We start from the raw sequence: 54,754 nt of genomic DNA on the forward strand, positions 1-54,754 counted from the left end.
GCGGCAGGTCTGACACGGTCGAGGGGGGGGGGGGGGCCCCGCCCCCCCACCGCCGCCGTGGCGGCACCGGTCGCCCACAGCCGACCCGCCGCCACGTTCGACGGCGGTCGCTGTGAGCGGCCGTCCTGGTAGTCGACGAGACCCGGGCCTTGGGGCGGAGGGTCGAGGTACGGGGTGGGACCGGACACGAGATCACCTCACTCACGAGACCTCTCAGTGCGTCCTGTCGGGTGCCCCGCCCCGGCTCCGCGGTTGCAGCACGGCGTCGGTGGTCCTGGCCTCCGTGGCCACGCCCGGTCGCGTTCTCAGGGACCGGACCAGCCCGCTTCCCACTCCTCACGGCGCCGCTGCTGCTCGTCCTCGTCCGGCGCCTGCCCGGCGTCCCCCGGTGAGGGAGGGGCCGTCCGTGACAGCTCGTCACCTCCGGACGGCTCCCTCTCGTCGTCCGGCGTGTTCTCCTCGTGCCGCTCGTCCTGCGCTTCGGACGCAGACTGCTCGGTCATGACCGGCCTTTCTGTCGGGTGATGGTGCCGGCGTGATCTCCTGTGGTGTCGACGCCCTTCGGGGAACGCCCGGTCGTGCCCCGCCGCTCGAACAGTGCGAGCAGGAGCAGGGACAGACCTGCCGACCCCACCAGCACGATGCCCACCGCCAGTTCGTTGCGCTGCGCCTCCTCGGCGCTGTCGGGGTAGCCCGCGATCCAGGGAGCCACCAGCAGCACCACCGCGGCCACGAGTACCAACGGGCCCAGTACCTGCCGCCGTTGTGCCCTGCGCAGGAACTGATCGGAAGCGGCCGCCCCGGAGCGGGCCGTGTCCTGCCTGTGTGTGGCCGTCATGTGGGAGACCTCCATCCGGCTCGGAAGCTGCGAGCCGTGTACCCCCTTCCTCGCGTGAACCCACCCGAACGTTGAAGGAGGCCGGGGTTCCCGACGCTGGAGTCGGGTTGCACGCGGAGCAGCGCCAGATGATGGGCAAAGGATTGCCGGCCGCGGAGAAGACCGGATCACCGGCCCTGCAGTGGACCGTCGGTCCCCTCGCCTTATCGCTGGACCGGGCTCGCGACGCCCTCGGCACGAGCGGCCGGCAAGCGTCCTGGGAGCGAGCCGCCGGGCCGCCGGGCCGCGGCGATGCGGCGGCCGGAGCCGACACCCAGACGTGATGTGAAATCGGCGGTTCATTTCATCGCCCGGGGTACTCGGCGGCGCAGTAAGAACCCATCCGTCCCCTATCGGAGGTGCGGAGATGACCACCTCTCCTCATTCGTCGATGGAAACCCATCCGGACATGCTCGACATGCGTCGGCGCCACGAGATGGCGGAGCACGCCACGACCACCCCAATGGCGCAGGCCGTCGAGACGCTGGCCTTTCTCACGGGGGTGTATCTGGCGGCCTCGCCATGGATCGCCGGCTTCAACGGCCTGTCGACGCTCGCCGTCAACAACCTGATCGTCGGCATCGCATACGCGCTGCTGCTGAGCGGTGGCTTCGGCCGCGCTTACGAGCGCACGCACAGCATGGCGTGGGCCGCCTGCGCGCTGGGCCTGTGGACCATCGTCGCCCCGTGGGTCGTGGCCGGTGACGTCAGCACTACCAGGTCGGAGGTCAACAACATCATCGTGGGCGCCATCGGACTGCTGCTGGGTCTGGCGGCCAGCGCGCTCGCCGGCCGCGGCATGCGGCGCGGCGACGAGCGCGGCGCTTCGATGTCGTACGGCGCCGGCCGGAGCTGACGTCCGCGGCGCCCATCGAACGGAGGGAACGACCTGACAGACCCGGTACCCGGGCGTATCGCGCCCGGGCACCGGGCCGCCTGCGTACCGGCCCCGGCACGGAATCCCCGTAGTTGTGCGGAGTGCCGTCGTAGGAGGACTGTGGGGGTGTACGGCTCATTTTCCCAAGCCTCCCTCAGGGGGGCTGGGTGTCGACCGTACGCCGGGATGTGGCCCTGCGAGGTAGGAACCCGTGGACCTCGGTGACCGCCTTCCACTGTCCCGGCCAGCGGGCCGACCGGTCCGCGGAACGGATCGTCATGGCCTTCCCCGACGGCGGCTGGGCCGACGCCCCCACTGCAGCCCATCTCCAGCAGGCCCTGCGCCGACACCGTGTGATCAACCAGGCGGTCGGCATCGTCATGGCCCAGCGGCACCGGACCAGCGCTCAGGCACGGGAGACGCTGCGAACCGCCGCCCGCGACCGCGGACTCACGCTCTTCGAGGTGTGCACCGATCTGATCGCGGGCCTCGGCAGGCCACCGCGGGACCCACCCGACCCCTCGCCCCCCGGTTCCCGCCCGTCGCCGTGACCACGTTCCGTTGCGTACGGTTCAGCCGTGATCGTCGGGCTGGGGGATTCCGGCGAGCGGTGCGGCGCGGGACAGGTGGGTGTCGGGACCGAGCCATTCGCACACCAGGAGGCTGGCGTCGTCATGGAGCCGGTCGTTGTGGTGCTTGAGGAGGGCGCGGATGAGGCGGCGTAGGGTTTCGGGGACGGAGAGCTGGTCGGCGTGGTGGCGGACGAGGAAGTCGATGAACCGGTGCACGCCGAACTCCCGTCCTTCGGCGGTACGGGCTTCGGTGATGCCGTCGGTGTACAGGACGAGCCGGTCGCCGGGCTGGAGCTGCTCGTGGCAGACGGTGGTGGGCAGGTGCAGGTCGGTGCCCATGGGATGGGCGGGTGGGCATCGCAGGAGGGACGTCCATCGGCCGCCGCGGATCACGATGGGCGGATGGTGGCCACGGTTGACCCAGGTCAGCATGCCGGTGGAGGTGTCGAGGTCGGCGAGGATGCCGGTGACGTAGCGGCTGGTCCCGAACTGTTCCAGCAGGACCTTTTCGACGGCGTCCCCGAGGGCGGACAGCGGGGTGTTCTGCCTGCGGTGATTGCGGCAGGCGCCCAGGGCGAGGTTGGCGGTGATGCCGGCCGCGGTGTCGTGGCCCATCGCGTCGAACATCGACAGGTGCACGACGTCGTCGGCGATGGCGTAGTCGTAGGCGTCGCCGCTGACCTCGTACGCGGGTTCCATCGCCGCGCCGATGACGACCCGGCCGTCGGCGTAGGTACGCGGCGGCATCAGGGTCCACTGCATCTCGGCGGCGACGTTCATCGGCTTCACTCGGCTGAAGCGGGCGTAGGAATCGCTGACCTCTCGTGTGCTGATGACCAGCAGGGCCACCAGGGAGGCCAGCGCGTACACGTCCCGCCGCGTCTGCGCGTCGTCCCTCCGGGAGGTCACATGCAGCACGCCGAGCCGCTCCGCACCGTCCAGCAGCGGCACCCACCAGCCGTGGGCGTCGGCATGAACGTCACCGGTGGCCATCACGCGGCCGTACTGGTAGGCGCGGCCGGCGACCGTGCCCTCCACGGTCAGTTCCGCGATCCCCTCGGGCGCGTCCTGGGCGGCGTCGAGGCCCTTGCCGGTGAGCAGGCGAAGGACGTTGCGTTGGAGATCACCGAGATAGATCCGCACGTCACTGAATCCGGCGCGCGCGGCGTGCTCGGCGACCAGCGAGGGCATGCGCTCGAACGCCATCAGGTGGCTGCCGATCAGCAGACCGGCCAGCATGCCCTGCACCGCTTCCTCATGATCCGCCACCACTGCCCTCATCTCCGCACGGCAATCGCGCAGCGAACACTCACCGATACCCCGATATGCGCCTCTTTCCAGTACCCACCGTGCCCGGCACCAACAGTCTCAATGTGCAACGTCCGAGTGAGAAAGCTCAGCTGAACCTGCCGGCCGGGCTATTCCGCGCGCTTCTCGGCGCCCGTGTCCAGATAGCCCGGGTCGTCGCCGGCGACCCGGCCGACGAATGTCTCGTCGGTCGTCGTCCCCGTGGTGCTGTGCTGGTCGGCCGCGTCGGCCCGCGGTTCACCGCCGGTGTCCTCCGGCCTGCCCGAACCGACCTCTGCGGCGGCCGCGGGGGAGGGTCGCTCAGTCCCCCTGCCCCTCAGGTGTTCACGGATCCACGACCGGACAGTCATGGCGCCTCCCATGAGGAAGTGAGTACCGATGCCGACGGCGTACCCGTCGACGCCCTCGGCATGCACCCTGCGCTGCCTCTCACGGGGCCGGGGGTTCATCGCGACGCCCTGAGGACCACCGCCCCGTCCTCATCCACCGGGACACCGGCCAGGCCAGTGCGAGGGGCGATCCGCTTTCTCGAACACAAGAGAGGCACAGGGCTGGGGAAGGCCGACCGTGCGCTGACCCAGATGACCCAGCTGACCCGCCTGGGCGTACCTGCCCTCGGCGGACTCCCCGCCGGACTCCCCGCCGGACACGGTCCACACCCGCCCGCCGACCATTCCGCTCGGCACTCGGGCCACCATCAACACAGCCGAAGGAACCCTGACGGTCCGGCCGGCGTCACCTGACCGTCGAGCACCGCGAGCGGAGCCGGACGCAGCCACGGCACGCTGGGTTGGATCGTCTCGGTCGCGGCCGACCAATGTCGAGAACGTGCCACCGGTTCCGTCCCAGGGACATCAGCGGCCACCACCGGCCGCACGACGTAGAAGGAGGAACCGGCATGGCTATTCAGCGGATGGACAACGTCGGCATCGTCGTCGACGACCTGGACGCGGCCGTCGCGTTCTTCGTGGAACTCGGTATGGAGCTGGAGGGCAGGGCGCAGATCGAGGGCCTCTTCGCCGACCAGTGCACCGGACTCGACGACGTCCGCTGTGACATCGCGATGCTCCGGACCCCGGACGGTCACAGCCGCCTCGAGCTGGCGAAGTACCGCAACCCCGCGGTGATCAGCGCCGGGCCGCGCGACCGGCCGCACAACATTCTGGGCACGCACCGCGTCATGTTCGCCGTCGACGACATCGAGGACACCGTTGCCCGGCTGCGCCCTCACGGAGCCGAACTCCTCGGCGAGATCGCCCGGTTCGAGGACATCTATCTGCTCTGCTACCTCCGCGGCCCGGAGGGCATCATCGTGGGACTGGCCGAGCAACTGCGCTGAGAACGGGGGACGTTGTCTTCACCACGGCCGCCCGCCTCCCGCACGCGAACGAGGTCGTGATCGACTGCCTCGCCGCCAGTGGCACACGGCGATCAGGGGAGGCCGAAAACCGGCGCCGTGTGTACGGAATTGCCTGACCTGACTGATCAATTCAAGCCGTTGAGTTGAGGCTTGCATGACAAAAACACGTTCGCGATGGCAGTCTGCTTCGGGAATTCACAGCCCCCTCACAGGTTCATCACGCGGGTCAGCCGCGTTTCCCCTGTCCCCACCCCCCACCTCCTTCCACCCGCATGCCGTGCAGCGCCCCGGACCGGCGTACCCCGCCGATCCGTCTCGTCCACGGCCCCCACCACGGGTCGGCCGTCGTACCGAAGGAGAACCCTTGCCCCTGCGACAGAACGCGCTCGTGCGCCCCAGACGCCTCACCGCCCTCGCACTGGCGGCCGTGGGATCCCTGCTCGCCCTGACCGCCCCGGACTCCGCCAGCGCGGCGCCGGCGCACCCGGCACGCGCGAAGATCACCGCCACACCGCGGGCCGGCGCCGCCCAGGCCCCGCTGTCCCCCGCCCGCCGCACCGCCCTGATCAGGAGCGCCCAGTCCCAGGCGGCCGGTACCGCGCAGCGCATCGGCCTCGGCGCCAAGGAGAGGCTCGTCGTCAAGGACGTCACCAGGGACGCCGACGGCACCACGCACACCCGCTACGAGCGCACCTACGCCGGGTTGCCCGTGCTGGGCGGCGACCTGGTCGTCCATGACCACGGCGGCCGTACGACCGTCACCAAAGCCGGCGCGGCGCAGCTGTCGGTGCCCTCGCTCAGCCCGAAGGTCACGGCCGCGGGCGCCGCCGCCAAGGCCCTCGCCGCCTCGAAGCACGATCAGGTCAGGGGCGCCAAGGTGGCCGACGCCTCCCGTGCGGTCGTCTGGGCCGGAACGGGCAAGCCCGTGCTGGCCTGGGAGACCGTCGTCGAAGGCGTCCAGAAGGACGGCACGCCCAGTGAGCTCCAGGTCGTCACCGACGCCGCCACCGGCAAGGAACTCCTGGCTGCCGAGAAGGTGCACACCGGCGAGGGCACCGGCCAGTACGTGGGCACGGTCCCGCTCGGCACCACCCTGTCCGGGGCGACGTACCAGCTCGCAGACCCCGACCGCGCCGGGCACAAGACGTACGACCTGGGCCAGGGCACCTCGGGCACCGGCGCCCTGTTCACCGACGACAACGATGTCTGGGGCAACGGTCTGCCGTCCGACCGCCAGACCGCGGGCGTCGACGTGGCCTTCGGCGCCGCGGCCACCTGGGACTTCTACAAGGAGGCCTACGGCCGCAACGGCATCCGCAACGACGGGGTCGCCGCCTACAGCCGCGCTCACTACGGCAGCAACTACGTCAACGCCTTCTGGCAGGACTCCTGCTTCTGCATGACGTACGGCGACGGCTCGGGCAACACCCACCCGCTCACCGCGCTCGACGTGGCCGCCCACGAGATGAGCCACGGCGTCACCGCCGCCACCGCGGGCCTGGTCTACTCGGGGGAGTCCGGTGGCCTGAACGAGGCGACCTCCGACATCTTCGCGGCGGCCGTCGAGTTCCACGCGAACCTCGCGGCCGACCCCGGCGACTACCTCGTCGGCGAGAAGATCGACATCAACGGCGACGGCACGCCTCTGCGTTACATGGACAAGCCCTCCAAGGACGGCTCCTCCCGGGACAGTTGGAGCTCCACCCTGGGCGGCGTCGACGTCCACTACTCCTCCGGCCCGGCGAACCACTTCTTCTACCTGCTCTCCGAGGGCAGCGGCGCCAAGACCGTCAACGGCGTCTCGTACGACAGTCCGACCTACGACGGTCAGGCCGTCACCGGTATCGGCATCGAGAACGCGGCCGCGATCTGGTACCGGGCGCTGACGACCTACATGACCTCGACAACGAACTACGCGGGCGCCCGCACCGCCACCCTGGCGGCCGCCGCCGACCTGTTCGGCGCCTACAGCCCGACCTACCTCGCCGTCGCCGACGCCTGGGCCGCGATCAACGTCGGCAGCCGTATCGCCCTGGGCGTGAACCTTGCGCCGGTGGGGGACCAGATCAGCGGTGTCAACCAGGTCGTCAGCCTGCAGCTGGACGCCTACACCACCAACACCGGAGCCTCGCTGACCTACGAGGCCACCGGCCTCCCGGACGGTCTGACCATCAGCCCGAGCGGTCTGATCAGCGGCACCCCGACCACACTCGGCACCGGCGACGTCACGATCAAGGTGACCGACAGCACGGGAGCGACCGCCTCGGTCACCTTCAGCTGGCAGATCGCCTACGTCTACGCCAACGCCTCCCGCGTGGACATCCCCGACAACGGGGCCGCCGTGGAGTCCCCTGTGACCATCACGGGCCGCGACGGCAACGCCTCCGCGGCCACCAAGGTCTACGTCAACATCGTCCACACCTACCGCGGTGACCTGACCGTCGACCTCGTCGGCCCCGACGGCACCGTCTACTCCCTGCTCGACCGCAGCGGAGGCTCCGCCGACAACGTCGACCAGACCTTCACGGTCGACGCGTCCACGCAACCGCTCAACGGCACCTGGAAGTTGCGCGTACAGGACCGGGCGTCCATCGACGTCGGATACATCGCCCGCTGGCAGCTCACACCCTGACGCGGCGCCACCGGCACCCCGCCGCCCGGGTCCTTCGGGACCCGGGCGGCGGCGTCGGAACCCCGTCGTTCGTGGGCCTCGCCCCCCGGCCGGCATGGTGGGCCGCAAAACTCGGTTTCCTCCGGACCTCGGCGTCCGAATACTGGCTGTCTTCGAATGCGGCTGGTGGAAGGGCCTGCGAGAGTGACCATGCACGATGACCAAGTGGACGTGACGCCCGAGATCGTTGCGGTCCTGATCCAGGAACAGTTCCCTCGGTGGAGCGGCAAGGCGATCCGACTCGTACCGTCGGCCGGGACGGTCAACGCCATCTTCCGTATCGGGGACGATCTCTCTGCCCGTTTCCCCCTGCGCCTGGCCGACGCTGCCGAGGCGCTGGAGGCTCTGGAAAAGGAAGCCGAGGCGAGCGCGGAGCTGGTGAAGGTGTCTCCGGTCCCCGTCCCGGAACCCGTCGCCCTGGGAGGGCCTGGAGCGGGTTACCCCATGCCGTGGTCGGTCCAGACATGGCTGCCGGGAACCGTCGCCTCTGACGCCGACCCGAGCGGGTCGGACGCCTTTGCCGAAGACCTGGCGGCCTTCATCGCAGCCCTGCGGGACGTCGACACAGGGGGTCGGCTTTTCAGCGGCGACAATCGTGGCGGCGTTCTCGCTCACCACGACGACTGGATGGCGAAGTGCTTCGAGGAGAGTGAGGGGCTGCTCGACCTGCCCCCGCTGCGCCAAGTGTGGAGCCGTTTCCGGGAGTTGCCGCGCACGGGTGCCGACGTGATGAGCCACGGTGACTTGATTCCGGGCAATGTACTGGTCGCGGGCGACCGGCTCAGCGGCGTACTCGACACCGGCGGTTTCGGCCCGGCCGACCCCGCGCTGGATCTGGTCAGCGCTTGGCACCTGTTGCAGCCGGGCCCGCGGGAAGTGCTCCGGCGGACACTCGCCTGTGACGACTTGGAGTGGGAGCGCGGCAAGGCATGGGCGTTCGAACAGGCGCTGGGTGTGGTCTGGTACTACGTCGAAAGCAACCCGACGATGAGCCGAATGGGGCGCCGGACACTCGACCGCATTCTGGAGTCCATGGAGTGATGCCGCCTCGTCTTCAATGATCTGGTTCGGCGTCGACCGCTGACGTGCTGCGACCAGGTGCCGAGGCGGTCGGGCTGCTCTCGCGCGATGAAGCCGTAAGGACGAGCCGGGCGGGTTCGCCGCGGACTGCGCTCACGGGAGCCTGTCCGGCGGAGTCTTCTACGCGAGTGACGGCCACCGATCGGCGGCCCACTCCGGCCATCCCGACCACCCAGGAGGCGGACCTCCGACCTCATGTCCATCGAGTTCCGTGGCGTCGGGCTCCTCGAACAGCGTCCTCCAGCGCAAGAGGTCCGTCTCGCTCATCACGAAGGTCTGATCAGGAGTGGTCGACCGGCGATGGGCGATCCGAGCCCGTTGCGTCTCGTGGTCCACCGGTAGGTACACGAGTTTGCAGGACGCGCCCACGGACATCACCAACCAGCGGATCGCGGCCCTCTCGTCACGAGACCAGCATCCGAAGTCCAGGACCACGTTCGTTCCGAGCTTCAGCGTCTCCAGCCCCAGCCAGAGCAGCCGTCCTTCCAGCACATCGCGCTTCCCGGCCGGCTGCGGATCACCGAACAGCGGGAGCATCCACTCGTCGGCGTCAGCCGCAGCGCGCTGTGGTCCTTGGCGAGTTGTCGAGCTCTCGTGGTCTTTCCGGCCCCGGGCAGGCCGACCGTCAGGAACAACGTCGTCACGCCCAGATCTTGGCACGGAGCCCAACGTTCGCGGTCCCTCAGTCGATACAGAACTCGTTGCCCTCGATGTCCAGCATCGGGATACAGGCATCGTTGCCGTCGTACAGGGTTCGCACGTGTACCGCGCCGAGCGGGACCAGGCGTTCGCATTCGGCCTCGAGGGCGGCGAGGCGCTCTTCCCCCACGAGTCCGGTGCCGACTCGCACATCAAGATGCACCCGGTTCTTGGCGGCCTTCCCTTCGGGGACGGTCCACCATATTGGCCCCCACGCGGGACGGTGCCGGCGTGTCCATGGCTCCACCGTCGCAAGATCGAGAAGGAGTCGACCGGCATCCGGGAGGCCAAGATCACTCATGGTGTCGTGGGGCAGGACAGCCTGGGCGGCGACCGGACCGAGGGCGCGACGGTATCCGTACCGCCTAGGGACGTCACCCCGGCGGGGTCGGCCGACGGGCTCAGCTGCCAGGTGCTCGCGCGGAAGCGGCCCGCCCCTGGCGGCTGTCAGAACCATGCTCCGGGTGCGCTCCGAGATTCTGAAGGCGATCAAGCGACGGTTGGCCGGGCCGGTCACGGCTGAGTGGCTGGGCTCATGAGCAGTGTCAGCACTCGTGTACCGGTCGCTTGCGCATCCTGACGGAGGCCGGGGGTACCGGAGAGCGGGGCCTTTCCGCTCGGTATGGCCGCCAACGGCCCCAGCTGCTCGAGCGGGCCCGCCAACGCACCGCCGACGCGCAGACGGGCCTTGTCCCGTCTCCGGGCGGCGATGCCTGACGGTTCGGCGGGGTGCCGAACGCGGCGGGCCTTAACCCGGCGGTGCCGGTCGCGCCGGAAAGGGGCCATCCGTGGAAGTCGGCGAGATGTCGCCTGGCCGGTGACGAATTCGCGGGCATAGATCACGGCATCGGGATGCTGAAGGGAACGCCAGGGCCACTGTCGCCGAGGCGGTCGACCACATGGTCGCCACCTCTGTCGAGTTGTTGAACAGGCTGTTCGATCGGGAGCGGGTCGGCCCAGCGGGGGCTGGCCGCCCCAGCGGAAAGGAGCCGTCCATGGACGAGCAGGACGAGCACTTCGACGTCGTCGTACTCGGCGCGGGACCCGGCGGGTACGTCGCCGCCATCAGGGCCGCCCAACTGGGCAAGCGCGTCGCGGTGGTCGAGGAGAAGTACTGGGGCGGTGTCTGTCTGAACGTGGGCTGCATCCCCACCAAGGCCCTGCTGCGCAACGCCGAGCTCGCGCACATCTTCACGCGCGAGGCGAAGACCTTCGGCATCAAGGTCGACGGAGAGGTCTCCTTCGACTACGGCGAGGCCTTCCGCCGCAGCCGCAAGGTCGCCGACGGCCGGGTCAAGGGCGTCCACTACCTGATGAAGAAGAACAAGATCACGGAGATCAGCGGGCGCGGCACGTTCCTCGACCCGCACAGCCTCCAGGTGGCCGACTACGACGGCAACACCCGCACCATCGGCTTCGACCACTGCATCATCGCCACCGGCGCCACCCCCAAACTGCTGCCCGGCACCCGCCGTACCTCCCGCGTGGTGACGTTCGAGGAGCAGATCCTGGCCGAGGACCTGCCGCAGTCCATCGTGATCGCGGGCGCCGGCGCGATCGGCATCGAGTTCGCCTACGTGCTGCACAACTACGGCGTCAAGGTCACCATCGTCGAGTTCCTGGACCGCGTCGCCCCACTGGAGGACGCCGAGATCTCCGCCGAACTGGCCAAGCAGTACCGCAGGCTGGGAATCGACGTGCTCACCTCGACCCGGGTCGAGTCGATCGACGAGTCCGGCCCGCAGGTCCGCGTGACCGTCACCGGCAAGGACGGCGCCCAGCGGGTCCTGGAGGCCGACAAGGTCCTGCAGGCGATCGGCTTCGCCCCGAACGTCACCGGCTACGGCCTGGAGAAGACCGGCGTGACCGTCACCGAGCGCGGCGCGATCGATGTCGACGGCCGCTGCCGCACCTCCGTCCCGCACATCTACGCCATCGGCGACGTCACCGCGAAGCTCATGCTCGCGCACGCCGCCGAGTCGATGGGCGTGGTCGCCGCGGAGACACTCGCGGACGCCGAGACCATGGAACTCGACTACGTCATGATCCCGCGCGCCACTTTCTGCCAGCCGCAGATCGCGAGCTTCGGTTACACCGAGGCGCAGGCCCGGGAGAAGGGCTTCGACGTGCAGGTCGCCAAGTTCCCGTTCACCGCGAACGGCAAGGCACAGGGCCTGGGTGACGCGACCGGCTTCGTGAAGCTGATCAGCGACGGGAAGTACGGCGAACTGCTCGGCGGACACCTCATCGGCCCGGACGTCACCGAACTCCTGCCCGAACTGACCCTGGCGCAGCAGTGGGACCTGACCGTCCACGAGGTCGCCCGCAACGTCCACGCCCATCCCACCCTGGGCGAGGCGGTCAAGGAGGCCGTCCACGGCCTCGCCGGCCACATGATCAACATGTAGGGGTGCCGCGCCCTTTGTGGGGGCCTGGGACGAGGGCCGACGCTTCCACCCCGGCCCCGCTCATGCCGTATGCGGTCCGGCCGGCCGACGGCAGTCGGGGTTGCCGTCGGCGGCGGCTGTCTCCCGCAAGAACTGCCGCGCCGGCACTGCGTGGCTGCTCGGGGTAACTGACGCTTGCCCGCACCGCGTTGGGCGTGTCGCCGACCGCGGCGGGCCGGAACCGGTTGGAGGCTGGAAGCATGACCGACCCGACTCAGGACCCCCGCTTCCTCCAGGACCCCTACCCCGCCTATGCGGCCATGCGGTCCAGATGCCCGGTGCAGTCCCTTCCCGCCGGGTCGGGCGGCCGCACCGGCTACCTGGTCACCGGATACGCGGAGGCCAGGGAGGCCCTCGGCGACGCCCGGCTCTCGAAGGACACGGCCGTCTTCTTCGCGGACAAGGCGTCACGGCGTCGTCTGCACCACGCGGTGGCGCATACCATGCTGGCCACTGACCCACCCCGGCACACCCGGCTGCGCAGGCTGGTGACCAAGGCGTTCACCGGGAAAGCCGTCGCCCAGCTACGTCCGTTCATCGCCCGCCTCACCGAACAGCTGCTGGACCAGTGGCCCGTCGGAGAGCGGGTCGACTTCGTGACCGGCCTGGCGGTGCCGCTGCCCGTCATCGTGATCTGTGAGCTGCTCGGAGTCCCCGAGGGAGACCGGCCCGACGTGCGGCGCTGGTCCGGAGAGCTGTTCGCGGCAGGCAGGCCCGACGTCATCGACGCGGCCTCGCATTCCATGGCCGACTACATGACGGGCCTCATCGCCGCCAAGCGCCTGCATCCCGGTGACGCTCTTCTCGACCGGCTCATCGCGGCTCGCGACGGAGCCGAGCAGCTGAGTGAGGAGGAACTCGTCTCGCTGGCGGTGCTGTTGCTCGTGGCCGGGCACGAGACCACGACCAACTTCCTCGGCAACGCCGCACTGGCGTTGCTGCGGCGCCCGGCCGAGTTGCACCGCCTTCAACAGAATCCGGACGACGTGCCGGCCGTCCTGGACGAGCTGCTCCGTTTCGATTCCCCTGTCAGTACGGCCACCTTCCGGTTCACCACGCAGGCCGTCACGCTCGGCGGTACCGACATCCCGGCCGGTGCCCCGGTATGGGTCGCTCTCGGCGCGGCCAACCGCGACCCCGAGTGGTTCCCTTCGCCGGACCTCCTCGACCTGGACCGGGACGCCGCTGCTCATCTCGGCTTCGGTCACGGAATCCACCGCTGTGTCGGCGCCCCCTTGGCCAAGGCCGAGGCGGAGATCGCCCTGCGAGCGGTACTGACCCGGTTCCCCGGCATCCGACTTGCCGTACAGCCTGATCAACTGCAGTGGCGCCGCACTCGCCTCGTTCGAGGTCTCGAATCGCTGCCTGTCCTGGTGTGACGTGTGTGCGGGGTCGGGTTCACCTGCTCCCCGACTTGATCCACGGCCACTTGACAGCGCAGACCACGGCAGGTGTGACGATCACGGCCAACAGCCAGAGGCCCACGGTTGCCGGCGAGTAGACGTAGTAACGCCACCGCTCCGGCAACGGCGAGGGGCGAGGAAAAGCACGATCAGCGCGGCCCACGTGACCGATATCGATGCCGTCAAGCGTAGGTCGATCATCCCCGTCGACCCTCTCCGCAACTGCCCGCGTCTCGGAAGGTGAATGGTAGAACACGGGTTCTACTGAACCGCCGGCAGTGTTGCCGTGCGCCCGTGAAACCGCAAGCCTCGCCCGATAGGATCTCGGCATGGCCCTGACCTTCGACGACGTGGACCGGTTCGAGGCGGCCAGGCCGCGTCTCGAGGCCATCGCCTATCGCATGCTCGGCTCGGCGAGCGAGGCGGAGGACGCCGTGCAGGAGACCTATCTGCGCTGGCAGGCCACCGATGCCGGGCGCATCGAGGTTCCCGAGGCCTGGCTGACCAAGGTGCTCACCAACCTCTGCCTCAACCAGCTCACCTCGGCCCGTGCGCGCCGCGAGACCTACGTCGGCCAGTGGCTCCCCGAACCGTTGCTCGATGGGGACCCGATGCTGGGCCCGGCGGAGACGGCCGAGCAGCGCGAGTCGGTGTCGTACGCCGTGATGGTCCTTCTGGAGCGGCTCTCCCCGAACGAGCGCGCGGTGTATGTGCTGCGCGAGGCATTCGCGTACTCCCACCGGGAGATCGCCGACATTCTGGATCTCAGCGAGGCGGCCAGCCAGCAGATCTTCCATCGCGCGAAGAAGCATGTGGCGCAGGGCAGGGCGCGCGTCGAGATCGACGAGACGGCCGCGCGCCGGATCGTCGAGGAGTTCCTCGCCGCCGCGACCAGTGGGGAGACCCAGCCGCTGATCAAGCTGCTCACCTCGGACGCCATCGCGGTGGGCGACGGCGGCGGGAAGGTGCCGGCCCGGGCCAGTGCCTTCGAGGGCGCACGCACGGTGGCGAAGTTCCTGCGCGGGCTGTTCAAGCCGGCCCAGGCCAAGCGGGACCTGATCGGCGGTTCGCCCGACCTCTACGCCGCCACGGCCAACGGCGGCCCCGCGGTCGTCGTGGTGGTCGATGGGAGGGTCGTCGGCGTGATGTGCCTGGAGCCGACACAGGAGGGGATCGTCGCGGTCCGCAGCCAGGTCAACCCGGACAAGCTGGAGCGCGCCACCGAGCGCTGGACGGCGGGCGATTTCGGTCCTCCGGTCGTGGCCGGAGCCCTCTGACTCGTATGTGACTCAGGTCACTCTCATCTCCTGTCAGGTATCGGCGGGCTGCCCGGTTCAAGGGGCGTGACCGGGCCAGAAGGCACCGGACCCGCGCAGACAGGAGCAGGAAGATGCAGCACCGGATCATCGTTCTCGGCGCCGGCTACTCCGGAGCGATCGCGGCAGGCCGACTCGCCAAGCGGTTGCGCCGTGAGGACGTCGCCATCACCCTCGTCAACGCCGAGCCCGATTTCGTCGAGCGGGTCCGGATGCACCAGCTGGCCGCGGGCCAGGACCTCGAGCCGCGTCCGCTGCGCGAGATGTTCGCGGGCACGGGCGTAGCACTGAAGCTCGCGAAGGTCACGTCGATCGACGTGGACCGCAAGACGGTCGCCGTGCAGAGCACGGAGGGCACGGAAGAACTGGCGTACGACACCCTCGTCTACGCCCTCGGCAGCGGCGGGAACGACCAGGGTGTCCCGGGCGTCGCCGAGCACGCCCACCAGATCGCGAGCCGCCCCGGCGCGCTGCGGCTGCGTGAGCGCCTGGCGGGGCTCGCCGAGGGAGAGACGGTCCTCGTCGTGGGTGGTGGCCTGACCGGCCTGGAGTTCGTGACGGAGCTGGCCGAGACCCGCCCCGACCTCGATGTCACGCTGGCCACGCGCGCCGAACTGGGCGACTGGCTCTCCTCGAAGGGCCGCGCGCACCTGCGCAAGGTCATCGACCGGCTCGGCATCGCGGTGTACGAGAACGCCGCGGTGACCGCCGTCGGGGCGGACCGTGTCACGACCGCGGACGGCCGGACCTTCCTGGCTGCCGTCACCGTCTGGACCACGGGCTTCGCCGTCCACCCGCTGGCCGCCGCCACCAGCCTTGAACTCGCGGACAGCGGCCGCATCGTGGTCGACGCGACCATGCGCTCGGTCTCGCACCCGGACGTGTACGCGATCGGCGACGCCGGCCATGCGCTGGGCGCCGGTGCCAGGCCACTGCGCATGTCCTGCGCCTCGGGCACTCCCATGGCCTGGCGGGCCGCCGACTCCATCGCCGCTCGTCTGACCGACGGAAAGCTGACGGACACCCCCCTGCGCTACTTCAACCAGTGTATTTCGCTGGGTCGAGAGGACGGCCTGATCCAGTTCGTCACCGCCGACGACCGCGCCGTGGACCACGCCCTGACCGGCCGCTTCGCGGCTCGCTACAAGGAGCTGGTCTGCAAGGGCGCGGTCTGGGGTGTCGCCAACCCGACGCTGGGTATTCCGGTGCGACGGCGGCGAGCGGTGGCCGAGCGTGTGGAGCCCAAGGCGACGGCCCGCATCGCGGCCTGACGCACATGGCGGATGCCGGTCATCGTCAGGTGATGAGCAGGTCGGCGACCCGGGCGATCATCTGGCTCTCCCCGCCGTCGCGGGCCGTTGTCGGGTGGTACGCGAGTACGAAGCGGCGCTGCTGATCGCGCGGGGGCGATGTGCGGCGGCCTCCCTCCGGGGCTCGCTGGTCGCCAGGAGGCGGATCCGGCGGGCCTCGGAGGAGGGGGCCTGGATCACGTGGTGCAGGCGGTGCCGTTCAGGCTGAAGGCGGAGGGCTTGGCGAAGGTTCCGCTGGAGGTGCCCTGCAACCCGAAGGTCGCCTGGCCGCCGGCAGCCAGCTCACCGTTGTGGCTCACATTGCTCGCCGTGACAGCTCCCGACGACCCGGAGAGGTTCGCGTTCCAGGCGTTGGTGATCTGCTGCCCGGATGGGAGGGTGAACGCGAGCTTCCAGCCGCTGACCGGTGAGGTACCGGTATTGGTGATGGTGACGTCGGCGGTGAACCCGCCCTGCCAGGCGTTCGCCCCGTACGCCACCTTGCAGGCCGTGGCGCCCCCTGGGGTGCCCGGGTCGCTGGAGGAGCCCTTGTTGACGGTGGAGGAGAACGAGGTCACGGCGAGCCCGGCGCCGTTCTGCCAGGGTTCGAAGCCGGCTTGAACACTGGTCAGGTACCAGCTGTTCTGCGCGAGTCCGCGGGAGACGGCCTGCCGGGCGAAGTCCATGACGTCGAAGTTCCAGCTGCTGATGGCCGACGGCGCGACGAAGGACAGGACGTCGTTCGTGCCGTTGCTGCCGGACCACACCTGCCAGGTGCGCCCGCCCACGGTGGCGTTGCCGACCGGGGAGCCGATGGGCTGGACGGATCCGACCCTGTTGAACCAGATCATGATCTCGGTCCGGTTCACGCCGTCGGTGCGGGGCGTGGGGTCGAGCCAGATGTCGTACGCGGCGTCGTACACCGCGCCGTTGACGTACGTGAAGGAGATGCTCGAGGGCGCGGTCGAGATGGCGCTGAGCTGGGCGGGAAGCTGGGTGCCGGGAGAGCAGTTGGTGTAGTGGCAGCCGTTGAAGATGGACGGGTAGGACTTCGGGGCGCCGTTCGTCGGGACGGATCCGTCGGCCTGGGTGATCCTGAACCCCGAGTCGGTCGCCGTGATGCACTGGGTCGCGCTGGTGCCCCAGCGGTTGTTCTGGACCACGTACCGACCCTGGACGGTCGTCGAACCGAAAGCCTCGCAGACCGTCGTGTCGGCCTGCGCGAGGGGGGCGGTGGTCAGCAGCGCGGCGAGCGAGGCGAGCGAGGTGAGCAGCGCGCCGAGCAGGCCACGCGCACGGCGGGCATGGTGCGGTGAAGGACGCATGCGGATCCTCTTCAGGCGTGGGGGAGGGGGTGACGGGGAGACGTTCCCGTGCCCTAATGAATGGGAGCGCTCCCAATCCCGGTTTCGGCAGGACTGTAGGGAATGGTCCGGGACATGACAAGACTGGGCGCAGGAACACGGTGAACCGATTTGGAAGACGCAGGTCAGCCGCGGGTCAGTCGCAGGTCGGACGCAGGTCGGACAGGAACACGAGACACGGCATACGGCTCCGGGGCTCTCCCCGGTGATCGTGCGGGGCCACGTCAGGTCGACTCGCGGATCACCAACTCCGTACGGAGAATGACGTGGCGCCAGGCCACGGCGCCCTCCTCCATCTCCTCCAGGAGCAGTCGGATCATGGCCTGCCCGACTTCCTCGATCGGCTGACGCACGGTGGTCAGTCGTGGTTCGGTCCGCTGGGCCAGCGGAAAGTCGTCGAAGCCGATGACGGCGACATCCTCGGGCACCCGGCGGCCGGCCGTGCGCAGGGCCTCCAGGGCCCCCGCGGCCGTGGTGTCCGACGCGGCGAGGACGCCGTCGATGTCCGGATGTCGTTCGAGGAGTTCGGCCATGGCACGTCGCCCGCTCTCCGCCGTGAAGTCGCTCTCGGCGACGCGGGTCCGCTCGGCCTTCAGGCCCGCCAGCGCCAGCGCCTCTTCGTAACCGCGCAGCCGGCACTGGGCCGCGTGCAGGTCGAGCGGCCCGGTGATGGTGGCTATGACCCTGCGGCCCCGCCGCACAAGGTGGGAGACGGCGCTGCGCGCCCCGCCGACGTTGTCCATGTCGACGTAACTGACGTACTCGTCGCCGGAGCGGCGCCCCAGCAGCACGGTCGGCAACCGTGCCTCGGCGAGCATGTCCGGCAGCGGATCGCCGGCGTGCACGGACATCAGCAGTACGCCGTCGACCCGACCGCCGCGCGCGTACTCGAGAAAGCGCTGCCGTTCGGCGTCCGAGCGCACCAGGGTCAGCAACAGCTGCATTCCGGTGTCGGTCAGGGCGTCCCCGAGCGAGGTGACGATCTCGGAGAAGAAGGGTTCGGCGAACTGCCGCCAGTCCGGCTCCGTCATCACCAGGGCGACGGCGTCGGCCCGCCGTCCGGCCAGGGAGCGAGCCGCGAGGTTGGGCACGTAACCGAGTTCGTCGATGGCTTGCTGCACGGCGCGACGCGTGGACTCCTTCACGCCCGCCGCGTTGTTGATGACGCGGGAGACCGTGCCTCGTCCCACCCGCGCGTGGGCGGCCACCTCCTCCAGCGTCGGTGCCCCCGGGCGTCGTCTGCCCATGCGACCTCCCCCAAGAGATCACCGATCTTACCGGCGGGAGGGGATCGCGCACACGACTTCACCAGGGGGAGCGGCCAGGGGTGGTCACCATGGCGCCCGTGTTTGGGAGCGCTCCCGAACGGGGTGAGGGCACGCGGATCGTCAACGGAATCGCCTCGGCCAAGTCACCGTCCTGTCCGTGGCGGGCGCCGAGTCCAACGTCGCCATCGGTCTCGCCCGGCTCGGACACCGGGTGCGCTGGGCCGGCCGGGTCGGCGCGGACGAACTCGGCGCCCTGGTGCTGCGCACACTGCGCGCCGAGGGCGTCGACACGCGATACGCCGTCACCGACGACACTGGCCGGCCCTGTGCTTCTGGGTCGGACCGTCCGCCCGGGTCTTGCCGTTGGCCCCACCGAGGGGACCGGCCGCCTGACAGTCGACCTCGATCCAGACGACCGGACTGTGCACCCGCATGTAGACAGGGATCGTCGTCACCGGTGCCGCCCATCCACGCGGCGTAGGTGTCGTCCAGGTGCTTGCGGATCTCCGCCATGCGCACCTTCGCCGCACCGGCCTTGGCGCGGTTGACGAACGCCTCCGCGACTGCCAGCAGTTTCTGGGGTTCGGAGCCAACCTCGATCGTCGCACCTCTCGCTTTTTCGACGCCGAGTGATTTCTCGGCGACTGCGCGGGCGACGATGCCGCAGGAATATGAGAGGCCCTTCAATGGTCGACGCGGCCAGAAGGCGACGCGTGAAAATGAGACACCGGAAACAGGTGCGCCGGGCATCCTCTGAACTTCCTATGCTCTCCGCGACGGCATGGACGATTGACGGATACATCGGCTCTGTCCGACGAAGCGTCAGCATGACGTCCGGACCTGCCACTCCGAGGCGGAGATGGCCTGCGTCAGGCCGGGTGCTCCACTCCTGGACGCCATCCGACCGACAAGCCCCAGTGGATTCCGGCGCCGACCGTAACCGTGACGTGGACGTCTTGACTGGTGCCGTCCAGCACCATTTCGTTATACGTCGTTGTAGAGGTCGTCGCGCACAGGACGGTGTAGGTGACCAGTTTCCCGATGCTTATCTTCGCCTTTCCCGCACCGGCGCATTCGGTGGCCACGGCAATAGTCCCCCTCTTGATGCTGGGGATGACTGTCACCTCCTGCGACCCTGTCCTATTGGCCAGGCGGACGAAGACCTTGGTGGAACCGGAGACGTCCGGTGGAGTTCTCGTCACATTGAGGGCCGAAGAGGGGTGGGCAGGGGAACGGGGCACGGAAGCCTGTGGGACTGGAGTCCTTCCCGGCGGGTCCTGGCCGTCGCGCAGCGTACAGCCCGCGATGAGCGGCAGGCTCCCTGCCAAGACGAGCACTCCTGCCGCCCAGTGAATCCTCGTCAGCTTTGCCATGTGCACCAGTCGGTTGAGTAGGGAGAATTGAGAAGACCCTACTGATCTTGAAGCAATTGATCTAGGGCGTGCATCCAAAAGATGCACAAAGGGGCCTTCGTAGATGTTTTCGTCGGCTGAAACGGCCGAAACGGCTGATCCCGAACAGCCGGTCAGGACCAGGGACCTCGCCATGGTGGGAGACGAAGCGGCCGGTGCCCGCGCCGGGGCCCTCGGTGGCGAGGTGGACGATCGCGTCCGTGCCCTCGGTGACGGTTTTGGGGCCGCTGTGACCGTTGAGGTCGGTTCCGGCCTGTGCGTCGATCGGCCTGCCGCCCGTGCGATCCGCGAGTTTTGATGTGCAGGTCGCTGGCCCCGATTTTGTGAACAGGAGTGTCCATAGCAGTGGCCGTGGCATCGTGGCCGAGTATGCATGGAGATGACGAAGAAGAGGAGTGGCTGGCGACCCAGCGTCCGTCGCGAGTGCGCGAGGTCCAGGCCGGGCGCCTGGCCTGGACCGAGGTCGATCTGATCGACATCGAGGGCGGGTTCGCGCATCCGTTGCGTGACGGGCTGGAAGTCTTCGGTGTCCAGGTGAACTACCTGCGGGTCGGTCAGCCTCGTCACCTCGTCGCCGCGTTGGACGGAAGCAGACCGATCGCGCCTTATGTGATCTTGTCCTGTCACGGCGACGAGGGATGCATCCTGATGGAAGAGGTCGCCGCGGAGCTGGCCAGGTTCCAGCCGTTCAACGGCGCCATCGGCCCGGACCGAGTACGCGAACACTTCCGGCTGCCGGGCAGCGTCACTCTCGTCACCGGGTGCGACACGGGGGATCCTGCGCTGGCCGACGCCTTCCTCGACGCCGGCGCCGGCATCTACATCGCTCCCCGGGGCGCCCCCTTCGGCTATGCGAGTGTGTTCGCCCCGCTGTTCTTCTTCTACGAACTCACCGAACAGCGCACCCCCATGGAAGCCGTCGAGCGCCTGCGCGCACACGACAACGAACTGGCCATGTGGCAGCTGTATCAACGCTGACCGGAAAGCCTGCGGTCCTTCGGTCGGATCGCTTTGCTGCCGGACAGAAGCTGGGGCCTGGTTCCGACGACGCCCGTCGCGAAAGGGCCTTGCAGCGCCACGGGGGAACGGCGCTGCAAGGCCCTACAGCTCCGCTTGCCCACCATCGCCGAGCCCATGCACCCCTGCCAGGACAGATTCTTCGCATGCCTTCCCACTCAGCCAGCTTCATTGACCGTTGATGTGGGATGTCAATCGAGCAAGGCAGCCACGTGAGCAGCACCAGGGCGCGGCGGGTAGCGCGCCCCAGGAGGTGGGCCGCCTCAAGAGCCGACGTGCACCTCGCCTGCCGACGCGGCGACGTGCCGGTCGACGAAGCCGGACCCCGCGCGGGGGCAGGGCATCGGGATAGGGCAGCATCTGCTCAGCGACCGTGGCACTCAGCCACCGTGCCACCGTCTGCCTGTGAGGTACCGTCATGCGTTCTGCCCGCCGTACCGTACCGCCCCTCCTGCTCACCTGCCTGCTGCTGGCGGGCTGTTCATCCGTCTCGCTCGATACGTCGACGCCGTCCGGGACGCAGAGTCCGCCGGGAGCGTCGGCCGGCTCGGGGCGGGGGATCGCGGTGGGGGCCGGACCGCAGAAGCACTACACGGTGCAGAAGCAGCCGGCCGCTCGCTCCTGCCACTACCGGTACCTCAAGGGGGAGCCGCTGGAGGATCCGGCGTGCACGCCGGGCGCGATATCCCCGGCGGTCACCCAGACGAACCTGGCCTCGACGATCTGCCGCAAGGGCGGCTACACCTCCGGGATACGCCCCTCCACGTATGTGACGGGCAAGGAGAAGAAGCTCAACGCCGCCTCCTATGGCTTCACCGGACGCATGGGCGATGCCGAGTACGACCACCTGATCAGCCTGCAGTTGGGCGGGGACCCCAACGACTACCGCAACCTGTGGGTGGAGCCGGCCGACCCCGGCCACAGGAAGGGCTCCGGGGTCAACAACGAGAAGGATCCGGTGGAGACGAAGCTGCACACCGCGGTCTGCAAGGGCACAGTCACCCTCGCCGCAGCACAGCAGGCGATCGCCACCGACTGGACCACGGCCTTGAGCACGCTGCACCTCAGCTGAAAGCGGCGGCGGAGAGGCTCGCCCAGGCACGTGCCCGACCGTTCTCCTACGGAGCCGCGCAGACTGACGGCGCACGAAAGCCCCGGCTGGACGGGGGAGACCAGCCGGGGCCGCGTGTGGTGGCGTGCGGAGGGCGGTCGCCTCTCGGCGAAAGGCTCCATGGGGCTTCAGCCGAACGATCGTCCCCATGGGCTATAGGTGAGGCCCGGGGACACTGTCCCCTCCGCCAGCCACATACAGATGAACGGCCAACCAGCTCCGGTTGTTCCCCGCCCACATCCCGCAACCGCTGTGAGCTGCGGCACGCCCAGCGTGAAGCGCGCCTGCAGGCGCAGGCAGGTCAACTTGTTGCCTGCGGTTCTGCGCGTCCCAGCATGAGCATCGAGGACCGCGGTGGTCGCCGGGCCGGGGATGCTGCTTGAAGGCGACACGGCAGGGCACGCTGACACACCTCGACGAAGACTCCTCGCTCGTCGGCATCTCGGTCCGCACCGAGGTCGCCTCCCGCGGCAAGCGCGTCGCGCTGCTCACGTACGGCGCCCGAACCGTCGTACTGCCCGGCCCGCAGCGGAGGTTCGCCGAGAACAAGTGGCCCTTCGTGGACGACTTCCGGTGGATGCTGCCGGACCTCGCGCCGCTCAAGACGGTCAACGGGACCACCACGTCCGACCTCGGCGGCGCGTCCCTGCTCGACGGCTCGGGGACGTACGCGAAGACACTGCACACCGTGCGCCGTATCTGCACCGGATCTGCTGGGCCGACGGGAGATCACCCTGGCTGGGCAGGACCCGGGCACGAACCAGAGTGATCTGTGACGCCGCTGTGACCGGAGGTGTGGGCTCCGCCACAGCCCACCGGGTGGTCCCCTGATGGGGTGGGCGGATGCCGACCGTCTCCCGCCCCGTCCCCGCCGTCCTCGCCGCCGCCCTGCTGCTTGCCGCCTGCGGTTCCGAGAGAGCCTCGTCGGGCGGGGATGCCGACGGGAGCCCGGTCCGCGCCGGGGCGTTGTGCACGTCGGGGTACCCCCGGTACGGCAGCCCTCCGTCCTTGGAACCGTCCGGACCGTCCGCTCGCCCGCCCTCCGGCACGCCGACCGCGCTGTCCCTGCCCTCCGTCACGGACACGGGTGAGAACGGCGTCAAGATCACCGCGTTGTACGGCTGGGGCCCGCAGAGCGGCTGCGCGGGAGTCGCCTACAGCGCGGACTTCGAACTCACCAACCAGCAGACGGAAGCCGCCACGTACACGCTGACCTTCGGGTTCCTCTCAGCCTCCGGAGGCCCGGCCGAGAACGCGGAACGGACTGTCGAGGCGGTCGGGGCGGGGCGGACCGTCAAAGGCTCTGTCGTCATGGGGGAGCAGATCGGGAACGTCCCCAAGGTGACGGGCGTAGAAGTGATCAAGGTGCGCAGCGTCCCGGTGGCCGAGGCGTCGTCCGCCTCGGGTGCGTGTCCGAAGTCGGGCACGCGCCTCTACGCCGACCAGGGGGACGCGGCCCTGGGGCTGCGCGTCGTCGGCCTGCACCTGGTGAACTGCGGCACCGGGCCCATCCAGCTCAACGGCTACCCGAAGCTCACCATCCAGGACGAGGACCACCACACCGTGGACGGTGTACGGATTCTCCAGGGGACCGATCAGATCAGTACCGGCATCGGCGGGGACGGCAGCCCGCAACCGGTCGCCTTGCGCCCGGGTGAGGCTGCGGTGGCCGGGCTGGCCTGGCGCAACACCACCCAGGCCGGCGAACCGGTGAACGCGCCCTACGTCCGCGTATGGGCCACGCCCGCAGCCGATCCCGTGATGGTGGTGCCGGAACTCGACCTCGGGACGACCGGAAAGCTCGGCGTCGGTCCGTGGCGGAAGGACGAGACCTACCGGGAGCCCGCCTCGGCCCCCGCCGCCCCCATGCGTCCGTCACCGCGCTTCTCGCCGTGATTGTCAGTGCCGGGTGGAAAACTGCCCGGCATGATCGAAGCGAACCCGAAAGCGGACCTTCTGCGGTACCTGCAAGAAGGGCGTGACGCCCTGGTGTGGAAGCTCGACGGCCTCTCGGAGTACGCCGTCCGCCGTCCGCTGACCCCCACGGGCACGAACCTGTTGGGGCTGGTCAAGCATGTCGCCAGCATTGAGCTGGGGTACTTCGGCGACACGTTTGGGCGGCCGTTCTTCGATGCGGACCCTCCATCCTGGTGGTACACCGAGGAGCCAGAGCCCAACTCGGACATGTGGGCCACCGCTGACGAATCACGGGAACACGTCGTCGGGCTGTACCGCCAGGCGTGGGAGCACTCCGACAGCACCATCGCTACGCTGCCGCTTGACGCGATCGGATATGTCCCGTGGTGGCCGGAGGAGCGCCGAGAGGTGACGCTGAACCACATCCTGGTGCGCGTGATCTCCGATACCCAGCGGCACGCGGGCCACGCCGACATCGTGCGAGAGCTCATCGACGGGTCCGTCGGATGTCTGCAAGGCAAGGACGACATGGCACCAGGGGATCAGGCGTGGTGGGAGGACCACCGGAGCCGACTGGAGCGCGTGGCGCGGGAAGTCGACGGCTGATCCCCCCGTTGCCGAGCCCGTTCTTCTCCGGGCGGGTCCCGGGTGCGCTGTTGGACGAAGCCGAAGGTGCCGGAGTCCTGGGAAGGCCGCCGCGGGGCAGCCCGGCCTGCCGTGGACCCCGGCCGTTGCGTTCAGCGGACCCTGATGAAGACCACGTCGTAACTGCTGTTCGTGGCACGGGACTTGACGTAGACGCCGTCGCTGCCGCCGTCGGGGTTGCTCGTGTTGCCCTCGACGGTGGTGAAGGACGACCCTCCGGACACCGTCCGCACGATGCCGATGTGCTCGTTGCCGCCGGTGAAGTCGCTTCCGCCGTCCCAGTCGAAGGCCACGATGTCACCCGGCTGCGGACTGGTCGTCACCGACAGGTGGTAGTTCCCGGCCCGCGCCTGCTTGACCCAGCCCGAGACGTAGGAGTTGCGGTAGGAGCTGGCCCCGGTCTGCTGGGCCACCCAGCTCACGAAGGTCGCGCACCAGGCGTAGTTGCCGGTGGACAGCGAAAGACCGACGGACGAGCCGTAGCTGTTCGCGCGGGCACTGCCCTCGACCGTGCCGACCTCGGCCGCCGCCACGTCGAGGATCTTGGCGTAACCGCCGCCGGGCGGGGGCGACGACGGCGGGGTGACGGCGCCGTACAGCGCGGCCTTGGTGTTCGGTCCCACCTGGCCGTCGACCGAGAGGCCCTTCTCGGACTGGAAGTCCCTGACGGCGCTGCCGGTGAGCGGACCGAAGTCGCCGTCGACGGCGAGATCGGCGCCGTGGTGGTTGAGCAGGCTCTGCAACTCGGTGACGCAGCCGCTGCGCTGGCCCTGAACGATCTCGTTCGGGCAGGAGGCGGAGGTCAGGTTGATCGGCGCGGGTGCGCCGTTGCCGCCGCCACCGCCGATGTTGGAGTACAGGGCGGCCTTGGTGTTCGGACCGACCTGGCCGTCGGCGGTCAGGCCGCTCGCGGACTGGAACGCCTTCACGGCAGCCAGGGTCTGCGGGCCGAAACTGCCGTCGACGCCGAGGCTTTGCCCCTTGCCGTTCAGCAGGGACTGCAGGGTGGCGACGCAGCCGCCGCTCTGCCCCTCCACGATGTTCGCCGGGCAGGACGCCGACCTCAGGTCCAGGCCCGTCGCCGGTGACTCGTCGGTGTCGTACAGCGCGCGTTTGGTGTTCGTGCCGACCTGGCCGTCGGCCGTGAGTCCGTGGGCGGACTGGAAGCTGCGGACGGCACTCGCGGTCCCGGCACCGAAGTCGCCGTCCACGTCGACCCCGTAGCCGTGGTGGACGAGCAGCCGCTGGAGTTCGGTGACGCATCCGCCCTTGGCGCCCTGCACGATGTTCGCGGGGCACGAGGAGGAGTTGAGGTTGACGGGGGCGGGCGCCGAACCTCCGGTCGCGTACAGCTTGCTCTTGGTCGCGGGCCCCACTCGCCCGTCCACAGCGATCGCCGTGGCGGCCTGGTACTCACGGACCGCGTAGAGCGTGGCCGACCCGAACTGCCCGTCCACCGCCAGACCGGCTCCGTGCGCGTTGAGCAGGTTCTGCAACTCCGTGACACAGCCGCTCGTCTGACCCTGCACGATCTCCTGGGGGCAGGACGCTGACGTCAGCTTGATCGGGGCCGGCGCGGCAGACGCGGGGCCGGCGCCGAGCACGAGGCTGGCCGAGACCATCGCCGCGGTGGCGGCGAAGGTCCCGACGCGGACCCGCCACGGCTTCCCGGGGCGGTGCGGGTCCCGGTGCGGCGGATCTCCGTCTTCGGTGCGAACGAGGAAAGCGAGTCTTCCCATGGCGGCGAGGTTCTCCTTCGGTTGTGGGGTCGGCTGTGGGAGGGGGACCGTCGGCCGCTGTTCCCCGGCCTGAGGGAATCGGTGCTGACGGGGAGCGGAAACACACATCCGCGGCCCGTCCTTGCCGGGCAAGGACGGGCCGCGGTCGGTCACTCGACGCTCAGCCCGGAACAAGTCGTACCGGTCAGGAGGGTCGTACCGGTCAGGCGGCGAAGCGCTTGAACGCCGCCCGGGTGCCCGAGCCGGCGATGCCGTCGATGGCGCCCGTGTAGCCGTAGGAGTCCTTCAGCAGACGCTGCAGCGCCTTGATGGTGTTGGGGCCCGGGTCGCCGTCGATGTCGCCCGTGTAGCCCCAGTACGTCGCGAGGCAGCGCTGGAAGGCCTTCCAGCTGTTGGTGCCCAGCTGACCGTCGATCGCGCCCGTGTAGCCCCAGTTGCCCGCGAGGAAGTTCTGGACGTTCTTGGCCTCGGACGTGGTGAGACCGAAGTTCTGCGTGGCGGCCACGGCGGCGGGCCGGGCGACCGCCGCCGTCTGCGCGGTGGTCGCGGTCGCCGCGAAGCTGGTGCCCGCGGTCGCCACACTGCCGGCGGCGAGGCCGACAACGGTGATGAGGCCGGCGATGGTCCTGCCCAGAGCGTTCGGTCGCATGCGTTCCTCTTTCGGTCATGGGGTTTCGGTCGTGGAGTCGGCACTTGTCCCGCCGGGCGGGGCAAGTGGCGAGACCAAAGGTGCAGGGCGCGGGGCAGGGCCGCCACGGCTGCGGCACAGATGGCGGTCTTCCGGGACGACCATCGCCCTGACCTGCGGCTACGGCATCGGGCGGGACGGTGATGTGGGACGCCTGTGACAGATGTGGCGTGCTCATGCAGAATGCGCAGCAGTGGAGGGGACCGATGTTCACGCGCTGACCACGCCGACGACCGCTTTGGGGGACACATGCCGCGCTCCAAGACGCTGCCCGCGGAACTCGACTCCAGCGCCCGGCAGTTGGTGGCACGCTTACGTCGGCTGAAGGATCACAGCGAGTTGACACTGCGGCAGCTCGCGACCAAGACCGGCTACAGCGCCAAGTCGTGGGAGCGGTATCTCGGCGGTACGTCGCTGCCGCCGCGGGAGGCGGTGGAGGCACTGGCCCGGATCACCGGCACCGACCCCGTCCCCCTGCTCGCGCTGCACGAGATCGCCCTCGACGCCCGGGACTGCCGCCGTGCAGAGCCCGCTGCGCAGCAGCAGGAGCAGCAGTGCGAGCGGGAAGTGGAGGAGGCGACCCATCCGGCCGACCCGCACCCCGAGCCGTTGGCCGCACCCGACGCCGGCACGCCACCGCGTACCACCGAACCGGCTTCCGGTCGCTTTCCGCACCTCGCCCTGACAGCAGGTGTCGCCGCCCTCGCCGTAGCCCTGTCGGCGGCGCTGCTGCTGATGCTGCGCCTTGGCGACGATGACACCCCGGCGGCCGTCATCGCACCGTCCCGCATCGCCGCCGCCTCCTCACCGCCCTCCTACACCTGCCGCATCACCCGGATCGACGGTCGCTGGTCGGCCGGCATCAACAAGGGCCGTAACACCGAGATCGTCTACGGCGCCACCGGCGCCGACGTCGCCGAGGCACAGTGCCTGTTGCGCCGGGCAGGCATCACACCAGGCGGGATCGACGGCATGTTCGGGCCGTTGACGCTGCGGGCGGTCAAGACGTTCCAGCAGCGCGCGGGCCTCGCCGTCGACGGGATGCTGGGCCCGCACTCCTGGAAGGCGCTGCGCGAATGACATCCCGCGCACCCACACCACCGGGGGCCCGACTGGCCGCTGTACTCCGGCAGGTGCGGCAGCGCACCGGCCTGAGCCTCGCACAGCTCGCGAACGCGACCACTTACAGCAAGTCGTCCTGGGAGCGCTACCTCAACGGCAAGAGCCTGCCACCGCGCAACGCGGTCAAGGAGTTGTGCCGTCTCGCCGACGAGCCCGCCGACCGTGCGTTGGCGCTTCTCGACATCGCCCGCACGGACCCGACGGAAGAGAGGGCGTCGGCACGGGGGACAGCGGCTCGGCAACGCAGGGCCGACGGGACGGACCCGTCGACCGCGGCCTCCGCCACTGCCCCACCAGACACCGCCGCACCAGACACCGCCGCACCCGACACCGTCCCGTGCGACACGGTCCCGGCTCGCACGCTCCCGGCCGCCACCGGCCCGAGCAACACGGCCCCGAGCGACGCCGATTACCCGCGTTCGAGTCCAACCAGGCGTCGGGACACGAACATTGTCACCGCCCTCGCGTCGATCTGTGCCGTGGTCCTCGGAACACTCGTGTTCATCCACCTTCCCCCGTCGCACCGCAGGGAGGCGTCACCGTCCCCCGTGCCCGTCGCGGCCACCGGGGCGCTGTGCCGGCACACAGCCTGTCAGGACAAGGACCCGATCGCGGCGAGATGCGGTGCCGAACCGCTGACCCTCGCCGAGTACGAGACCGCTACCGGCGCCTGGATCCAGATTCGCTACAGCGAGGAATGCGGCACGAGTTGGGCCCGGATGTGGGGCGCCGTCGTGGGCGACCGCGTCGAGATCAGGACAGGAGGCCGGCACGGCTCCCGCCACGATGCCCGGGTCGCCACCCCGAAGGAGGCGGACACCTACGTCCACACCCTCATGAGCGTGGTCGGCCCCGGAACATCCGTGCAGGCCTGCTTCAGCCCTGCGACCGACGGCGGGAACGAATGCTTCAAGGCCTACTACACGCCGAGTCCTTAGCCGGGAGGGCGATGGGGGGTGCGCATCGACATCGTCGACCGGGCCGCCGGTCCGGCGACTGCCGGTCGGGGCGTCAGACGTCAGATGACGTTGACGGCGTCGAGGAGACGGGCGGCGAGTTCGGTGTCGCCGGAGACGGTCACGTCGTGGTCGCGCCACGACGAGCGCTGGGTTCCCCAGTCGGGGAAGGTGAGTGCCGGTGCGGTGATGTGCGCGGCGACCGGGCCGTCGGACGGGGACAGCACGCCTGCCTCGTCGAGCCACCATGTTCCGCCACCGGGGCCGGTGAGCGTCAGGGCGACGCGGGCCTCGAGCCCGGCGACCGGCACCCGCCGGATCTGGTTGTTCAGTACGGCGAACATCCACGTCAGGACGGCTCGCATCCGGTCGGCGTCGGTGGCCGGGGTGGGCCGCCGGCCGAGCGCGGGGGCCATGTCGTGGCGCAGATGGGTGTGATGGTCGAACACGAGGGCGCCGCCGATCAGCAGGCCCACGGGGTAGCGCCCGAGTTCGACGAGAGGTATGCGCAGCCGACTGGCGGGAGTGCGTCGGACGACGCCGAGGAGCGTGGTGGCCCGGCGGGTGGCGCGGGTGTACTCGGCCATGACCTGCGCCCGGTTCCAGCCGCGGCGCCGCTCCACGGGGCCTTCGTTGAGTTGTTCGAGGCTGGTGGCGCGGAACGAGTCCGGTCCGGGGGGTGTGTAGCAGTTCCGTGCTGTCGCGCCGATGTGGGCGACGACGTCGGCGATGCGCCATCCCGACGCGGCGCTGGGTGCAGCCCATTCCTCGTCGCTGAGGGTGCCGGTGAAGTCGAGCATCTCGGTGCGTTCGGCGCGCAGGGCGGTGGTGAGGTTCCGCAGGTCCGCTGCGGGGAGGCGATCGGTCATGGCGTTCTTCTCTCTCGGAGGAACTCGTCTCGGAGCAGCTTCCTGTCGTCCGGCCACGGTCCCCGCGTCCGTGGCGGTCCGCCGATGCATGGAGCTACGCGTGCATGGCGCGGCGTGCCGTCCAGCCCATCGCGCGGACGACCGTGCGCCTCGGCAGGAACCTGCCGGCGAGGGCGAGGGGGCGGCCGTTGGTGATGACCGAGGGCGGTGCGGAGCGGCGGTCGAGGGTGTCGAGGGCCGTCTTCACGACGTGGTCCGCGGTGACCCGTTTCGATCCGTAGTCCGCCGACTGACTGCCGGCAGCGTCGTAGAACTCGGTCGCCACCGCACCGGGGCACACGGCCAGGACACGCAGGCCGGTGCCGCGGGTCTCCTCCCACAGCGACTCCGTGAAGCTGAGCACGAAGGCCTTGGTGGCGCCGTAGACGCTCAGGTACGGCGTGGGCTGGTAGCCCAGGAGGCTCGCGACGTTGATCAGGAAGCCGTTGCCGGCGGAGGTCAGCGGGTCGATGTAGGCGCGGCTGAGGTCGACGAGGGCGGCGACGTTCAGCGCGATCATGCTTTGCAGGCGCTCGGGATCCTCGTCCCGGAAGGCGTCGTGGGTGCCGAAGCCGGCGTTGTTGACGAGTCCGGTGGCGTGGATGCCACGGGATTCGAGTTCGGCGCGCAGTGTGCGGCCGGCGTCGGGCTGGCCGAGGTCGCGGGCGACGACGGTCACCGTGACGCCGTGGGTGCGGATGAGGTCGTCGGCCAGGCTCCGCAGCCGGTCCGCGCGTCGGGCGACGAGCACCAGATCCGCGCCCCGAGCGGCCAGTTGCTGTGCGAACTCCGCGCCGAGGCCGGAGCTGGCTCCGGTGACGATGACGGTCTGGTGGCGATAGTCGATCCTTGTCATGCCGTACACCCTATGCATTGTCTTGCACTCAGTGCAAATTCCTTTATCGAATGAATGCTTGTACCATCGATGCATGGCCCGGAAACAGACATCCATCCGTGAGCAGACCCGCTCCGTGGTCCGCTCCCTGCTCGCCCGGACCGCCGTCGAGCTGTTCGCCGCGCAGGGGTACGACAACACGACGCTGGAGGAGGTCGCCGCCGCGGCGGGCGTCTCCCGGCGGACCCTGTTCAACTACTTCCCGAGCAAGGAAGACCTCGCGCTCGGCGGCCTGTCCGAACAGGGCGAGCTGATCGCGGAGCGGTTCGCGCAGCGCCCGGCCGACGAGGACTGCTGGGTCTCGCTGCGCGCCGCGTTCCAGGTCGTCGAGGAGATCGAGACCACCGCCGAACACCGGCTCGAGCTGGTCACCCTCCTGTTCGACAACGAGTCGCTGCGCGCCGGCCACGCCGAGAAGCAGGCCCGCTGGCAGGACCTGCTCACCCCGCTGATCGAGCCGCGCCTGCCCGACTCCGATCACCGCACCCTCCGAGCGCGCGCGATCGCGGCAGCGGCGATCACCTGTCTGCAGGCAGCGAACGAGGAGTGGGCGCGCCTCGGCGGCCGGGCCGACCTGTTCGACCTCTACGACACAGCCGTGCAGGCCGTCCGCCGACCGTCCTGAGGCGTTCTGGGCGAGGCGGCCCTCGGACCGCCCCGTCGCTGTTCGGGTGGTTGCCATGCGTCTTACCGGCACAGAAGTGCGCGGATCCGCAGCCGTCAGGATGTGGATGACGGGTCGGAACGGATCACGCTGGTATCAGCTCCATTGCTGATTGGCGCCGCCGCCGGAGGTGTACTGCACGGCCTTCGACCGCGGGGACCGGTTGAATGCGGCCTGGATCCGCTGGATCTGGGGGATGTGATCTGCAGGTCGCCGTGCGTGAACGCAGGAGCCACGGCCGGAACGCCGCTTCGGCGACCCGGCGGTTGCGAGTGACCAGGTCGGCGGGCAGCACGCCGTGCGGCACGAGCCACTCGCGCTCGACGTCGAGTTCCGCCGACTGCGCGACGATGCTCCGGCCTGCCCGGCCGAGCCGGGGCGGCAGCGGCGCGTCGTGTGGCTTCCGGATAGCGGTGCTCGTCGCGGCCCACGCCGCCGGCGCCCCGGTCGACGGCCGCCGAGGCGCCCGAGTGTCGTCCCCGGGAGTGCGGCGATCGCGAGCACGGGCGGCTTGTGCCACAAGACCTCCGCGATCGGGACCGGCGCGAGGGACATCGTCTCGACCTCTACGTCGATGCACGCCCTGGTCGGCGTCCGCCTTCACGAACACGTCGCCGACACGCAGGGTCGCGCGCTCGGAATGGGCGACGACGACTGGACCTCATCCATGGGGGACCAGTATCCCGGGGCTGATCGCCGAGGTCGCCGAGGTCGCCGAGGTCGCCGAGGTCGCCGAGGTCGCCGAGGTCGTCGGGGTCGCCGGGTTTGTCGCGTGCGGTTGTGCGGCTGACCGTGTCCCGAGATCCGACCGAGGTGAAGGTCGGTTCGGTGCCAGCCGGGTACCCGTCCCGCCACGGAGGCGGGCAACGGGGCGCCCGGCTCGGCAGACCTGAGGAGGAGGTAGGTATGGGACTGCGTGATCACGTCGTGGTGGTGACCGGAGCATCCAGCGGCATCGGACGGGCCACGGCCGAGGCCTTCGCCCGCAAGGGCTGTGCCGTGGTGCTGGCCGCGCGCCGCGAGGAGGCACTGGAGGCGGCGGCCAAGGAGTGCGAGAAGCATCGCGGGGCACGGACGCTGGTCGTACCGACGGACACGACGGACGCCGGAGCGGTCGAGAACCTGGCGCGGCGGGCGGTGGCGGAGTTCGGCCGGATCGACGTCTGGGTGAACAACGCGGCCGTCAACGCCTTCGGCCGCTTCGAGGACGTGCCGCTGGAGGACTTCCGCAAGGTCCTGGACGTCAACGTGATGGGTTACGTGCACGGAGCCCGGGCCGCGCTGCCGGTGATGCGGGAGCAGGGGAGGGGCACACTGATCAACATCTCGTCCATCGTGGGTGCCGTGTCCCAGCCCTACAGCCACCCGTACAGCATGTCCAAGCACGCCGTCCGAGCGCTCGGATCGAGCCTGCGGCAGCAGCTGAGGGTCGAGGGCGTGAAGGGCGTACACGTGTGCACGGTGATGCCCGCGACCATCGACACCCCCCACTTCCAGCAGGCGGCGAACTACACCGGCCACCCGGTTGTCGCCATGCCGCCGGTCTACACCCCGGAACGCGTCGCCCGGGCGGTCGTCGATCTCGTCCGCCGCCCTCGCCGCGAGGTCGTGGTGGGTCCGGCGGGCCGCGCCATGGTGCGCCAGTCCCGGATCATGCCCGGGCTCGCGGAGCGGGCCATGGCACGGCAGACGGACAAGGGTCATCTCGATCACGACGTGGCGGCCCCGGCCACCCATGGAGCGCTGCACGTACCGGCTGCCGGGGAGGGCGCGGTCCACGGCGGCTGGCACGGAGGGCGACGCACCGCGATCCGCAGGACCGCCGTCGCCGCCGCACTGGCCGGAGCGGCCGTGACCGCCGGCCGCAGGATGACTCGCGGCGCGGCGGCCGCCTGAGGCACGGCCGTCGGACCGGGTCCGTGACCCGTTCGGCAGGTCTCCGGAGGCATGGCGCCTGCAGAGCAGTAGGCGTACGGCTCGCCCCCGGAGGCCGGGACCGTAGCGGAACATTTCTGAACGCTGTCCCACTCCACCGTGCCGGCCCGCGCTGCCTACGTGCCGCCTCTGGACATACTGCGTACCTGCTGCGCGCTCTCGCGAGCCACCCGCTCGGCCTGGGCGAGGGCGTCGGCAGCGGACCGGCTGTGTTCCTCGGCCTCGTGTTGTTCGTTCTCCGCTCGACGGCCTTCCTCGCGCGCCTGCCGCAGTTGCTCCTCGACGGCGGACATCTGCCGGCGGGCCTGCTCAGTGCGCTCGCGCGCCCGCTGCAGCTCGGCACCGGCGTCCGCCTGCCGTGCGCGTTCTTCGCGCAGGCGCTGCTCGGCTGCCTTGGCGGCCTCCCGCGCCCGGGCCAACTGCTCCTGACGGGCGCGGCGTCGCTCGGCGAGTTCGTCCTTGGTCGCTCCTGTCCGAGGCGGGGGCGCCGACCGGCTTCGGGTGCCCGGTCTCTTGGCCACGGGTGTGCTGCCAGGGGCCACGGGTGTGCTTCCCGGGCGGAACTCCGAGGGCGGGGTGAGGGCGGTGACCAGGCGGCCGCCCGCCCACTGGTCCGCCGCGTCCGGATCGGCGAGTACGGCGCGCAGGGTCGCTTCGAGATCCTGCTGGACCGGCTCCGAGAGCTGTTGCCCGGCGTCCCGCGCGAGTTGGGCGGCCTGCCGGGACAGCGCCGAGACGACACGGCGACGCTGCGCGGAGAGATCCTTGAGGCCGGCGGCGTCCAGGGACTGGTAGGCCTCGCGCAGCGCGCGCCCCAGTTCCAGGAACTGCCGGCTCTCTTCAGGCTGGGAACGCAGCAGGAGGTTCGCCGCCCAGGCCGCGAGGGTGGGGCGGCGGGCGGCGCGGATGCGGCGGGCGTCGTCGACCCGGCCGGCCGTCTTCGCGGCGAGGGCCAGCGTCTCCCGCCGGGTGACGAAGCCGGACGGCGGCGTGGTGTAGAGCTCGTCGAGGACGGCTTCCACGTCGGGCCCTTTGCCGCTCCGGCTGCCTGTGCGCGCGTTCAGCGTCTCCCCACCTCCGGCTCGCCCGCATGCCACTCGATGCGTCCCGATGCGGCGACGTCCAGCTCGTCCCGGCCGGCCAGGCCCGCGATCTGCCGGCACATGGTGAGGCCGAGGTCACGGACGCGGCAGGCCGCGCCGAGCATCCGATCCTCGATGCCCACCCTGCGGCCACCCGTCCCGGAAGGCGGGCAGGCGATCACACGGCGTTCCGACATGGCACCAGCCTCCCGCGCGCCTCACCGCCTCGCATCCCGGCCTGCCCCGGCCGATCTTCTGACGGGCGCGGACCAGGGCCAGTTCCGCGCCGGCGGCCGAGGCCCGGGAGGCACACCAGGCGGCATCACCCACGGGGCGACCCGGCGGCCTCCGCTCACAGTCGGAACAGCGGCCGGCAACGTCCTGAGCCGCACCCCGCCCCGGCGTTCCAGTGCGGTCGGCGATGATCGGGGCACATCGGCGCGATACACCGACATGCCGCTCCGCCCTGTCGCCTGGACGAGCAAGTCCGTTGTCCGGTCTGATACTTGGGCCTCCCGTGCGGTGGTCTGTGATCACGGAAGAGCTGCGACGGAAGGAACCGCGCGTATGTCGTCCGGGTTTGGCTTTCGCCCATGGGCTCTCGGCATCAGATTCGTGTTGGAACTGGTGGCCCTGGTCTGCTTCGGGGTCTGGGCATGGGCCACCCTGCCCGGTCCCCTCCGGTACGTCGGCGTGGTTGCCGTTCCCGTGTTCGTGGCCGTGCTGTGGGGCGCGTTGGCAACTCCGGACGATGCGTCACGGTCGGGGAGGACGGTGATCGCGACACCTGGTCCGCTGCGGTTCCTGCTGGAGCTGGCCGTGTTCTTCGGTGGTGCGGCGGCCTTGTACGCGGCGGGATCCCACGGCCTCGCCGTGGCGCTCGCCGGCGTGCTGATCGCGTACCACCTGCTGTCATGGGACCGGGTCCTGTGGCTGCTCAGGCACTGATGCCGTCCCGACCATCTCCATCGGCGGTGTTCCACGCGCTCTGCCGCTGATCCGCCTCTCCAGCGTCTACGGCGTGCCCGGAGTGGACACCGTCACAGGGGCACGGAGTCCAGCTGCGCCATGAGCTGCGTGCGGCCCGAGCGCTCCAGCCGGGCGGCGAAGTCCACGACGTCCGGGAAGGCGACCTGTACGGGAGCGAGGTCGACGGCGTAGTAGGTCTCGCTCGCCCAGGTCATCACCTTGGCGACCTCCGGCGCGTGTAGTTGGACCGGGTGAGTGCGGCCGCACTGGCCGGGGCGCTGACGGGAGCGGTGAGCGGCGCGCTCGACGCGCTCATGGACGAGGAGGGCGGCGCGGGCGACGGCGTCGCTCCGAGCGCCGTCCACCTGCGGGCACAGGTACGGGAAGCGACGCAGCTGGCGCTCCGATCCTGGCGAGAATCGGGGAGATGAGCGTTCCATTCGTTTGTACGGCGGCGTGTTGTGGCGTGATGCCGCCGTTCACCCGGGACGGTCGCCGGCTACGGATCCTGAGGCGGGTCGCGCAAGATGTCGGCGGTGATGTCGGTCAGTGACCTGCCCGTATGGAAGGCCTCGGCACGCATGCGGGCCAGGGCGTCCTCCGGAGTGAGTCCCTGCCGGGACGCCAAGGCTCCGACAGCGCGGGCGGTGTCGAACCAGTGGGCGCGAACGATCTCCTGCGGTTCCCAGGCGGGCGGGCGCCCTCCGTTCAGCAGCATGTCGCGAGTCGACATGAGAGCGGCCGACACGGCCTCGGCCACGCCCTCCGCCTGCTCCAGCTCGTACGCGCTCAAAGCGTGTGTCCGACGGGCCAACAGGTCGACGGACCCCAGGACGTAGTCGCCGAAGAACACGGGGAGCGCGTACACCGATGCGACCTGCGGCAGTTTCTCGCGTACGGACGCGCCGAACAGGGGCCAGGGTGTCACCTCGTGCCGCAGGTCGTGCACCGCGACGGTCTCACCGCGGTGGGCTGCGGTGAGACAGGGGCCCTCAAGCACCGTGAACTGGATCTCCTCCAGCACCAGCGCGTCGTCGTTCGAGGCGGCGAGCAGTTGCCGCGAGGGGGTGTCGGTGAGGAGGGAGAGGGTCGCGCCGTCCACACCGAGCCCCTCGCATACGACCGCGCACACCTGCCGGGGAATCTCCTCGGTGCGCGCGTCGGTGGCTGCTTCGGCGACCAGCAGCGCCGTCTGCGCGGCTTTCGAGGTCATCCGGCGCTCCGCCCACCCTGTGCGTCCGGCGCGGACGGCCCGCGGGTGGTCTCACTCGAGGTGTGCTGAAGAAAGGTCATGCGAGCGAAGTACCCGGACGGCGCACCTTCATGAAGCCGTGAACAGGATGATTGGGACCTTCTGGCGCGGTGACTCGGCGAAAGGGCAAGGAGCAGCTGAACGGAAGGGACGGATCATGCACGCTTCCGATGCGGCGGACGGCCGTCAGAGCCCGCTGGAAGAGCTCACCGGGGAAAAGGACGCTCATCCCGAGGAGGACGAGAGCCGTCCGGAGACCGGGCCCTCCACGGCGGCCGACGAGACATCCGAGACGCATGAGGACGACGAGAGCTGAAATTGGACGGGAGCGAGCGACGACCGGGCCGCGGACGCGCCGACGTGCTGAGGAAGAGCCGTTCGGGCCCGCTCCCGCCGGGCGTTCCCGTCGGTCGACACAGGCGCGAGGGTGTCGTCCACTCGCCCGGGCCGGAAGAACAGCCCTTGCGGTCGACGTCCCGGCGTGAAGGGCGTGTTGCGGGTCTGTACACCCTCCGCTTCGGTCCCTGGCCCCCGAGCGAAGCCGTGGTCGTCATGGTCCACGGCCTCGGCCTGTCAGGACGCTACTTCACCCCTCTCGCCCGGTCGCTGGCGGCTGCGGGGCGGACCGTGCTGGTGCCCGACCTACCGGGAAACGTACGCTCGCGGCGGGCCGTCCGGCGCTCCCCGGACGTCGAGGAGACGGTGGAAGAGTTGCTGCGCTGGCGGACCGCCGCGGCGATCGGGCCGTGTGTCCTCGTAGCCAACTCGGTCGGCTGCCAGGTGACCGCGGCGCTCGCAGCCGAGCACCCTCGACTGGTGGAGCGGATGGTGCTCATCGGCCCCGCACTCGACGCGACGGCGTTGTCACCGGTGCGGCAACTGCTGCGACTGCTGACCGACGCGCCGAGGGAACCACTGTCCCTCCTCGCTGTGGCCGCCGCGGACTACCTGGTCACCGGACCGGCGCGGTCGCTCGCGGGATTCCGTTGCGCACGCCAGGACGCGTCCGGCCCGTTCGAGGCGCGCCTGCGTCGCATCGAGGCGCCGACCCTTGTGCTGAGGGGATCCGGCGACCCGGTGGCCCCCCAGCTCTGGGCCGAGCGCGTGACCGCCGCCCTGCCGCATGGCCGCCTCGCCGTGGTGCCCGGCGCGGCCCACGCGGTGCACTTCAGCCGGCCCGACATCACCGCCCGACAGATTCTGGAGTTCGGGCCGGTGAACGAGAGCCGATGAATCCGGTTCCTTCGGTGATCCGCCGAAACCCGACGTCACGCATGCTCATGATGGCCGGGCCGCCGCATGCTTCGGAAACTGCGAGACGCATCGACTATTGAACGGTCTCAAGCAGTGTTGCGAGATCTGTCGGGATTTGCCGGCTCTCGTATTGAATGCGGTGATGCTCTGGAGGGCGCGCTTCATGGGCGCCGCCGTCATCAGCTTTCTGTCGAGGGCTGCGGGGTCCGTGACGAACGTGTGGTGCGGCTGCACTGCCCAGTGAGGTTGTGGAGCTGCCGAGAGGAAGTGCAACCCGGCACCGGCGACGAGGCTGGGCGAGGTCGTCCGCACGGGTCCGCCAACCAGGAGGCCTTCGTGTCTCACGCTGACGCTGTTCTGACGCCTCGTGCCCGTCTGTGCCCAGGAGCACGGCAGGCCGCTGATCCTGTGTCCGGACGCGAAAGTCTTTCGTAACCGAGGGATTTTCCCTCCTTGTCTCCGGTGTGAATTCCGTGTCAGTGTCCCGGTTCAGCAGACCGGACGTCTGCGGTGACGACGTCCGAAAGCTTTTCGTACCAGCCCCCATGCCTGGCGCTTGAATTCGGCATGCGGAGAGAAGAGAGGCACATGATGCGCGGAATTCCAGTGCACGGAGAGAGCGGTATGAGCGCTGCCGGAGTGCGACGCGGGGTCGGTGCGGCCATGGTCGTGACGGCGGCCATGGCTCTGGCCGCGTGCGGGACTTCGGGGCCCGCCGGAACGTCCGGGGGTTCGTCGTCCAAGGGGCTGACGATGTGGGCGCTGAACGACCAGACGATCCTCAAGCAGTCCGTCGACGCGTACAACAAGGACCACCCGGACACGAAGATCATCCTGCGGCTGTTCGCGAACGACGACTACAAGCAGAAGCTGCGGGTGGCCTTCGGTGCGAACCAGGCTCCGGACATCTTCTTCAGCTGGGGCGGTGGCGCGCTGGACGACTACGTCAGGGCGGGCAAGGTCGACACCCTCACCGATGCACAGGTCGACCTCCTGCGGTTCACCCCCAGTGTGCTGAAGAGCGCCACCTTCGGTGGAAAGGTCTACGGCGTCCCGGCCAACGGTCTCGCGCCCGTCGTCCTCTACTACAACAAGAAGGTCCTGAAGGACGCGGGCGTGACACCGCCGAAGACGTACGACGATCTGCTCGCCGCCGTGAGGAAGCTGAAGGGCGACGGCGTCACGCCCGTATCGCTCGCCGCGAACTCCAAGTGGCCGACGCTCATGTACATGGAGTACCTGCTCGACCGCGAGGGCGGCTCGCAGGTGTTCGACAAGATCGCCTCGGGTGGCCCCTCGGGCTGGAAGGACCCCGCGGTCACCCGGGCCGACCAGAAGCTCCAGGATCTGGCGAAGGCCGGCGCGTTCGGTTCCAACGCCTCCTCCGTCAGCTACGACCAGGGCGCCTCCACCGCCCTGCTCTACACCGGCAGGGCCGGCATGGAGCTCATGGGCACCTGGGAGTACGCGAACCTGGTCAAGGCCGCCCCCGACTTCGTGCAGAAGGACCTGGGGTACATGCCCTTCCCGGCCCTGTCCGGCGGCAAGGGCGACCCGCAGGCCATCGTCGGCAACCCCTCGAACTTCCTGTCGCTGAACTCGTCGAGCAAGAACAAGTCCGCGGCGCTCACCTACTTCAAGGACTACGTCCTGAACGACTCCCAGGTCGACGCCTACCTGTCGTCCGGCAGCGTGCCCCCGGTCAACAAGCTCGACGCCAAGCTGGCGGCGGTGAAGTCGGCCGACGACAAGAAGTGGCTGACCTTCGTCTACGGCCTGGTGCGGAACTCGCCCAATTTCCAGCTCTCCTGGGACCAGGCGCTGCCCTCCGACCAGGCCGACCCGCTGCTGACCAACGTGGACAAGTCGTTCCTGCGGCAGATTTCGCCCGAGGAGTTCGGTACGAACATGAGCAAGGCGGCGCAGTAATGGCCACGGTCGTCCGCACCCCGCGACCGGTCGCGTCCCAGAGGACGCGTCCGGCCACGGGCCGCTCCGGGCGCCGCCGCTACAGCGGTCTGCTGATGGCGGCGCCCGCTCTGCTTCTGTTCGGTCTGTTCGGCCTGGTCCCGCTGGTCGGCGTAGTGGTGCTGAGCCTCGCGCGCTGGGACGGTCTCGGCTCGGTCGGCTGGTCCGGAATGGCCAACTGGACGGGTGTGCTGACCGACGACGCAACCTGGCAGGCGCTGTGGCTCACCATCAAGGTGATGGTGGTCAGCTGGCTGGTCCAGACGCCCCTGGCGCTTGCGCTCGGTGTCTTCCAGGCGCCCCGGGGCCGACTGCGGGCGTTCTTCGCCCTGGTGTGGTTCCTGCCGCTGCTGCTGTCCGCCGTGGCGGTCGGGCTGACCTGGCAGGCCCTGCTCGACCCGTCCTTCGGCATCGGCGCCGCCCCCGGGCTGCACTGGCTGGCCAAGCCCCTGCTCGGCTCGCCCGACCTGGCCCTCTACACGGTGATCTTCGTGATCGCCTGGCAGTTCGTGCCGTTCCACGCGCTGCTCTACCAGGCCGGCGTGCGGCAGATCCCGGTGTCGCTCTACGAGGCCGCCGCCATCGACGGAGCCGGCCCCGTCACCCGTCTGCTGCGGATCACACTGCCCCAGCTGAAGTACACGCTGGTCACCTCGAGCACGCTCATGCTCGTGGGCTCGCTGACCTACTTCGACCTGATCTACGTCCTGTCCGGCGGCACCGGTGGTCCGGGCACCGCGACCCGGGTGCTGCCGCTGGCCATGTACATCACGGGCTTCCAGGCCCACGACATGGGCCGGGCCAGCGCGATGGCCACGCTTCTGGTGGTCTTCGGCCTCGCGCTGTCGCTGCTGACCACCCGCCTGTCCGGCTTCACCCGGATGGACAGCCAGCAGGAGGGCATGTGAGCACCGTCGTCGCGACCCTGCGCCGTACCGCCACGGGCGGCACCACCCTGCTGTGGACCGCGCTGGTCGTCGTGCCCCTGTACTGGGTGGTGGTGACCAGCCTCCGCGGCCAGGCGGACTTCACCACCGGCAACCCCCTGGCGCTGCCAGGCCGCCCGAGCCTGGACAACTACCGGACCGTCCTCGCCGGTGACTTCACGGGCTACCTGCTCAACAGCGTGATCGTCACCGCTGCCACGGTCGCGATCGTCATGGCCGTAGCCCTGATGGCCGCGTTCTCCATCGTCCGCCACACCAACCGCTGGTCCCGCCTCACCTTCCGCCTCTACCTGCTGGGCCTGGCGATCCCCCTCCAAGCGGTGATCATCCCGGTCTACCTGCTGATCATCCGGATGCGGATGTACGACAGCCTGCTCGCGATCGTGCTGCCCTCGGCGGCGTTCGCCCTGCCGGTCACCGTGATGATCCTGGTCAGCTTCCTCAGGGACGTGCCGCGTTCGCTGTTCGAGGCGATGGTCATGGACGGCGCCGGCGACTGGCGCATGCTGTTCTCGCTGGCCGCGCCGATGGCCCGGCCCGCGCTGGTGACGGTCGCCGTGTACGACGGACTTCAGGTCTGGAACGGCTTCCTGTTCCCGCTCATCCTCACCCAGAGCGGCGACAGGGCCGTACTGCCGCTCGCCCTGACGCTCTATCGCGGCGAGTTCGGCATCAACGTGCCCGCGACCATGGCCGCTGTGGTGCTCTCCACCCTTCCCATGCTGGTGGTGTTCGTCCTCGCCCGGCGGCAGTTGGTCGCCGGACTGACCGCCGGATTCTCCAAGTAACCGACGCCGAGCCCGAACAGGCCGGGGGGTCACGGCCCCGGCCGTCCTCGGCATGCCCGCGCAACGCCCCCACGAGGAGTCGTGCATGACGACCACCACACCGGACCACGCCGGTCTCTTCCCCGCGGACGACGACCGTCCCTGGTCCGACCCCGCCCGTCCGGTCGGCGAACGCGTCGAGGCGCTGCTCGCGCGGCTGACCCTGGAGGAGAAGATCGCCCAGCTCGGCAGTGCGTGGGAGGACGTCGAGCCGGCCGGACCCGAAGTCGCCCCCGGCACCAACCTGTTCGGTCGCGTCGGCGACCTCGACGAGACCGCCCGGCACGGCCTCGGCCAGCTCACCCGCCCCTACGGCACCGTCCCCCGCCCCGCCCTGGAACACGCCCGCCTGCTGGCCGAACGCCAGCGCCAGATCATGGCGCAGAGCCGCTTCGCCATCCCGGCGATGGCCCACGACGAGTGCCTGACCGGCTTCACCGCCTACGGCGCCACCATCTACCCCACCTCCCTCGCCATGGCGGCCACCTTCGACCCCGCCCTGATCCGCCGCGTCGGCGCGGCCATCGGCACCGACATGGCCGCGGCCGGCGTCCACCAGGGCCTCGCCCCGGTCGTCGACGTCATCCGCGACTACCGCTGGGGCCGCTGCGAGGAGACCTACGGTGAAGACCCCTACCTGGTCGGTGAGATGGGCGAGGCGTACGTCCTGGGCCTGCAGGGCGCAGGGGTGTACGCGACGTTGAAGCACTTCGCCGGGTATTCGGCCTCGATGGGTGGCCGCAACCATGCCCCGGTCGGCATCGGCCACCGTGAGCTCACCGACGTCGTCCTGCCGCCCTTCGAGCGGATCGTCGCCGCCGGAGTGGGCTCGGTCATGAACTCGTACGCCGAGATCGACGGCGAGGCCCCCGCCGCCAGCCGTCGGCTGCTGACCGGCGTGCTGCGCGAGCAGTGGGGCTTCGAGGGCACCGTCGTCTCCGACTACTGGTCGCTGCCGTTCCTGGTCGACGCGCACCGGGTGGCCGCCGACCTGCCGGACGCCGGGGCCCTGGCACTCCGTGCGGGCATGGACGTCGAACTGCCCGACCAGCGGGGCTTCGGTGCCGCACTGGCCGACGCCGTCCGGGCCGGAAAGGCGGGCGAAGCCGATGTCGACCAGGCGGTGCGCCGGGTCCTGCGGCAGAAGGCCGCCCTCGGCCTCCTCGACCCGGACTGGGACCCGCAACCGCCCGCCCTGCGCGAAGGGATCCTGGACCTGGACAAGCCGGAGAACCGCCGACTGGCCCACACCGTCGCCCAGGCCGGCGCCGTGCTGTTGCACAACGCCGGGGGCCTGCCGCTCCCCGCTGCCGGCCGGATCGCCCTGATCGGCCCGTGCGCCGACGACGTCCGCACGATGTTCGGCTGCTACAGCTTCCCCAACCACGTCCTCTCCGACCGCGACGACCTCGGAAACGGCGTCGGGGCCGAGTCGCTGCGCGGCGCGCTGCTCACCGAACTCCCGTTTGTCGACTGGGAGTTCGCGCAGGGGTGCCCGATACGGGACGAAGACCGGGACGGCATCGCGGTGGCGGTGGAGGCGAGTCGCACAGCCGACGTCACCGTCCTGGCCGTCGGTGACAAGCCCGGCATGTTCGGCATCGGAACCTCCGGCGAGGGCTGCGACGCCGAGGACCTGCGGCTGCCCGGCGTGCAGGAGGAACTGGTCGAGGCCGTGCTCGCGACGGGCAAGCCCGTCGTCCTCGTCGTCGTCAGTGGACGGCCGTACGCCGTGGGGCGTTTCGCGGCCGGTACGGCGGCCATGGTGCAGGTCTTCCTGCCGGGCGAGGAAGGCGGGCGAGCGGTCGCCGAACTCCTTTCGGGCCGTGCGAACTTCAGCGGCAAGCTGCCGGTGCAGATCCCCACCTCGCCCGCCGGGCAGCCGTACACCTATCTGCACCCGCCGCTGGGCGACCGGCAGAGCTGGCTGTCCAACCTGGACCCGACCCCCGCGTTCCCCTTCGGGCACGGCCTGTCCTACACCGGATTCGAGATCCACGATCTGCGGACCGACCGCCAACTGGTGCCGACAGACAGCGAGTTCACGGTCTCGGTGCGAGTGCGGAACACCGGTGCCCTGCCCGGCGCCGAGACCGTCCAGGTGTACTTCACCGACCCGCTCGCCCAGGTCACCCGGCCGGTCCAGACACTGCTGGCCTTCGCCAAGGTGCCGCTGGAGCCAGGGGAGGAGGCGACCGTCCGCTTCGACATTCACACGGACCGTCTGGCCTTCACCGGTCTTGACGGCCACCGCGTGGTCGAGCCCGGTGAGATCCGGCTCCGCGCCGGCTCCTCCAGCGAGGACACGCCCAACGAGACGAGCCTTCAGCTCGTCGGCGCGCAGCGGGACGCGAGCGTCATACGGCAGCACGGAGTGCCGGCGGTGGTCGAGCGGGGCTGATGAACCGCCCGCCCTTTCCCGCCCCTCAGAGGTGGGTGCGCGGCGCGGACGTGGAGGCCCTCAGGACCAGTTCCGTGGCCAGTTCGATGCGAGGGGAGGCCGGTGGGCGCCCCTCGGCGACGGACAGCAGCACCCGGGTGGCCTCGCGCCCCAGCTCCTCGAACGGCTGGCGCACCGCGCTCAGCGGCGGCGAGGCCATGGCCGCCACCGGAGTTTCGTACTCCGGCCGGGTTCGGGTGTTGACCGTTCTTTCGGGCGCGCGATTACTCAGGAGGGTGGGTTGGCCCACAGTGCGGTGACGTTGTCGGCCGGCGGCTCGGTGATCATCCGGTCTGTGGCGGTCGCCAAGCCGCCGATGGCCCGTGAGTTGTCCGCCGCGCAGGCGTCGTAGGGCGGCCAGCCGGGATCGCCGGTGGCGGCGAAGGCGGCCCACGCACCGAGGAGGGTGTCGCGTACGGCGAGACGGCCGGGGCTGTCGGCGCCGACAAGGGAGAGCTTGTCGAAGACGTGGAGCAGGTCGGCGCCGTGGAAGCAACCTGTGGCACATCGCCGTCGGCATCGAGAACCCGACGATCATCCGCGACGGCGGCCACTACTACCTCTTCGGCTCCAAGGGCAACTGCTGCAGCGGCGTCAACAGCACGTACTACACCGTGGTCGGCCGGTCCAGCAGGATCACCGGGCCGTACCTGGACTCAGAACGGCACCGACCTGGCCTCCGGCGGTGGGACCACCGTCCTGACCGGCGCCTACCCCAAGGTGGCAGCCGGCGGCGCCGACGCCTACGACGACGGCCCGTCCACGTTCCTCGCCTACCACTACTACGACGGCGACAACTCCGGGCAGGAGACCCTCGACATCCGGCGGGTGACCCTCGCGGGCGGCTGGCCGGTCATCGCCGGTCCGCTCGGGGCCTCGAACAACCATCTGCTGAACCGCAACAGCGCGAAGTGCGCGGACGTCTGGTTTCTGAGTACGGACGATGGGGCGGCGGTGAACTCCGGCAACTGCAATTCCGGGGCCAACCAGCAGTGGGTGCCCACCGCCGTGGGCTCCAGGTACGAAGATCTCCGGCGCCTCCAGCGCGGACGGTGCGGTGGCCGTCCAGTCGACGTGCACCGGGGCCCGGCACCAGCTGTGGACGAGGAAGGCGGTGATCGGCGGCTACGTCACCTTCGTCAACGTGCGCGGCGGCAAGTGCCTGGAGGTCGCCGGGGCGTCGGCCGACAACGGCGCGGCCCTGGACCGGACGAAGTGCACCACCGACGCGAACCAGCAGTGGATGGTCGTCTGAGGCGCAGGGTGACCGCCGACCGGCGGGGACTCCGGGCGGGCCGTGCACCTCGGTCCGCCGGGAGTCCCCGTCCTTGCTGATCCGCCCCATTGCGTGTGCCCCGGCCGCGGGCCTTTGCCCGAGGGCGCGGTCAGCTGACGGGAGATGAGGCGGGCAGGTCCTGGTCCGCTGCCCAGGACGCGAGGATGCGCAGCCGTTCGTGGGTGGGGGAGCCGGGCTCGGCCGTCCAGACGGTCAGATTCTGGTCCGGGTCCGTGTTGGCGGTGAGGGTGTCCCAGTCCAGGACGAGTTCGCCGACGACGGGATGGTTGAGGGTCTTGGTGCCCACGGTGCGGGCGGCGACGTGGTGATCGCCCCACCAGCGGGCGAACTGCTTGTCGCGCAGGGACAGTTCACCGACCAGCTCGATCAGGCGGGGATCCTCGGGATACTTCGCTGCCTCCATGCGCAGTTGGGCCACGGCGATGTGCGCGGAGCTCTCCCAGTCGGCGTACAGGGTGCGCATGGCGGGGTCGGTGAAGATGATCCGCGGGTAGTTGCGGTGCTTTTCCGCGAGGCGGGAGAAGTCGGTGACCAGGGCGGCTGCCAGCGCGTTCCAGGCCAGAATGTCCCCGCGCCGGCCCTGTACGACGGCCGGAGTGGCGGTGAGGTCGTCCAGGACCCGCTGCAACTGCGGCTGGACCTTCTGCCGTCCGCGGTGCCGGGTGCGGGTGGTGGTCTTGCCCGCGAGTTGGAAAAGGTAGCCCCGTTCGTCGTCGTCCAGGTGGAGCACCCGGGCGAGGACGTCCAGCACGGGCGCCGACGCCTGCATACGGCCCTGTTCCAGACGGGTGTAGTAGTCGGTGCTGATGCTGGCGAGCTGGGCGACCTCCTCGCGGCGCAGCCCCTCCACCCGGCGGGGCCCGTCCGTCTCGGGCAGTCCGACCATGCGCGGGCTCAGCTCGGAGCGGCGCTTCTTGAGGAATTCTCCCAGCTCATTGAGGGGAACGTTGGCGGTCATGTTTCCCAGGATGACATCGATCGCACCCGCGTAAGGGGGGAGAATTTCCTCCCAGGATGTTTCCTTCCCGGGATATTTCTCTCCGCTTTTCGCGCCCGCCCTCGCGTGTGAGGCTCGATCGTGAGCAGTCGTTCCTGCGACGGCTGCGGCTCACCGATCCCCGCACGGAAGGAAGACCCCATGCGCGGAGCAGTCATTCACGCCCCCGGCGATGTGCGCTTCGAGACCCTGGACGACCCGAAGATCCTCCATCCGACCGACGCCGTCATCCGCACCGTCGCCACCTGTGTGTGCGGCTCGGACCTGTGGCCCTATCGCGGCGCGGAACCGATCGGCGACCCGCACCCGATGGGGCACGAGTACGTCGGCATCGTCGAGGAGGTCGGCAGCGAGGTCGTCAACGTCGCGCCGGGCCAGTTCGTGGTCGGTTCCTTCGCCACCTCGGACAACACCTGCGTGAACTGCCGGAACGGCTGGCAGTCCTCCTGTCTGAACCGCGAGTTCATGAGCACCTGCCAGGCCGACCACGTGCGCATCCCCAACGCCCACGGCACCCTGGTCGCCACCGACGAGCACCCGGACGCCGAGCTCGTACCGAGCCTGCTCGCCGTCTCGGACGTGATGGGCACCGGCTGGTACGCGGCCCTCGCCGCCGAGGTGAAGCCCGGCTCGACCGCCGTCGTGGTCGGTGACGGAGCGGTCGGCCTGTGCGGTGTCATCGCCGCGAAGGAACTGGGTGCGGAGCGGATCATCGCCATGTCCCGGCACGCCTCGCGGCAGAAGCTCGCCCTCGAGTTCGGCGCCACAGACATCATGGGCGAACGCGGCGACGAAGGCATCTCCCGCGTCAAGGACCTCACCGGCGGCATCGGCGCCGACTCCGTGCTGGAGTGCGTCGGCACCGCCGAGTCCATGCGGCAGGCCCTGAACTCCACCCGCCCCGGCGGCAACGTCGGCTTCGTCGGCGTCCCGCACGAGGTCTCGGTCGACGGCCAGGAGCTGTTCTTCTCCCAGGTCGGTCTGCGCGGTGGTCCCGCCCCCGTGCGCCGCTACCTGCCCGACCTGATCGACCGCGTCCTGACCGGCCGGATCAACCCGGGCAAGGTCTTCGATCTCACCCTGCCCCTGGACCAGGTCGCCGAGGGCTACCAGGCCATGGACGAGCGCCGCGCCATCAAGGCCCTGCTCAAGCCCTGAGCGCAGACCCGTCCACACCCGGGGCCGCACCGACGCGGTGCGGCCACAGGACCGGCAACCCTCCACGCTCGTACAAGGATTGACATGACGACCTTCGCCCTCATCGGTGCCGGACCCGGTCTCGGGCTGGCCACCGCCCGGCGCTTCGGAGCCGCCGGACACACCGTCGCCCTCATCGCCCGCGACGCGAAAAAACTGGACGGTCTGACGGCCACTCTCGCCCGTGACGACGTCCAGGCGCGCGGCTACCCGGCCGACGTCCTCGACATCGAGTCCCTCACCGCGGCCCTGTACGCGGCCGCCGCCGACCTGGGCACCGTCGAGATCCTCCAATACAGCCCTGTGCCCCGCGCCGACTTCATGAAGCAGGTCCTCGACACCAGCGCCGACGATCTGGACGCCCCGCTCGCCTTCTCCGTCAAGGGCCCGGTCACCGCGGTGAACGCGGTCCTGCCCGGCATGCGCGAACTCGGCCGTGGCACCCTGCTGTTCGTCAACGGCTCCAGCGCCGTACGCCCCAACCCGAAGGTCGCCGGCACCTCGATCGCCTTCGCCGCCGAGAGCGCCTACGCCCGCATGCTGCACGACACGCTCGCCCCGGAGAACATCCACGCCGCCCAGCTGATCATCCCTGGAGCGATCCGGCCCGACGCCGAGCGCAGCAGCCCCGACGTGCTGGCCGAGCTCCTGTACGACCTCCACGCCAAGCGGGACGGCTTCCGTCGCTACGCCGAGCCCCTGCCCGACTGACGCCCGGACGACACCATGAACCCGGCCACCCTCCGTGCCCTCGCGCACGCCGCCATGGCCACCACTGTCCTGCTGGCCGCGGCGGCCTGCAGCGACACCGCGCCGGCCTCCCCGCACACGACATCCTCCGCGTCCTCCGCCCGGCAGCAGCAGACACCGACGGCCGAGGCACGCACCACACCGTCCGACAGGAACACCGCCATGGACATCCGGGTCACCCTCGACGGCCGCCCCGTCGGCGCCGCCCTGAACGACAGTCCGGCCGCCCGTGACTTCGCCGAGCTGCTCCCGCTCACCCTGGATCTGGAGGACTTCCACCAGACGGAGCGGATCGCCGACCTGCCGCGCAAGCTGACCACCTCGGGCGCTCCCGAGCCGCGCGCGCCGAAAGCCGGCGACCTGACCTACTACGCGCCTTGGGGCAACCTGGCACTCTTCTACCGCGACGGCGACTCGGCCAACGCCGACCTGCTCGTCCTCGGCCACATCGACACCGACGCCGACCGGATTGCCGGGGCCGACCGGATCACCATCGAAGCCGCGTCCTGACCCGCCCCGCCGTGCGTCCTCGCACGAAGGGGGGAGGAGATCCTCCCCTTTTCGTCTAGTTCGCTGCATGGGACCGTCGAAGACGTGGCCGCGCCGTCCACTGTCCGACGCGACGGCTTCAGCCGCCACCACGATCCCCGATTTCCACGCAAGGAGAGACCCCACGTATGCCTTCCGCGTCCGGGACCACCCCCGGCAAGCTCCCCTTCGTCGTCTGGGTGCTCGCCGCTGGCACGTTCCTGATGGGGACCACCGAGTTCGTCGTCGCCGGCCTGCTGCCGGAGCTGGCCGATGACCTCGGAGTCAGCGTCTCCCACGCAGGCCTGCTGATCACCGCCTTCGCCCTCGGCATGATCGTCGGTGCGCCGACCATGGCCATGGCGACCCTGCGCCTTCCCCAGCGTCAGACGCTGATCCTGGCCCTGTCCGTGTTCTGCCTGGGACATCTGGTCGCCGCCCTCAGCACGTCCTTCATGATCGTCCTCGCCGCCCGCGTAGTCACGGCCCTGGCCACCGGAGCGTTCTGGTCCGTCGGTTTCGTCGTCGCCACCACCGCCGCGGGACCGCAGAACGCCACCCGCGCCACGGGCGTCATGATCGGCGGCCTGACCCTGGCCAACGTCGTCGGCGTGCCGATCGGCTCCTTCGCCGGCCAGTTCACCGGCTGGCGCGGCCCGTTCTGGGCGCTGGCCGTCCTCTCCGGGCTCGCCGCCGTGTTCATCGGCCGCTCCATCCCGGCCCAGGAGCGGCGCGTCGAAGTGTCCCTGCGGGCCGAGGTCCGGGCTCTGCGCCAGGGCCGGCTGTGGCTGGCGCTGGGCGCCGCGATGCTCATCATGGGCGGGGTCCTGGCGACGTACACCTATGTCACGCCGCTGCTGACCAACCGCGCGGGCATCCCCGAAGGCGCCGTACCGCTCGTCCTGATCGCGTTCGGCGTCGGCGCCCTGGGCGGCACCACCACGGGCGGCCGTCTGGGCGACCGACGTCCGATGTCCACGACCATCACGGCCGCCGCGGCCACCGCTCTGGTCCTGTTCCTGATGATCCCGCTGTCCGGCAACCCGGTCACGGCCACCCTCCTCGTCTTCCTCATGGGCCTGACCGGTTTCACGGTCAACCCGGTCGTCACCGCGCTGGCCATGCGCTTCGCCGGCGACGCGCCCACCCTGACCTCGGCGCTGACGACGTCTGCCTTCAACACCGGTATCGCCGCCGGTTCGCTGATCGCCGGTACCGCCCTGGACTCCTCCCTCGGCCTGACCGGCCCGCCCCTGGTCGGCACCGTGATCGCCGCCCTGACGCTGCTGCCCCTCATCGCCCTGGCCGTCCACGGCTCGTCCGGCAAGGGCCGGATCGTGGCCCGGAGTAGCGCGCCCACGCAGACGCGACGCGACGAGGCCGCGCAGGTGCCGTCGCAGCACTGACTCGTGCCTGGATCCGCGTACACCCTGAAGGGACAACACCAGTGAATCCCACGTACGACTTCACCGGCCAGGTAGCTTTCGTCACCGGGGCCGGCGCCGGTATGGGCCTGGCGACCGCCCGCGCGTTCGCCGAGTCCGGAGCCGCCGTCGCGCTCACCGACATCGACGAAGCGGCCCTGAACGCGGCCGCGAAGGAACTCACCGACGCCGGCCACCAGGTCCTCGCCCTCACCTGTGACGTCAGCGACGAGGACCAGGTCGCCGCCGCCGTCGACCGCACCGTGGAGACCTTCGGCCGCCTCGACATGGCCTACAACAACGCCGGCATCCAGATCCCGCCCAGCGACGCCGCCGATGAACCCGCCGAACGCTTCGACCGCGTCAACGCCATCAACCTCCGCGGTGTCTGGGCGTGCATGAAGCACGAGCTGCGGCACATGCGCGCCCAGGGCAGCGGCGCCATCGTCAACTGCTCCTCCCTGGGAGGCCTGGTCGGCCTCCCGGGACGGGCCTCCTACCACGCGTCCAAGCACGGCGTGATCGGCCTGACGAGCAGCGCGGCACTCGAATACGCCCCGCGCGGAATCCGCGTCAACGCAGTCTGCCCGGGCACCATCGACACCCCCATGGTCAGCGACATGATCGCCAAGGGGGAACTCGACCGTGCCGAGGCCGAGGCCAACCAGCCCATCAACCGGCTCGGCACCGCCGAGGAGATCGCCCAGGCGGTCCTGTGGCTGTGCAGCCCCGGAGCGGGTTTCGTCGTAGGTGTCGCCCTCCCCGTGGACGGCGGCTATGTCGCCCGCTGAAGTCAGCCGGCACGAAAGGAAGTTGAGGGAAACCATGGAATTCATCAAGCCGCAGCCCAGCAGCAAGGCCCCGGCGGACTGGTTCACCGGCGACGTGTGGTGGGACGTCATCGTGGCCGGCCAGGAGCCGTCCCGGATGCGCGCCAACCTGGTCCGCTTCTCGCCGGGCGCCCGCACCAACTGGCATTCCCACGCCGTGGGCCAGGCCCTGCACGTGGTTTCCGGCATCGCGCTGATCGGCACCCGGGACGGCACCGTGTTCGAGGCGCACCCCGGTGAGACGGTCGCGTGTCCGCCGAACGAGGAACACTGGCACGGCGCCGCCCCCGACCGCTTCATGGAGCACATCGCCCTGTGGGAGGGCACGGGCGACGACACCCCTGAGACCGCGTGGGCCGAGCCGGTCACCGACCAGCAGTACAACGGCCCCCGCACCCGCGACCAGTAGCCCCGGCCCCTCCCACGCCCTCCCCCTCTGCCTCGCAGCGCGCGCAAATGCCCCCGATGACGTCGGTCAGTCCTTTCTGACGGAGCCTCAAGGGGGGAGGAAAGTCTCCCCGTCACAGGGCCGCGGCCATGAGGACCATCAGCGCGGCCAGCACCTTGTAGAGGGTGGAGCTGCGCATTCGCACCGCCCAGGTCGCGCCGGCCCAGGCGCCCAGCAGGCTTCCGGCAAGAATGAAACACCTTCTGCTGGAGCGGGCCGCCGGGAGACGGCGCCCAGCGATGGTCTCCTCCCCTGGTGGGAGTTCGGGTTTCGACCGTGGGCGGATGACTGGGAGATCACCACATCGGAAGCTTCGGGCATGACTTCTTCACGAACATTCGTTGGAGACCCGGCAGCCATCAGCGTCGAAGGGCTGACCAAGCGTTATGGCCGTAGAACGGCAGTCGACGACTTGTCGTTCACGGTCGGGTCCGGAAGGGTGACGGGGTTCTTCGGCCCGAATGGGGCAGGGAAGACCACCGCGCTCAAAGCGGTCGTCGGACTGGCACGGCCGACTGCGGGCCAGGCGTTCGTACGGGGCACGCCGGTCACGAGGATCAGGCCCGACGCCCGCCTGCTCGGCGTGCACATCGAGCCGTGCGGGGCCCATCCCGGCCGGACCGGTCGGGCGCACCTGCGGTCGCTGGCCGCGCTGGCCGGGCTGCCCCGCCGCCGGGTCGGTGAGGTCCTGGAACTCGTCGGCCTGGAGGAGGCGGCCCGGGGCAGGGTCGGGAAGTATTCGATGGGCATGCGGCAGCGGCTCGGGCTCGCCGCGGCGCTGCTGGGCGATCCGGAGATCCTGGTGCTGGACGAGCCGGTGAACGGCCTGGACCCGCAGGGCATCCGCTGGTTGCGCACACTGCTGCGGGATCGGGCCGCGAACGGCGGCACGGTCCTGCTGTCCAGCCACATGCTGGGCGAGGCGGCCCAGACCGTCGACGACGTGATCATGATCGACCGGGGCCGGCTGGTCTACGAAGGCGCGATAGGGGACCTCGAACGGTCCGGGAAGAGCGTCGTCGTCGTGCGCACCGCCGAGGCCGAGCGCCTGTCGGGGCTGGTGGCCCGGGCCGGTGGCCGCACAAAGCGCGAGGACGCAGGCGGGCTGCTGGTCGAAGGGCTCGACGCCGCGGAGGTGGCACGGCTGGCCCACCGCGAGGGCGTCCTGCTGGAGGAGATCGTCCAGCGGACTGCGTCGCTGGAGGATGCGTTCTTCGGCCTCACGGGAGGGGCGGACCGTTGAGCCATCTGCTGCGAGGCGAACTGATCAAGACCGTGACCACCCGGACCGTGCTGGGCTTCGCGGTGGGCGGGGTCGCGTTCGCGGTCCTCAACGTTCTGGCGGTCGCGGTGTGGTCGGGCACGCTGGACGAGGTGCCCGAGAAGGAGGAGGCCCTGTCGGCGCTGCCGATCCTGCTTCTGCTCTGGGGGCTGGTCGGTACGGCCGGGGAGTACCGGCACCGGACGGCCGCACCGGCGGCTCTGGTGGGCCGCCGTCACCGCGGGGTCGTGCTGTCGGCGAGAATCACCGCTTACGCACTGACCGGGCTCCTGCTCGGTACGCTGACGACCATGGTGTCGGTCGGGCTAGCGCTGCCCCTGCTGAGCGATCAGCCGGGTCCCGATCTCACCTCGGGAGACGTCGGTGCCGTCGTGGCGGGCAACCTCGTGGCGTTCGTCCTGTCCGCGATCATGGGTGCCGCCCTCGGCGCCCTGATCCGTAGCCCGGTCCTGGGCGTGGTCGTCCTCCTGATCGTGAACTTCGCCGTGGTCCCGCTGCTGTCCGACGTCTGGGAATCGGGGGTCAACCTCACGCCGTTCGGCGCTGCCGGGATTCTGAGCCGGATGACGCACCACACGACCCTGTCGGTGGCCGAGGCCGGATGGGTACTGGCCGCATGGACGGTCGCGGTCACGCTTGTCGCGGTCATCGCCGAGCGACGGCGCGATCTGGCGTGAACCGGCTCCCTCGGTGGGCCCGGGCGGCGTACGACCTGCTGGTCGCGCGCCGCTCGGCGCTGTTCGACCTCGCGCTGGCGGTGATCACGATCGGAGTGGAGCTGGGGCTGCTCTTCGACGACGACACCCCGGTCGGCGTGATCCCGGTCGTGGTGACGGTGTTTGCCGGCTCCGTCCTGCTCCTCCGCCGCCGCGCTCCGCTGGCGGTGCTCATCGCCGCCTGCGCGGGGGCCGCGGTGCTCGTGCCGCTGGGCTACTCGCCGGGCGGGGCGCCCGCCGTGGTCGCCCTTGCCTCGCTCGCCGACCTGCGTGACCGAAGGGTGTCGGTGGCGGCGCTCGTCCCGACGGCGCTGTTCCTGCTGCTGGCGAGCATCTCCTCGCTGCCAATCCCGATCGGCGCGTGGGCCCTCGGCTCGTATCTGCAGACCCGGCGGCGCTACACCTGGGCGCTGGAGGACCGCGCGGCCACCCTGGAACGCGAGCGCGAGCAGCTCGACCAGATCGCGGCACAGCGGGAACGCACCTCCATCGCCCGCGAACTCCACGACATCGTCGCCCATTCGGTCACCGTCATGCTGATCGGTGTGCGCGGCGCCCGGGACGTCCTGCCGACCGAGCCCCAGGTCGCGGCTGAGACACTGGAACGGGTCGAGGCCAACGCGGAGCAGAGCCTGGCCGAGCTCCGTCGGATCCTCGGCCTGCTGCGTACGTCGGACGACAGCGCACAGTGGCGACCGCAGCCGTCGCTCGACCAGCTCGCCGAGCTGGTTTCCGGATACCGGACAGCCGGAATGCCCGTGCGGTTGGAGCTCACCGGCGAGGCCCGGCCTCTGGCCGGCGGCCTCGAGCTATCGGCCTACCGAATCGTCGAGGAGGCGCTGACCAACGTGCTCAAACACACCGACCCCACCCAGGTCACGGTGACGCTCCACTACGGCCGGACGCAGTTGGACGTCACGGTCGAAGACGACGGCGGCAGCCGTGACCCGGTCCCGTCGGCCGCCGGTCACGGCATCCTCGGGATGCGGGAGCGTGCGGCGGTGGC

53 protein-coding genes and 6 pseudogenes (1 of these 59 cut by a window edge) are annotated in these 54,754 nt (G+C 70.1%); 38 read left to right on the plus strand and 21 right to left on the minus strand.

From position 1 onward, the window contains the following. Positions 1-305: 305 nt before the first annotated feature. Both ACFVYN_RS01550 and ACFVYN_RS01555 read right to left on the minus strand, forming a co-directional pair. Positions 306-503, minus strand: coding sequence for a hypothetical protein (locus ACFVYN_RS01550; protein ID WP_389990857.1), 198 nt, complete (start codon positions 501-503; stop codon positions 306-308). Next, positions 500-838 carry an SPW repeat protein gene (locus ACFVYN_RS01555; RefSeq protein ID WP_389990859.1) on the minus strand — a complete coding sequence of 113 codons (339 nt, stop codon included), beginning with the start codon at positions 836-838 and terminating at the stop codon, positions 500-502. The genes ACFVYN_RS01550 and ACFVYN_RS01555 overlap by 4 nt, the downstream gene beginning before the upstream one ends. Positions 839-1,244: 406 nt before the next feature. On the opposite strand from ACFVYN_RS01555, the gene ACFVYN_RS01560 reads away from it, so the two are divergent. Together ACFVYN_RS01560 and ACFVYN_RS01565 are read left to right on the plus strand one after the other, a co-directional pair. Beyond that, the gene (locus ACFVYN_RS01560; RefSeq protein WP_389990861.1) at positions 1,245-1,733 is read left to right on the plus strand and encodes an SPW repeat protein; all 489 of its coding nucleotides are present in this window, start codon (positions 1,245-1,247) and stop codon (positions 1,731-1,733) included. A gap of 188 nt (positions 1,734-1,921) precedes the next feature. Further along, positions 1,922-2,305 carry an ANTAR domain-containing protein gene (locus tag ACFVYN_RS01565; RefSeq protein WP_389990863.1) on the plus strand — a complete coding sequence of 128 codons (384 nt, stop codon included), beginning with the start codon at positions 1,922-1,924 and terminating at the stop codon, positions 2,303-2,305. Positions 2,306-2,326: 21 nt separating this feature from the next. Here ACFVYN_RS01565 and ACFVYN_RS01570 read toward each other — a convergent pair whose 3' ends face one another. Together ACFVYN_RS01570 and ACFVYN_RS01575 are read right to left on the minus strand one after the other, a co-directional pair. Continuing rightward, the gene (locus ACFVYN_RS01570) at positions 2,327-3,565 is read right to left on the minus strand and encodes a PP2C family protein-serine/threonine phosphatase (RefSeq protein ID WP_389991013.1); all 1,239 of its coding nucleotides are present in this window, start codon (positions 3,563-3,565) and stop codon (positions 2,327-2,329) included. Positions 3,566-3,744: 179 nt separating this feature from the next. Next, positions 3,745-3,984 (minus strand): hypothetical protein, encoded by a 240-nt coding sequence (locus ACFVYN_RS01575; RefSeq protein WP_389990865.1) that lies wholly within the window; start codon positions 3,982-3,984, stop codon positions 3,745-3,747. A gap of 548 nt (positions 3,985-4,532) precedes the next feature. Here ACFVYN_RS01575 and ACFVYN_RS01580 point away from each other — a divergent pair. The 3 genes from ACFVYN_RS01580 to ACFVYN_RS01590 all read left to right on the plus strand — a co-directional run bounded on the left by ACFVYN_RS01580 (position 4,533) and on the right by ACFVYN_RS01590 (position 8,706). After that, positions 4,533-4,973, plus strand: coding sequence for a VOC family protein (locus ACFVYN_RS01580; RefSeq protein WP_389990867.1), 441 nt, complete (start codon positions 4,533-4,535; stop codon positions 4,971-4,973). Between the two features lie 385 nt (positions 4,974-5,358). Continuing rightward, a complete protein-coding gene (locus ACFVYN_RS01585; protein WP_389990869.1) occupies positions 5,359-7,626 on the plus strand; it encodes a M4 family metallopeptidase in 2,268 nt (755 codons plus the stop codon). Positions 7,627-7,815: 189 nt separating this feature from the next. Next, on the plus strand, positions 7,816-8,706 hold the full coding sequence (locus ACFVYN_RS01590) for an aminoglycoside phosphotransferase family protein (protein ID WP_389991015.1): 891 nt from the start codon (positions 7,816-7,818) through the stop codon (positions 8,704-8,706). Between the two features lie 159 nt (positions 8,707-8,865). Here the strand turns inward: ACFVYN_RS01590 and ACFVYN_RS01595 are convergent. Together ACFVYN_RS01595 and ACFVYN_RS01600 are read right to left on the minus strand one after the other, a co-directional pair. Beyond that, a pseudogene (locus ACFVYN_RS01595) lies at positions 8,866-9,389 on the minus strand (AAA family ATPase). A gap of 38 nt (positions 9,390-9,427) precedes the next feature. Continuing rightward, a pseudogene (locus ACFVYN_RS01600) lies at positions 9,428-9,637 on the minus strand (VOC family protein); the annotation flags it as partial. Between the two features lie 802 nt (positions 9,638-10,439). On the opposite strand from ACFVYN_RS01600, the gene lpdA reads away from it, so the two are divergent. From lpdA to ACFVYN_RS01620, 4 genes are all read left to right on the plus strand, one after another. Further along, on the plus strand, positions 10,440-11,852 hold the full coding sequence (gene lpdA / locus ACFVYN_RS01605) for a dihydrolipoyl dehydrogenase (RefSeq protein WP_389990871.1): 1,413 nt from the start codon (positions 10,440-10,442) through the stop codon (positions 11,850-11,852). A gap of 239 nt (positions 11,853-12,091) precedes the next feature. After that, entirely contained in the window at positions 12,092-13,270 is a 1,179-nt protein-coding gene (locus tag ACFVYN_RS01610) for a cytochrome P450 (RefSeq protein ID WP_389990873.1), read from the plus strand. A gap of 353 nt (positions 13,271-13,623) precedes the next feature. Continuing rightward, a complete protein-coding gene (locus ACFVYN_RS01615) occupies positions 13,624-14,571 on the plus strand; it encodes an RNA polymerase sigma-70 factor (RefSeq protein ID WP_389990875.1) in 948 nt (315 codons plus the stop codon). A 113-nt stretch (positions 14,572-14,684) separates the two neighbouring features. Continuing rightward, a complete protein-coding gene (locus tag ACFVYN_RS01620; RefSeq protein ID WP_389990877.1) occupies positions 14,685-15,881 on the plus strand; it encodes an NAD(P)/FAD-dependent oxidoreductase in 1,197 nt (398 codons plus the stop codon). A 215-nt stretch (positions 15,882-16,096) separates the two neighbouring features. Here ACFVYN_RS01620 and ACFVYN_RS01625 read toward each other — a convergent pair whose 3' ends face one another. Both ACFVYN_RS01625 and ACFVYN_RS01630 read right to left on the minus strand, forming a co-directional pair. Then, a complete protein-coding gene (locus ACFVYN_RS01625) occupies positions 16,097-17,224 on the minus strand; it encodes a cellulose binding domain-containing protein (protein ID WP_389990879.1) in 1,128 nt (375 codons plus the stop codon). Between the two features lie 263 nt (positions 17,225-17,487). Continuing rightward, a complete protein-coding gene (locus tag ACFVYN_RS01630; RefSeq protein ID WP_389990881.1) occupies positions 17,488-18,510 on the minus strand; it encodes a LacI family DNA-binding transcriptional regulator in 1,023 nt (340 codons plus the stop codon). A 151-nt stretch (positions 18,511-18,661) separates the two neighbouring features. Between ACFVYN_RS01630 and ACFVYN_RS01635 the strand changes: the two are divergent. Next, positions 18,662-18,856: pseudogene (locus tag ACFVYN_RS01635) on the plus strand (PfkB family carbohydrate kinase); the annotation flags it as partial. Positions 18,857-19,042: 186 nt separating this feature from the next. Beyond that, positions 19,043-19,288: a hypothetical protein gene (locus tag ACFVYN_RS01640; RefSeq protein ID WP_389991022.1), complete on the plus strand. Its 246-nt coding sequence runs from the start codon at positions 19,043-19,045 to the stop codon at positions 19,286-19,288. Positions 19,289-19,400: 112 nt separating this feature from the next. Here the strand turns inward: ACFVYN_RS01640 and ACFVYN_RS01645 are convergent, their stop codons facing one another. Both ACFVYN_RS01645 and ACFVYN_RS01650 read right to left on the minus strand, forming a co-directional pair. Then, positions 19,401-19,904: a hypothetical protein gene (locus ACFVYN_RS01645; RefSeq protein ID WP_389990883.1), complete on the minus strand. Its 504-nt coding sequence runs from the start codon at positions 19,902-19,904 to the stop codon at positions 19,401-19,403. Between the two features lie 163 nt (positions 19,905-20,067). Then, positions 20,068-20,190, minus strand: a pseudogene (locus ACFVYN_RS01650) (short-chain dehydrogenase); the annotation flags it as partial. A gap of 98 nt (positions 20,191-20,288) precedes the next feature. On the opposite strand from ACFVYN_RS01650, the gene ACFVYN_RS01655 reads away from it, so the two are divergent. The 5 genes from ACFVYN_RS01655 (at position 20,289) to ACFVYN_RS01675 (ending at position 24,594) form a co-directional block, all read left to right on the plus strand. After that, a complete protein-coding gene (locus tag ACFVYN_RS01655; RefSeq protein ID WP_389990885.1) occupies positions 20,289-20,921 on the plus strand; it encodes a hypothetical protein in 633 nt (210 codons plus the stop codon). Between the two features lie 457 nt (positions 20,922-21,378). Then, complete coding sequence (locus ACFVYN_RS01660; protein ID WP_389990887.1) at positions 21,379-22,032, plus strand: hypothetical protein; 654 nt, start codon at positions 21,379-21,381, stop codon at positions 22,030-22,032. Between the two features lie 418 nt (positions 22,033-22,450). After that, positions 22,451-22,840 carry a hypothetical protein gene (locus tag ACFVYN_RS01665; RefSeq protein ID WP_389990889.1) on the plus strand — a complete coding sequence of 130 codons (390 nt, stop codon included), beginning with the start codon at positions 22,451-22,453 and terminating at the stop codon, positions 22,838-22,840. Between the two features lie 74 nt (positions 22,841-22,914). Continuing rightward, the gene (locus tag ACFVYN_RS01670; RefSeq protein WP_389990891.1) at positions 22,915-23,967 is read left to right on the plus strand and encodes a DUF4232 domain-containing protein; all 1,053 of its coding nucleotides are present in this window, start codon (positions 22,915-22,917) and stop codon (positions 23,965-23,967) included. Between the two features lie 30 nt (positions 23,968-23,997). Beyond that, positions 23,998-24,594, plus strand: coding sequence for a DinB family protein (locus ACFVYN_RS01675; protein ID WP_389990893.1), 597 nt, complete (start codon positions 23,998-24,000; stop codon positions 24,592-24,594). Between the two features lie 131 nt (positions 24,595-24,725). Here ACFVYN_RS01675 and ACFVYN_RS01680 read toward each other — a convergent pair whose 3' ends face one another. Then, complete coding sequence (locus ACFVYN_RS01680; protein WP_389990895.1) at positions 24,726-26,372, minus strand: peptidoglycan-binding protein; 1,647 nt, start codon at positions 26,370-26,372, stop codon at positions 24,726-24,728. Positions 26,373-26,574: 202 nt separating this feature from the next. Further along, positions 26,575-27,021: a peptidoglycan-binding protein gene (locus ACFVYN_RS01685; RefSeq protein WP_389990897.1), complete on the minus strand. Its 447-nt coding sequence runs from the start codon at positions 27,019-27,021 to the stop codon at positions 26,575-26,577. A 288-nt stretch (positions 27,022-27,309) separates the two neighbouring features. Here ACFVYN_RS01685 and ACFVYN_RS01690 point away from each other — a divergent pair, with 288 nt between their 5' ends. Beyond that, the gene (locus tag ACFVYN_RS01690; protein ID WP_389990899.1) at positions 27,310-28,140 is read left to right on the plus strand and encodes a peptidoglycan-binding protein; all 831 of its coding nucleotides are present in this window, start codon (positions 27,310-27,312) and stop codon (positions 28,138-28,140) included. Further along, on the plus strand, positions 28,137-29,120 hold the full coding sequence (locus tag ACFVYN_RS01695) for a helix-turn-helix domain-containing protein (RefSeq protein ID WP_389990901.1): 984 nt from the start codon (positions 28,137-28,139) through the stop codon (positions 29,118-29,120). Before ACFVYN_RS01690 ends, ACFVYN_RS01695 begins: the two co-directional genes overlap by 4 nt. 80 nt (positions 29,121-29,200) lie before the next feature. On the opposite strand, the gene ACFVYN_RS01700 is transcribed toward ACFVYN_RS01695, so the two are convergent. Together ACFVYN_RS01700 and ACFVYN_RS01705 are read right to left on the minus strand one after the other, a co-directional pair. Next, the gene (locus ACFVYN_RS01700) at positions 29,201-30,007 is read right to left on the minus strand and encodes a maleylpyruvate isomerase N-terminal domain-containing protein (protein WP_389990903.1); all 807 of its coding nucleotides are present in this window, start codon (positions 30,005-30,007) and stop codon (positions 29,201-29,203) included. A gap of 94 nt (positions 30,008-30,101) precedes the next feature. Continuing rightward, positions 30,102-30,902: an SDR family NAD(P)-dependent oxidoreductase gene (locus ACFVYN_RS01705; protein WP_389990905.1), complete on the minus strand. Its 801-nt coding sequence runs from the start codon at positions 30,900-30,902 to the stop codon at positions 30,102-30,104. 73 nt (positions 30,903-30,975) lie between these two features. Here ACFVYN_RS01705 and ACFVYN_RS01710 point away from each other — a divergent pair, with 73 nt between their 5' ends. Next, positions 30,976-31,566 carry a TetR family transcriptional regulator gene (locus ACFVYN_RS01710; protein ID WP_389990907.1) on the plus strand — a complete coding sequence of 197 codons (591 nt, stop codon included), beginning with the start codon at positions 30,976-30,978 and terminating at the stop codon, positions 31,564-31,566. A 239-nt stretch (positions 31,567-31,805) separates the two neighbouring features. On the opposite strand, the pseudogene ACFVYN_RS01715 reads toward ACFVYN_RS01710, so the two are convergent. Then, a pseudogene (locus tag ACFVYN_RS01715) lies at positions 31,806-32,274 on the minus strand (aminoglycoside phosphotransferase family protein); the annotation flags it as partial. Positions 32,275-32,511: 237 nt separating this feature from the next. Between ACFVYN_RS01715 and ACFVYN_RS01720 the strand changes: the two are divergent. Beyond that, the gene (locus tag ACFVYN_RS01720) at positions 32,512-33,501 is read left to right on the plus strand and encodes an SDR family oxidoreductase (RefSeq protein ID WP_389990909.1); all 990 of its coding nucleotides are present in this window, start codon (positions 32,512-32,514) and stop codon (positions 33,499-33,501) included. Positions 33,502-33,656: 155 nt separating this feature from the next. Here the strand turns inward: ACFVYN_RS01720 and ACFVYN_RS01725 are convergent, their stop codons facing one another. Further along, positions 33,657-34,562 (minus strand): hypothetical protein, encoded by a 906-nt coding sequence (locus ACFVYN_RS01725; protein ID WP_389990911.1) that lies wholly within the window; start codon positions 34,560-34,562, stop codon positions 33,657-33,659. A gap of 38 nt (positions 34,563-34,600) precedes the next feature. Beyond that, complete coding sequence (locus tag ACFVYN_RS01730; RefSeq protein ID WP_389990913.1) at positions 34,601-34,819, minus strand: hypothetical protein; 219 nt, start codon at positions 34,817-34,819, stop codon at positions 34,601-34,603. Between the two features lie 418 nt (positions 34,820-35,237). Between ACFVYN_RS01730 and ACFVYN_RS01735 the strand changes: the two genes are divergently transcribed. Beyond that, positions 35,238-35,570 carry a DUF2568 domain-containing protein gene (locus ACFVYN_RS01735; protein WP_389990915.1) on the plus strand — a complete coding sequence of 111 codons (333 nt, stop codon included), beginning with the start codon at positions 35,238-35,240 and terminating at the stop codon, positions 35,568-35,570. A 92-nt stretch (positions 35,571-35,662) separates the two neighbouring features. On the opposite strand, the gene ACFVYN_RS01740 is transcribed toward ACFVYN_RS01735, so the two are convergent. Together ACFVYN_RS01740 and ACFVYN_RS01745 are read right to left on the minus strand one after the other, a co-directional pair. Continuing rightward, entirely contained in the window at positions 35,663-35,956 is a 294-nt protein-coding gene (locus tag ACFVYN_RS01740; protein WP_389990917.1) for a hypothetical protein, read from the minus strand. Positions 35,957-36,090: 134 nt separating this feature from the next. Beyond that, a complete protein-coding gene (locus ACFVYN_RS01745) occupies positions 36,091-36,804 on the minus strand; it encodes a GAF and ANTAR domain-containing protein (protein WP_389990920.1) in 714 nt (237 codons plus the stop codon). A gap of 196 nt (positions 36,805-37,000) precedes the next feature. Between ACFVYN_RS01745 and ACFVYN_RS01750 the strand changes: the two genes are divergently transcribed. From ACFVYN_RS01750 to ACFVYN_RS01775, 6 genes are all read left to right on the plus strand, one after another. Continuing rightward, on the plus strand, positions 37,001-37,159 hold the full coding sequence (locus tag ACFVYN_RS01750) for a hypothetical protein (RefSeq protein WP_389990923.1): 159 nt from the start codon (positions 37,001-37,003) through the stop codon (positions 37,157-37,159). Positions 37,160-37,386: 227 nt separating this feature from the next. Then, the gene (locus tag ACFVYN_RS01755; protein ID WP_389990925.1) at positions 37,387-38,076 is read left to right on the plus strand and encodes an alpha/beta fold hydrolase; all 690 of its coding nucleotides are present in this window, start codon (positions 37,387-37,389) and stop codon (positions 38,074-38,076) included. 645 nt (positions 38,077-38,721) lie between these two features. After that, complete coding sequence (locus tag ACFVYN_RS01760) at positions 38,722-40,026, plus strand: extracellular solute-binding protein (protein ID WP_389990928.1); 1,305 nt, start codon at positions 38,722-38,724, stop codon at positions 40,024-40,026. 95 nt (positions 40,027-40,121) lie between these two features. Further along, the gene (locus ACFVYN_RS01765; RefSeq protein ID WP_389991017.1) at positions 40,122-40,973 is read left to right on the plus strand and encodes a carbohydrate ABC transporter permease; all 852 of its coding nucleotides are present in this window, start codon (positions 40,122-40,124) and stop codon (positions 40,971-40,973) included. Next, positions 40,970-41,800, plus strand: coding sequence for a carbohydrate ABC transporter permease (locus ACFVYN_RS01770; RefSeq protein WP_389990930.1), 831 nt, complete (start codon positions 40,970-40,972; stop codon positions 41,798-41,800). Before ACFVYN_RS01765 ends, ACFVYN_RS01770 begins: the two co-directional genes overlap by 4 nt. A gap of 85 nt (positions 41,801-41,885) precedes the next feature. Continuing rightward, a complete protein-coding gene (locus ACFVYN_RS01775; protein WP_389990933.1) occupies positions 41,886-44,240 on the plus strand; it encodes a glycoside hydrolase family 3 N-terminal domain-containing protein in 2,355 nt (784 codons plus the stop codon). A gap of 25 nt (positions 44,241-44,265) precedes the next feature. On the opposite strand, the gene ACFVYN_RS01780 is transcribed toward ACFVYN_RS01775, so the two are convergent. Further along, complete coding sequence (locus ACFVYN_RS01780) at positions 44,266-44,439, minus strand: substrate-binding domain-containing protein (RefSeq protein ID WP_389991019.1); 174 nt, start codon at positions 44,437-44,439, stop codon at positions 44,266-44,268. A 668-nt stretch (positions 44,440-45,107) separates the two neighbouring features. Here ACFVYN_RS01780 and ACFVYN_RS01785 point away from each other — a divergent pair. Together ACFVYN_RS01785 and ACFVYN_RS01790 are read left to right on the plus strand one after the other, a co-directional pair. Then, positions 45,108-45,242, plus strand: a pseudogene (locus ACFVYN_RS01785) (hypothetical protein); the annotation flags it as partial. Between the two features lie 94 nt (positions 45,243-45,336). Then, positions 45,337-45,534 (plus strand): RICIN domain-containing protein, encoded by a 198-nt coding sequence (locus ACFVYN_RS01790; RefSeq protein WP_389990936.1) that lies wholly within the window; start codon positions 45,337-45,339, stop codon positions 45,532-45,534. Positions 45,535-45,664: 130 nt separating this feature from the next. Here ACFVYN_RS01790 and ACFVYN_RS01795 read toward each other — a convergent pair whose 3' ends face one another. Next, positions 45,665-46,534, minus strand: coding sequence for a helix-turn-helix domain-containing protein (locus tag ACFVYN_RS01795; protein WP_389990938.1), 870 nt, complete (start codon positions 46,532-46,534; stop codon positions 45,665-45,667). A 180-nt stretch (positions 46,535-46,714) separates the two neighbouring features. On the opposite strand from ACFVYN_RS01795, the gene ACFVYN_RS01800 reads away from it, so the two are divergent. From ACFVYN_RS01800 to ACFVYN_RS01840, 9 genes are all read left to right on the plus strand, one after another. Then, entirely contained in the window at positions 46,715-47,731 is a 1,017-nt protein-coding gene (locus ACFVYN_RS01800; RefSeq protein WP_389990941.1) for a zinc-dependent alcohol dehydrogenase family protein, read from the plus strand. Between the two features lie 84 nt (positions 47,732-47,815). Beyond that, a complete protein-coding gene (locus ACFVYN_RS01805) occupies positions 47,816-48,481 on the plus strand; it encodes an SDR family NAD(P)-dependent oxidoreductase (protein WP_389990944.1) in 666 nt (221 codons plus the stop codon). Between the two features lie 15 nt (positions 48,482-48,496). Further along, positions 48,497-49,030 (plus strand): cyclophilin-like fold protein, encoded by a 534-nt coding sequence (locus tag ACFVYN_RS01810; RefSeq protein ID WP_389990947.1) that lies wholly within the window; start codon positions 48,497-48,499, stop codon positions 49,028-49,030. A 167-nt stretch (positions 49,031-49,197) separates the two neighbouring features. Beyond that, positions 49,198-50,454, plus strand: a complete 1,257-nt coding sequence (locus tag ACFVYN_RS01815) for an MFS transporter (RefSeq protein WP_389990950.1) — start codon at positions 49,198-49,200, stop codon at positions 50,452-50,454. A 41-nt stretch (positions 50,455-50,495) separates the two neighbouring features. After that, positions 50,496-51,263 carry an SDR family NAD(P)-dependent oxidoreductase gene (locus ACFVYN_RS01820; protein WP_389990953.1) on the plus strand — a complete coding sequence of 256 codons (768 nt, stop codon included), beginning with the start codon at positions 50,496-50,498 and terminating at the stop codon, positions 51,261-51,263. A gap of 34 nt (positions 51,264-51,297) precedes the next feature. Then, on the plus strand, positions 51,298-51,711 hold the full coding sequence (locus tag ACFVYN_RS01825) for a cupin domain-containing protein (protein WP_389990954.1): 414 nt from the start codon (positions 51,298-51,300) through the stop codon (positions 51,709-51,711). 358 nt (positions 51,712-52,069) lie between these two features. After that, positions 52,070-52,993: an ATP-binding cassette domain-containing protein gene (locus ACFVYN_RS01830; protein ID WP_389990957.1), complete on the plus strand. Its 924-nt coding sequence runs from the start codon at positions 52,070-52,072 to the stop codon at positions 52,991-52,993. Beyond that, a complete protein-coding gene (locus ACFVYN_RS01835; protein ID WP_389990960.1) occupies positions 52,990-53,709 on the plus strand; it encodes an ABC transporter permease in 720 nt (239 codons plus the stop codon). The genes ACFVYN_RS01830 and ACFVYN_RS01835 overlap by 4 nt, the downstream gene beginning before the upstream one ends. Beyond that, positions 53,706-54,754, plus strand: partial view of a sensor histidine kinase gene (locus ACFVYN_RS01840; RefSeq protein WP_389990963.1) — the 5' portion only. Its footprint extends 79 nt past the window's final position; 1,049 of the gene's 1,128 nt are visible here — the first part of the coding sequence; the start codon lies at positions 53,706-53,708; its stop codon lies off the right edge, out of view. The genes ACFVYN_RS01835 and ACFVYN_RS01840 overlap by 4 nt, the downstream gene beginning before the upstream one ends.

Origin of the sequence: Streptomyces sp. NPDC058307, assembly GCF_042880295.1 — a bacterium.
Classification (GTDB): domain Bacteria; phylum Actinomycetota; class Actinomycetes; order Streptomycetales; family Streptomycetaceae; genus Streptomyces.

What these genes read in the sequence shown, in the direction of transcription:
- ACFVYN_RS01700 (WP_389990903.1), bottom strand. Translation starts at nt 30,007, where the DNA reads ATGACCGATCGCCTCCCCGCAGCGGACCTGCGGAACCTCACCACCGCC.
- ACFVYN_RS01675 (WP_389990893.1), top strand. Translation starts at nt 23,998, where the DNA reads ATGATCGAAGCGAACCCGAAAGCGGACCTTCTGCGGTACCTGCAAGAA.
- ACFVYN_RS01680 (WP_389990895.1), bottom strand. Translation starts at nt 26,372, where the DNA reads ATGGGAAGACTCGCTTTCCTCGTTCGCACCGAAGACGGAGATCCGCCG.
- ACFVYN_RS01710 (WP_389990907.1), top strand. Translation starts at nt 30,976, where the DNA reads ATGGCCCGGAAACAGACATCCATCCGTGAGCAGACCCGCTCCGTGGTC.
- ACFVYN_RS01795 (WP_389990938.1), bottom strand. Translation starts at nt 46,534, where the DNA reads ATGACCGCCAACGTTCCCCTCAATGAGCTGGGAGAATTCCTCAAGAAG.
- ACFVYN_RS01720 (WP_389990909.1), top strand. Translation starts at nt 32,512, where the DNA reads ATGGGACTGCGTGATCACGTCGTGGTGGTGACCGGAGCATCCAGCGGC.
- ACFVYN_RS01630 (WP_389990881.1), bottom strand. Translation starts at nt 18,510, where the DNA reads ATGGGCAGACGACGCCCGGGGGCACCGACGCTGGAGGAGGTGGCCGCC.
- ACFVYN_RS01760 (WP_389990928.1), top strand. Translation starts at nt 38,722, where the DNA reads ATGAGCGCTGCCGGAGTGCGACGCGGGGTCGGTGCGGCCATGGTCGTG.
- ACFVYN_RS01555 (WP_389990859.1), bottom strand. Translation starts at nt 838, where the DNA reads ATGACGGCCACACACAGGCAGGACACGGCCCGCTCCGGGGCGGCCGCT.
- ACFVYN_RS01560 (WP_389990861.1), top strand. Translation starts at nt 1,245, where the DNA reads ATGACCACCTCTCCTCATTCGTCGATGGAAACCCATCCGGACATGCTC.
- ACFVYN_RS01685 (WP_389990897.1), bottom strand. Translation starts at nt 27,021, where the DNA reads ATGCGACCGAACGCTCTGGGCAGGACCATCGCCGGCCTCATCACCGTT.
- ACFVYN_RS01745 (WP_389990920.1), bottom strand. Translation starts at nt 36,804, where the DNA reads ATGACCTCGAAAGCCGCGCAGACGGCGCTGCTGGTCGCCGAAGCAGCC.
- ACFVYN_RS01690 (WP_389990899.1), top strand. Translation starts at nt 27,310, where the DNA reads ATGCCGCGCTCCAAGACGCTGCCCGCGGAACTCGACTCCAGCGCCCGG.
- ACFVYN_RS01730 (WP_389990913.1), bottom strand. Translation starts at nt 34,819, where the DNA reads ATGTCGGAACGCCGTGTGATCGCCTGCCCGCCTTCCGGGACGGGTGGC.
- ACFVYN_RS01810 (WP_389990947.1), top strand. Translation starts at nt 48,497, where the DNA reads ATGAACCCGGCCACCCTCCGTGCCCTCGCGCACGCCGCCATGGCCACC.
- ACFVYN_RS01590 (WP_389991015.1), top strand. Translation starts at nt 7,816, where the DNA reads ATGCACGATGACCAAGTGGACGTGACGCCCGAGATCGTTGCGGTCCTG.
- ACFVYN_RS01750 (WP_389990923.1), top strand. Translation starts at nt 37,001, where the DNA reads ATGCACGCTTCCGATGCGGCGGACGGCCGTCAGAGCCCGCTGGAAGAG.
- ACFVYN_RS01615 (WP_389990875.1), top strand. Translation starts at nt 13,624, where the DNA reads ATGGCCCTGACCTTCGACGACGTGGACCGGTTCGAGGCGGCCAGGCCG.
- ACFVYN_RS01670 (WP_389990891.1), top strand. Translation starts at nt 22,915, where the DNA reads ATGCCGACCGTCTCCCGCCCCGTCCCCGCCGTCCTCGCCGCCGCCCTG.
- ACFVYN_RS01815 (WP_389990950.1), top strand. Translation starts at nt 49,198, where the DNA reads ATGCCTTCCGCGTCCGGGACCACCCCCGGCAAGCTCCCCTTCGTCGTC.
- ACFVYN_RS01800 (WP_389990941.1), top strand. Translation starts at nt 46,715, where the DNA reads ATGCGCGGAGCAGTCATTCACGCCCCCGGCGATGTGCGCTTCGAGACC.
- ACFVYN_RS01705 (WP_389990905.1), bottom strand. Translation starts at nt 30,902, where the DNA reads ATGACAAGGATCGACTATCGCCACCAGACCGTCATCGTCACCGGAGCC.
- ACFVYN_RS01765 (WP_389991017.1), top strand. Translation starts at nt 40,122, where the DNA reads ATGGCGGCGCCCGCTCTGCTTCTGTTCGGTCTGTTCGGCCTGGTCCCG.
- ACFVYN_RS01575 (WP_389990865.1), bottom strand. Translation starts at nt 3,984, where the DNA reads ATGACTGTCCGGTCGTGGATCCGTGAACACCTGAGGGGCAGGGGGACT.
- ACFVYN_RS01695 (WP_389990901.1), top strand. Translation starts at nt 28,137, where the DNA reads ATGACATCCCGCGCACCCACACCACCGGGGGCCCGACTGGCCGCTGTA.
- ACFVYN_RS01825 (WP_389990954.1), top strand. Translation starts at nt 51,298, where the DNA reads ATGGAATTCATCAAGCCGCAGCCCAGCAGCAAGGCCCCGGCGGACTGG.
- ACFVYN_RS01645 (WP_389990883.1), bottom strand. Translation starts at nt 19,904, where the DNA reads ATGGCAAAGCTGACGAGGATTCACTGGGCGGCAGGAGTGCTCGTCTTG.
- ACFVYN_RS01775 (WP_389990933.1), top strand. Translation starts at nt 41,886, where the DNA reads ATGACGACCACCACACCGGACCACGCCGGTCTCTTCCCCGCGGACGAC.
- ACFVYN_RS01550 (WP_389990857.1), bottom strand. Translation starts at nt 503, where the DNA reads ATGACCGAGCAGTCTGCGTCCGAAGCGCAGGACGAGCGGCACGAGGAG.
- ACFVYN_RS01610 (WP_389990873.1), top strand. Translation starts at nt 12,092, where the DNA reads ATGACCGACCCGACTCAGGACCCCCGCTTCCTCCAGGACCCCTACCCC.
- ACFVYN_RS01805 (WP_389990944.1), top strand. Translation starts at nt 47,816, where the DNA reads ATGACGACCTTCGCCCTCATCGGTGCCGGACCCGGTCTCGGGCTGGCC.
- ACFVYN_RS01830 (WP_389990957.1), top strand. Translation starts at nt 52,070, where the DNA reads ATGACTTCTTCACGAACATTCGTTGGAGACCCGGCAGCCATCAGCGTC.
- ACFVYN_RS01580 (WP_389990867.1), top strand. Translation starts at nt 4,533, where the DNA reads ATGGCTATTCAGCGGATGGACAACGTCGGCATCGTCGTCGACGACCTG.
- ACFVYN_RS01660 (WP_389990887.1), top strand. Translation starts at nt 21,379, where the DNA reads ATGCGTTCTGCCCGCCGTACCGTACCGCCCCTCCTGCTCACCTGCCTG.
- ACFVYN_RS01620 (WP_389990877.1), top strand. Translation starts at nt 14,685, where the DNA reads ATGCAGCACCGGATCATCGTTCTCGGCGCCGGCTACTCCGGAGCGATC.
- ACFVYN_RS01640 (WP_389991022.1), top strand. Translation starts at nt 19,043, where the DNA reads ATGCGCACCTTCGCCGCACCGGCCTTGGCGCGGTTGACGAACGCCTCC.
- ACFVYN_RS01570 (WP_389991013.1), bottom strand. Translation starts at nt 3,565, where the DNA reads ATGCTGGCCGGTCTGCTGATCGGCAGCCACCTGATGGCGTTCGAGCGC.
- lpdA (WP_389990871.1), top strand. Translation starts at nt 10,440, where the DNA reads ATGGACGAGCAGGACGAGCACTTCGACGTCGTCGTACTCGGCGCGGGA.
- ACFVYN_RS01625 (WP_389990879.1), bottom strand. Translation starts at nt 17,224, where the DNA reads ATGCGTCCTTCACCGCACCATGCCCGCCGTGCGCGTGGCCTGCTCGGC.
- ACFVYN_RS01780 (WP_389991019.1), bottom strand. Translation starts at nt 44,439, where the DNA reads ATGGCCTCGCCGCCGCTGAGCGCGGTGCGCCAGCCGTTCGAGGAGCTG.